This is a genomic window from Paenibacillus sp. FSL R5-0470, from assembly GCF_037975205.1.
Taxonomy (GTDB): domain Bacteria; phylum Bacillota; class Bacilli; order Paenibacillales; family Paenibacillaceae; genus Paenibacillus_AQ.
The window spans coordinates 3,171,364-3,229,034 of sequence record NZ_CP150238.1 but is presented as its reverse complement, the minus strand read 5'-3'; the positions used below and the strand labels follow the sequence as shown (position 1 = coordinate 3,229,034).

51 protein-coding genes, 5 tRNA genes, 1 pseudogene and 1 other annotated feature (2 of these 58 only partly in view) are annotated in these 57,671 nt (G+C 40.8%); of the genes and pseudogenes, 6 read left to right on the top strand and 51 right to left on the bottom strand.

The annotated features are described in order from the left end of the window. From nhaC to MKY99_RS14235, 8 genes are all read right to left on the bottom strand, one after another. Positions 1-1,233 carry the 5' portion of a Na+/H+ antiporter NhaC gene (nhaC, locus tag MKY99_RS14270; RefSeq protein ID WP_339271213.1) on the bottom strand. It extends 141 nt beyond the left edge of the window, so 1,233 of the gene's 1,374 nt are visible here — the first part of the coding sequence; the start codon lies at positions 1,231-1,233; the stop codon falls past the left edge of the window. Positions 1,234-1,486: 253 nt separating this feature from the next. Beyond that, positions 1,487-3,994 (bottom strand): hypothetical protein, encoded by a 2,508-nt coding sequence (locus tag MKY99_RS14265; protein WP_339271210.1) that lies wholly within the window; start codon positions 3,992-3,994, stop codon positions 1,487-1,489. A gap of 37 nt (positions 3,995-4,031) precedes the next feature. Then, the gene (locus MKY99_RS14260) at positions 4,032-5,372 is read right to left on the bottom strand and encodes an ABC transporter substrate-binding protein (RefSeq protein WP_339271208.1); all 1,341 of its coding nucleotides are present in this window, start codon (positions 5,370-5,372) and stop codon (positions 4,032-4,034) included. 38 nt (positions 5,373-5,410) lie between these two features. Beyond that, a complete protein-coding gene (locus tag MKY99_RS14255; RefSeq protein WP_339271206.1) occupies positions 5,411-6,571 on the bottom strand; it encodes a biotin/lipoyl-binding protein in 1,161 nt (386 codons plus the stop codon). A 20-nt stretch (positions 6,572-6,591) separates the two neighbouring features. Continuing rightward, positions 6,592-7,470: a carbohydrate ABC transporter permease gene (locus MKY99_RS14250; protein ID WP_339271204.1), complete on the bottom strand. Its 879-nt coding sequence runs from the start codon at positions 7,468-7,470 to the stop codon at positions 6,592-6,594. A 13-nt stretch (positions 7,471-7,483) separates the two neighbouring features. Then, a complete protein-coding gene (locus MKY99_RS14245; RefSeq protein ID WP_339271645.1) occupies positions 7,484-8,350 on the bottom strand; it encodes a sugar ABC transporter permease in 867 nt (288 codons plus the stop codon). A 146-nt stretch (positions 8,351-8,496) separates the two neighbouring features. Beyond that, positions 8,497-9,969: a DUF4179 domain-containing protein gene (locus MKY99_RS14240; RefSeq protein WP_339271202.1), complete on the bottom strand. Its 1,473-nt coding sequence runs from the start codon at positions 9,967-9,969 to the stop codon at positions 8,497-8,499. Positions 9,970-9,989: 20 nt separating this feature from the next. Continuing rightward, positions 9,990-10,484 carry a sigma-70 family RNA polymerase sigma factor gene (locus MKY99_RS14235; protein ID WP_339271200.1) on the bottom strand — a complete coding sequence of 165 codons (495 nt, stop codon included), beginning with the start codon at positions 10,482-10,484 and terminating at the stop codon, positions 9,990-9,992. Positions 10,485-10,668: 184 nt separating this feature from the next. Between MKY99_RS14235 and MKY99_RS14230 the strand changes: the two genes are divergently transcribed. After that, positions 10,669-11,424: a DeoR/GlpR family DNA-binding transcription regulator gene (locus tag MKY99_RS14230; protein WP_339271198.1), complete on the top strand. Its 756-nt coding sequence runs from the start codon at positions 10,669-10,671 to the stop codon at positions 11,422-11,424. 50 nt (positions 11,425-11,474) lie between these two features. On the opposite strand, the gene MKY99_RS14225 is transcribed toward MKY99_RS14230, so the two are convergent. From MKY99_RS14225 to MKY99_RS14205, 5 genes are all read right to left on the bottom strand, one after another. Then, positions 11,475-12,281, bottom strand: coding sequence for an alpha/beta hydrolase (locus MKY99_RS14225; RefSeq protein ID WP_339271196.1), 807 nt, complete (start codon positions 12,279-12,281; stop codon positions 11,475-11,477). A gap of 13 nt (positions 12,282-12,294) precedes the next feature. Next, positions 12,295-13,368, bottom strand: a complete 1,074-nt coding sequence (locus MKY99_RS14220; protein ID WP_339271194.1) for a Gfo/Idh/MocA family oxidoreductase — start codon at positions 13,366-13,368, stop codon at positions 12,295-12,297. 17 nt (positions 13,369-13,385) lie between these two features. Beyond that, complete coding sequence (locus MKY99_RS14215) at positions 13,386-14,201, bottom strand: sugar phosphate isomerase/epimerase (RefSeq protein ID WP_339271192.1); 816 nt, start codon at positions 14,199-14,201, stop codon at positions 13,386-13,388. 145 nt (positions 14,202-14,346) lie between these two features. Beyond that, positions 14,347-16,731 carry a polyprenyl synthetase family protein gene (locus tag MKY99_RS14210; protein WP_339271190.1) on the bottom strand — a complete coding sequence of 795 codons (2,385 nt, stop codon included), beginning with the start codon at positions 16,729-16,731 and terminating at the stop codon, positions 14,347-14,349. A 176-nt stretch (positions 16,732-16,907) separates the two neighbouring features. Then, on the bottom strand, positions 16,908-18,002 hold the full coding sequence (locus tag MKY99_RS14205) for a saccharopine dehydrogenase NADP-binding domain-containing protein (protein ID WP_339271188.1): 1,095 nt from the start codon (positions 18,000-18,002) through the stop codon (positions 16,908-16,910). A gap of 128 nt (positions 18,003-18,130) precedes the next feature. Between MKY99_RS14205 and MKY99_RS14200 the strand changes: the two genes are divergently transcribed. Beyond that, the gene (locus tag MKY99_RS14200; RefSeq protein WP_339271186.1) at positions 18,131-19,216 is read left to right on the top strand and encodes a helix-turn-helix transcriptional regulator; all 1,086 of its coding nucleotides are present in this window, start codon (positions 18,131-18,133) and stop codon (positions 19,214-19,216) included. On the opposite strand, the gene MKY99_RS14195 is transcribed toward MKY99_RS14200, so the two are convergent. Next, complete coding sequence (locus MKY99_RS14195; protein WP_339248053.1) at positions 19,207-19,860, bottom strand: hypothetical protein; 654 nt, start codon at positions 19,858-19,860, stop codon at positions 19,207-19,209. The two genes, MKY99_RS14200 and MKY99_RS14195, sit on opposite strands and share 10 nt — an antisense overlap. Positions 19,861-20,057: 197 nt before the next feature. After that, positions 20,058-21,593, bottom strand: a complete 1,536-nt coding sequence (locus tag MKY99_RS14190; RefSeq protein ID WP_339271184.1) for a DHA2 family efflux MFS transporter permease subunit — start codon at positions 21,591-21,593, stop codon at positions 20,058-20,060. Between the two features lie 275 nt (positions 21,594-21,868). Between MKY99_RS14190 and MKY99_RS14185 the strand changes: the two genes are divergently transcribed. Continuing rightward, complete coding sequence (locus MKY99_RS14185) at positions 21,869-22,303, top strand: MarR family transcriptional regulator (protein WP_339271643.1); 435 nt, start codon at positions 21,869-21,871, stop codon at positions 22,301-22,303. Between the two features lie 85 nt (positions 22,304-22,388). Here MKY99_RS14185 and MKY99_RS14180 read toward each other — a convergent pair whose 3' ends face one another. The 10 genes from MKY99_RS14180 to MKY99_RS14135 all read right to left on the bottom strand — a co-directional run bounded on the left by MKY99_RS14180 (position 22,389) and on the right by MKY99_RS14135 (position 32,235). Beyond that, positions 22,389-22,925, bottom strand: coding sequence for a hypothetical protein (locus MKY99_RS14180; RefSeq protein WP_339271183.1), 537 nt, complete (start codon positions 22,923-22,925; stop codon positions 22,389-22,391). Positions 22,926-23,076: 151 nt separating this feature from the next. Beyond that, positions 23,077-23,418, bottom strand: a complete 342-nt coding sequence (locus tag MKY99_RS14175) for a DUF1801 domain-containing protein (RefSeq protein ID WP_076285765.1) — start codon at positions 23,416-23,418, stop codon at positions 23,077-23,079. Between the two features lie 50 nt (positions 23,419-23,468). Continuing rightward, on the bottom strand, positions 23,469-24,731 hold the full coding sequence (locus MKY99_RS14170) for an RNA polymerase sigma factor (RefSeq protein WP_339271181.1): 1,263 nt from the start codon (positions 24,729-24,731) through the stop codon (positions 23,469-23,471). After that, positions 24,728-25,162 (bottom strand): YciI family protein, encoded by a 435-nt coding sequence (locus MKY99_RS14165; protein ID WP_339271179.1) that lies wholly within the window; start codon positions 25,160-25,162, stop codon positions 24,728-24,730. Before MKY99_RS14165 ends, MKY99_RS14170 begins: the two co-directional genes overlap by 4 nt. Positions 25,163-25,181: 19 nt before the next feature. Further along, positions 25,182-25,991 carry an alpha/beta hydrolase gene (locus MKY99_RS14160; protein WP_339271177.1) on the bottom strand — a complete coding sequence of 270 codons (810 nt, stop codon included), beginning with the start codon at positions 25,989-25,991 and terminating at the stop codon, positions 25,182-25,184. A gap of 235 nt (positions 25,992-26,226) precedes the next feature. Further along, positions 26,227-30,150 carry a discoidin domain-containing protein gene (locus tag MKY99_RS14155; protein ID WP_339271175.1) on the bottom strand — a complete coding sequence of 1,308 codons (3,924 nt, stop codon included), beginning with the start codon at positions 30,148-30,150 and terminating at the stop codon, positions 26,227-26,229. A gap of 275 nt (positions 30,151-30,425) precedes the next feature. Beyond that, on the bottom strand, positions 30,426-30,776 hold the full coding sequence (locus MKY99_RS14150; protein ID WP_042188045.1) for a multidrug efflux SMR transporter: 351 nt from the start codon (positions 30,774-30,776) through the stop codon (positions 30,426-30,428). A gap of 17 nt (positions 30,777-30,793) precedes the next feature. Then, a complete protein-coding gene (locus MKY99_RS14145) occupies positions 30,794-31,120 on the bottom strand; it encodes a multidrug efflux SMR transporter (RefSeq protein ID WP_339271173.1) in 327 nt (108 codons plus the stop codon). A gap of 13 nt (positions 31,121-31,133) precedes the next feature. Further along, positions 31,134-31,667: a TetR/AcrR family transcriptional regulator gene (locus tag MKY99_RS14140; protein WP_052404282.1), complete on the bottom strand. Its 534-nt coding sequence runs from the start codon at positions 31,665-31,667 to the stop codon at positions 31,134-31,136. 91 nt (positions 31,668-31,758) lie between these two features. Further along, positions 31,759-32,235 (bottom strand): GNAT family N-acetyltransferase, encoded by a 477-nt coding sequence (locus MKY99_RS14135; protein ID WP_339271170.1) that lies wholly within the window; start codon positions 32,233-32,235, stop codon positions 31,759-31,761. A gap of 125 nt (positions 32,236-32,360) precedes the next feature. Here MKY99_RS14135 and MKY99_RS14130 point away from each other — a divergent pair, with 125 nt between their 5' ends. Continuing rightward, entirely contained in the window at positions 32,361-34,028 is a 1,668-nt protein-coding gene (locus tag MKY99_RS14130; protein ID WP_339271168.1) for a ribonuclease J, read from the top strand. Between the two features lie 56 nt (positions 34,029-34,084). On the opposite strand, the gene MKY99_RS14125 is transcribed toward MKY99_RS14130, so the two are convergent. The 3 genes from MKY99_RS14125 to MKY99_RS14115 all read right to left on the bottom strand — a co-directional run bounded on the left by MKY99_RS14125 (position 34,085) and on the right by MKY99_RS14115 (position 36,828). Beyond that, a complete protein-coding gene (locus MKY99_RS14125) occupies positions 34,085-34,699 on the bottom strand; it encodes a phosphotransferase (protein WP_339271641.1) in 615 nt (204 codons plus the stop codon). A gap of 39 nt (positions 34,700-34,738) precedes the next feature. Then, entirely contained in the window at positions 34,739-35,182 is a 444-nt protein-coding gene (locus MKY99_RS14120) for a hypothetical protein (RefSeq protein WP_339271166.1), read from the bottom strand. Between the two features lie 89 nt (positions 35,183-35,271). Beyond that, on the bottom strand, positions 35,272-36,828 hold the full coding sequence (locus MKY99_RS14115) for an ABC-F family ATP-binding cassette domain-containing protein (RefSeq protein WP_042188035.1): 1,557 nt from the start codon (positions 36,826-36,828) through the stop codon (positions 35,272-35,274). Positions 36,829-37,060: 232 nt separating this feature from the next. Here MKY99_RS14115 and MKY99_RS14110 point away from each other — a divergent pair, with 232 nt between their 5' ends. Beyond that, complete coding sequence (locus MKY99_RS14110; protein WP_149644600.1) at positions 37,061-37,645, top strand: AAA family ATPase; 585 nt, start codon at positions 37,061-37,063, stop codon at positions 37,643-37,645. A 117-nt stretch (positions 37,646-37,762) separates the two neighbouring features. Here the strand turns inward: MKY99_RS14110 and MKY99_RS14105 are convergent, their stop codons facing one another. The 6 genes and pseudogenes from MKY99_RS14105 to MKY99_RS14080 all read right to left on the bottom strand — a co-directional run bounded on the left by MKY99_RS14105 (position 37,763) and on the right by MKY99_RS14080 (position 44,995). After that, positions 37,763-39,763, bottom strand: a complete 2,001-nt coding sequence (locus tag MKY99_RS14105) for an acyltransferase family protein (protein ID WP_339271164.1) — start codon at positions 39,761-39,763, stop codon at positions 37,763-37,765. A gap of 178 nt (positions 39,764-39,941) precedes the next feature. Continuing rightward, positions 39,942-40,296, bottom strand: a pseudogene (locus MKY99_RS14100) (ADP-ribose pyrophosphatase). A 36-nt stretch (positions 40,297-40,332) separates the two neighbouring features. After that, on the bottom strand, positions 40,333-42,132 hold the full coding sequence (locus tag MKY99_RS14095; RefSeq protein WP_339271163.1) for a peptidase: 1,800 nt from the start codon (positions 42,130-42,132) through the stop codon (positions 40,333-40,335). A gap of 2 nt (positions 42,133-42,134) precedes the next feature. Further along, a complete protein-coding gene (locus tag MKY99_RS14090; protein WP_076298997.1) occupies positions 42,135-43,196 on the bottom strand; it encodes a MoxR family ATPase in 1,062 nt (353 codons plus the stop codon). Between the two features lie 75 nt (positions 43,197-43,271). Beyond that, positions 43,272-44,258 carry a phosphotransferase gene (locus tag MKY99_RS14085; protein WP_339271160.1) on the bottom strand — a complete coding sequence of 329 codons (987 nt, stop codon included), beginning with the start codon at positions 44,256-44,258 and terminating at the stop codon, positions 43,272-43,274. Between the two features lie 203 nt (positions 44,259-44,461). Next, positions 44,462-44,995 (bottom strand): YdhK family protein, encoded by a 534-nt coding sequence (locus tag MKY99_RS14080; RefSeq protein ID WP_339271158.1) that lies wholly within the window; start codon positions 44,993-44,995, stop codon positions 44,462-44,464. Between the two features lie 224 nt (positions 44,996-45,219). Here MKY99_RS14080 and sleB point away from each other — a divergent pair, with 224 nt between their 5' ends. Next, positions 45,220-45,813: a spore cortex-lytic enzyme gene (gene sleB, locus MKY99_RS14075; protein ID WP_339271639.1), complete on the top strand. Its 594-nt coding sequence runs from the start codon at positions 45,220-45,222 to the stop codon at positions 45,811-45,813. Positions 45,814-45,859: 46 nt separating this feature from the next. On the opposite strand, the gene MKY99_RS14070 is transcribed toward sleB, so the two are convergent. The 17 genes from MKY99_RS14070 to MKY99_RS13990 all read right to left on the bottom strand — a co-directional run. After that, positions 45,860-46,126, bottom strand: coding sequence for a CD3324 family protein (locus MKY99_RS14070; protein ID WP_076285775.1), 267 nt, complete (start codon positions 46,124-46,126; stop codon positions 45,860-45,862). A gap of 111 nt (positions 46,127-46,237) precedes the next feature. Continuing rightward, positions 46,238-46,310 (bottom strand) — tRNA-Phe (locus MKY99_RS14065). 18 nt (positions 46,311-46,328) lie between these two features. After that, a tRNA-Phe gene (locus tag MKY99_RS14060) sits at positions 46,329-46,401 on the bottom strand. A gap of 18 nt (positions 46,402-46,419) precedes the next feature. Further along, positions 46,420-46,492: transfer RNA gene (locus tag MKY99_RS14055), tRNA-Phe, on the bottom strand. Between the two features lie 18 nt (positions 46,493-46,510). Next, positions 46,511-46,583 (bottom strand) — tRNA-Phe (locus MKY99_RS14050). 16 nt (positions 46,584-46,599) lie between these two features. Then, a tRNA-Phe gene (locus MKY99_RS14045) sits at positions 46,600-46,672 on the bottom strand. Positions 46,673-46,725: 53 nt separating this feature from the next. Further along, positions 46,726-46,966, bottom strand: a binding site (T-box leader). Between the two features lie 86 nt (positions 46,967-47,052). After that, positions 47,053-47,586 (bottom strand): GNAT family N-acetyltransferase, encoded by a 534-nt coding sequence (locus MKY99_RS14040; RefSeq protein ID WP_339271156.1) that lies wholly within the window; start codon positions 47,584-47,586, stop codon positions 47,053-47,055. Then, complete coding sequence (locus MKY99_RS14035; protein WP_339271154.1) at positions 47,583-48,116, bottom strand: GNAT family N-acetyltransferase; 534 nt, start codon at positions 48,114-48,116, stop codon at positions 47,583-47,585. Before MKY99_RS14035 ends, MKY99_RS14040 begins: the two co-directional genes overlap by 4 nt. Before the next feature lie 149 nt (positions 48,117-48,265). After that, positions 48,266-49,282, bottom strand: coding sequence for a zinc-binding dehydrogenase (locus MKY99_RS14030; protein ID WP_339271152.1), 1,017 nt, complete (start codon positions 49,280-49,282; stop codon positions 48,266-48,268). A gap of 144 nt (positions 49,283-49,426) precedes the next feature. Continuing rightward, positions 49,427-50,032: a TetR/AcrR family transcriptional regulator C-terminal domain-containing protein gene (locus tag MKY99_RS14025; RefSeq protein ID WP_339271150.1), complete on the bottom strand. Its 606-nt coding sequence runs from the start codon at positions 50,030-50,032 to the stop codon at positions 49,427-49,429. 94 nt (positions 50,033-50,126) lie between these two features. Further along, positions 50,127-50,393 carry a CD3324 family protein gene (locus MKY99_RS14020; protein ID WP_042127555.1) on the bottom strand — a complete coding sequence of 89 codons (267 nt, stop codon included), beginning with the start codon at positions 50,391-50,393 and terminating at the stop codon, positions 50,127-50,129. A gap of 189 nt (positions 50,394-50,582) precedes the next feature. After that, on the bottom strand, positions 50,583-51,977 hold the full coding sequence (locus MKY99_RS14015) for a protoporphyrinogen oxidase (protein WP_339271147.1): 1,395 nt from the start codon (positions 51,975-51,977) through the stop codon (positions 50,583-50,585). Between the two features lie 171 nt (positions 51,978-52,148). Then, positions 52,149-54,752, bottom strand: a complete 2,604-nt coding sequence (locus MKY99_RS14010; protein WP_339271145.1) for an FtsX-like permease family protein — start codon at positions 54,750-54,752, stop codon at positions 52,149-52,151. Continuing rightward, the gene (locus MKY99_RS14005) at positions 54,749-55,432 is read right to left on the bottom strand and encodes an ABC transporter ATP-binding protein (protein ID WP_042127549.1); all 684 of its coding nucleotides are present in this window, start codon (positions 55,430-55,432) and stop codon (positions 54,749-54,751) included. Before MKY99_RS14005 ends, MKY99_RS14010 begins: the two co-directional genes overlap by 4 nt. A gap of 93 nt (positions 55,433-55,525) precedes the next feature. Beyond that, positions 55,526-56,527 carry a HAMP domain-containing sensor histidine kinase gene (locus tag MKY99_RS14000; protein WP_339271143.1) on the bottom strand — a complete coding sequence of 334 codons (1,002 nt, stop codon included), beginning with the start codon at positions 56,525-56,527 and terminating at the stop codon, positions 55,526-55,528. A 1-nt stretch (position 56,528) separates the two neighbouring features. Next, complete coding sequence (locus MKY99_RS13995; protein WP_042188008.1) at positions 56,529-57,212, bottom strand: response regulator transcription factor; 684 nt, start codon at positions 57,210-57,212, stop codon at positions 56,529-56,531. 169 nt (positions 57,213-57,381) lie between these two features. Then, a protein-coding gene (locus tag MKY99_RS13990) for a GNAT family N-acetyltransferase (RefSeq protein ID WP_339271141.1) crosses the window boundary here: on the bottom strand, positions 57,382-57,671 show its 3' portion. It continues 511 nt past the right edge of the window; the window shows 290 of its 801 coding nt (coding positions 512-801); its start codon lies beyond the right edge, outside the window — the gene reads right to left on this strand; its stop codon occupies positions 57,382-57,384.

Below are 57,671 nucleotides of genomic sequence, written 5' to 3'. Positions count from 1 at the left end.
ACTGACACCCCATGGAATTAATGGATTAACGAGAGTGCCGCAATCTTCTAGTGTACGGGACAGTGTCTTTGCTGGAATGCCACGGCGATTATATTCATCTTTGAACATTTGACCTGGCAAAAGAATCGAAAGATACTGTTCACCCGTCATGCCATTTACCGCAATGGATGACGCTCCGCTCATCAGTACAATGCTGCTTTTACGCTTGAGCGGTTGAATGAGTTTACGGAAAAAGGCCTCAATGACACCGCAATGCTGAATCAAACCACCTAAGGATAAGGCAATTAAGATTAGAGATACAGACCACATCATCGATTGCATTCCTCCGCGGTTGACGATAGAAGCAACCATTTCATTCGCGATATTACTGTTATATCCACTCTGCATTACACTAAACCAGACATCGATTTCGGTCTGCTGCTGAATCAAAGCCGTCACAAGAAGACCACTGACAATACCAACAACTAACGTAGGCAGGATCGGTATCCGCTTGATCGAACAAGCGATGACAGCTAGCGGAGATAGCAGCGTTAACCAATGAATATGGAATCCATCTTGTAACGCAAGCTTAATGTCTTTAATCGAGGATAAGTCGATCGAATTCCCTTTTGGTGCGAACAGAAAAAAGAGAGTGGTGATAACAAGCGCCGGCACCGTAGTGTATGCCATGTTACGAATGTGTGTAAACAAGGATATCCCAGCCACTGCAGGTGCAAAATTCGTTGTATCGGAAAGTGGCGACATTTTATCACCAAAACAAGCCCCACTGATAATTGCTCCAGCAGCCAAAGTTGGGGAAATCCCCGTAGTTACTGCAATTCCCATTAAAGCAACGCCGATGGTGCTAACTGTCGTGAAGGAGCTTCCAGTGAACATCGAGACGATGATCGTGACATATAATGCGCTCACCGCAAAATAATTCGGATTAATATAATCCATACCAAAGTATAAAAGCGACGGCACTGTACCGCTCATCATCCACACAGCGATTAGAATTCCAATCAGCATGAGGATAAGAATTGGCATTATGGCCGTTTGTATCCCTTGAATAATTGCTGATTCGATCTTCTTCCAAGAGAAACCAAACATTCCTAGTAAGACAGCCGTGCCTATTGTAGTTACGAGAAGCGGTAGATGCGGCTCCGCTTTCAATAAAAAGATAGATACAAATAGAAGTGCTAAAATAAAAACGATGATGATCATGCTTTTTGAGAAACTAAGCTGTCGTTCCATGAAAATAATGCTCCTTAACATTGTATTGGGTATAAAAATAATGATCGAACGCTTCCGCACTTTTAAGCTTTTTTGCTTTTTGGCATTGAAGCGCAGAGGTAATCTTAACGAAAAGACTGAGAACAGTCAATGTAAAGAACATACATTGAAGGAATTTCCATAAAAAGTTCATATGTATAGGCGAGAAATAAAAAAAGTGCTGGCAATTATGCCAACACATTTGACTTGGTTCTTAACCCAGCTCACTACAATTTTAATTGTCAATGTTTTTAGTTGTTCTCGGTTCCGATGAAACGTAATTTAACGGGTAAGACTGACTCCCTAACAACATCCTATGACCCTGAAATTCATCATATAAATTTATACGGAAGCTTCCTCCCCTTAATTTATTGTAAAGGTTACTATTAAATGAAGTTGTGTATGACTTATTTTTGCCCATTGGCAAATCAGTCCCCATTACCAAAGTCTTCTCCATAGATTGTCCGTAAGGGTCAATAAGCTCTAAGACTAACTTATGCTCATAGGCACCTGCTTCAAAATCCTCTTGTACGGATAAGCTATAATTTACAGCTATATCTAATGTGTCCCTTTCTTCAGTAATGTAACCCACTGCATTTGCAACCGAAAGGTTGTAAGGGAATAGATCAACACTTATTAGATTATTCTGTGAGATTACTGCTTTAGGGGTAAGTGCTAATTTAACACTATTGATAAATCCAGTTGATGTCCCCCCTAGATCTGTAAGCTTACCGTCAGCAACCCCTTCTCCAATATATAGCACAAGCTGAGAGGTATCCACACCTTGGGGAAGCTTACTCCAGATGGTAACCAATTTTTTACCATTTGGGCTAGTTGGCGTTGTCGATTGGCTAACCATCGCGTTGAAAAATTGGTTATCAGGTGTTTTGTAATAAGCTACCAGCTGTGCCTGTTTCGACTGGCGTGGTTCTTCGCTAATCATTTCCAGTTCCGTATAGATCAAATTAGATTTGTTAGAATTATATGTGGTTGTCCGACGCTCACGGACTTCTGCTTTTTTGCCTAACGAATTCATATGATGAGATTCACCTGCAGCAATCGTATGGATCACATTATTTAGCGAGTTTGAATACATGGAGAGAAACTTCGTGACTTCATCTCCAGAGGTATCTTGTAGTACAATTTTCAGCTGATTGAAGCTATAAGAATATGGCACTTTCGCTATCACAAATATCTCTTTTGCTTCATTAGGAGCTAGTGACGTTTGCGAATTTGTGGTCACGATCTGGGCTGTACTGCTCAGATCACTCATTCCTGCTTTGACTATAGCTTTTAAAGAAGGTAGCTGTACTGAGGTTAAGCCTGTGTTCCGGATGCTGATATTAGTTACGATTTGATCACCATCATCCCAAGGCAACCGCTGATAGGATCCAAGCTTCACCATGAACTTCCCGTACCTGTTCTCGACCATATACTCTTGTCCCATCAGATTATTATATTCTAGAGCATACGGAATGTTATACAACGCAGTTGGAAAAACAACCATGTCATCAACAGCGGGTTCCGTCCACTCCAGCTTTAACGTACCTTGATTAAGTGTTAATGGCACATCCGCACTGAGACTGACGATCTTTTCTTCAAGTGGTTTCAATATTACATTCGCAAGTGCTTTTGAATCTACCGGAATACTTAATCCTTCAGCAGCTTTAACCGTAAGCTCATATGCAGGTAGCGTGACAGGTTTATTCCCAAGATTCTTTAGGCGGAATTGAAGATTCCATTTCGCAAAGTCATTTTCCGAATATACGGAAGCACTCTTCAATTGTGTTTCAACCGTGTTATTCTTGATAGAAATCTTTTTCACAGCATAATTAGCCACAGCGAAGTCAGGAGTTGTTACTGAAGGAAGCTTAAAAGATTTAACAGGTAGCATTATTTTCAAAGCTTCATCTTCTTGTGCAAATTGCAAGATCATATGTTCAGTCTTCATATAGGAAGGAACTTCAGTTAAATAATAAATCGTCTTCTTTTCTTGGGACTGTACATCGAAACTGCTGCTAGCATCCTCCTGCTTAAGTTCGAACACCGAACCACCAGCTGATCTCAGGTACGTAGTATAAGTAGAATTGCTTAGCACTTTTTTACCCAAATTCGTGTAACTAACGCCAACTCTCATATAGACTTTTCCATTCCTTTTAAGCCTTTGCATACTTTCCGCTTTGATATCAACTTGCAGATTATCCAGCGTGAGCTTCTTGCTCTGGCCTTGAGGAACGACAACTGAGTAACTTGCCGGAATGGCGAATTCGCCTAGCTTTTTCTGATAATCCTGGCTACTGAAATCCCACTTCAATAGGGTCACTTTGGTGCCGTTTAATTTTGTAGACTCTCCAATATTCACGTAGTAAGTTACAATTTGACTACTCATTGAAGGAATATTTTTTTTAGTAACATCTCTCGTGACAGGTTTACCTTGTATGACTGTCCCCCCAGTTGTAGTAACCCTTGAGAAATAATCTACGTGAGCTACACTATTGGTACTACTATTGCTATAACTAAGTGTGTATATAAGTATATTACCGCTCGGTTGCTCTAAAATATCCATATCTATTAGCTTCACGTTGACATTGTTTTTTAAAGCGATCGACCCAAGTTTGTCAAGAGTGAATACCGCTGCAGTTGAAGCACTTGTCGGTGCTGCGTAAATGCTGTTTGCAAGAGGTTGGCTTAACATCATTGCACTGAGCAGAACTACAGCGTATGTCTTTAGTGGTTTGTGCATGAGTCTCCCTCCTTATACAAAATCCTGTTCAATACATCTATTCGTTTAGAACGGTTGCTACTCGATTCTGGATCAGCTTTGCAACATCTTCCGCAGATTTTTGTCCACTGAAGAATGATGAGGACTCCTCTCCAATAATAGAAAGCACTTTAGTATCCAGTTCCGCATATTGATCTACCGTATGAATGATTTCTTTAAACTTAGTAAATTCTTCATCAGAAACCTTAGCCGCTTTTCCGGTTGGAAGCTTATATGCTCCACTTTTCACCTTTTCCTGAACATCGTTTAAATTCTTATCGTTCACTGATTGGAGCAGAGAGAATCCTTCTCTATCTTGCAAGGACTGTGCTTCTTCAGATAGCAAGAAGGTCATAAACTTATAAGCTTCTTCTTTCACCGGAGTATTGGCTTGTATGGCGAGCGATGATGAAGGAATGATTCTCATACCACCAGTCTGACCTGCATGTGGCTTTTGAAGGTACACCGGATTTTCAAAGTAAGAATATGGACCATCGATAAAGTCTGTTGGTGACCATATAACGATGGAGTTAAAAAGCTGATTACCTATCTCCGCTGGCTCCGAAGTCATAACTTGTTCTTTATACATTTTCTTGACTTGTTCCAACAGCTCCACAAAATCAGGCGAGTCGAACTTAGCTTGTTTCGCTTCACTATCAACAAACAAATTATAATTATCAATAGCCATTTCTTGGAGTGTCATTTCCGCTGGGTACTCCGTTAGGGCATAAAGTTTGTTTTTAGCGTCCTTCCCAGTCAGTTGTATAATTTCCTTCGATTGCTCCCCAAACTCTTTCCAAGTCCAATTCTTATCGTCAATCTTCACATTTGAGTTCTTAATCATATTTCCATCACCTATGAACGCTCTAAAAGCGAACCCGGTAGGAATAAAGTATAGACCGTCGTTCACCTTCATTGCGTCCAAAACATTCATTTCTAAATCGCTCTTATTTACCGTTTTATCTTGTTCAAATATATCATTCATGTTCACAAGCAACTTTTTACTCACATAATCATCGATTGAAAAGGCGCTTACATCAAAAATATCTGCACCTTTTCCGGAGAGTAGGGCTGTATTCGTTGTTTTTTTATATTCTAAATAACCATTCTCCCCCCACTCATTTCCCACTTCTTTATATGCCTTAATTTGTAGGTCGATATCCGGGTATTTCGCTTCAAACTTTTTCTCTAGCGCCTGATAGAATGCACTCGATTCTGCTAGAGATAGAGTCAAGATTGTCTTCCCCTCTTCAGTTGTCGTTTTCCCCTTACTTTCCACTTTCTCATTACCTCCGGAATTACATGCCGTTGTCATTATCAAAGCACCCATTAATAGTACAAAAATAGACCTTTTGATCATTTGATTTCCTCCTCCTATTTTCTCGTTTATATGATTTCTTATTGCAGTCGAACTCGGTTCCCGTCTTCAAGAGGTTCATTACTTTCCAGAATAATTGAATCCTCCTCATAGAGAATATCCGATTGAATCATCGTTTCTTTCTCGTTCTTTTCACTAGAGTGAATACGGACTTTTTGAGCGACAAAAACATTGCCTAATGCCCCCCGCTGCTCGTCAACTTTATAGACAAACAAACCTTCGCGATCCTCATGAATAGCTTCATTGGATAGGAGTAATCCTTCTTGGAGTGAATGTTTTTCGATTTTGATCCGAGCCTGTTCACCTCCTTTAAGTTCTGGATCAACGACTTTTATTCTCAGATTCTTTTGAGGAATGGTTTGAGTCTTCCCGGACTCATTACTAGAGGGGCTATCAGTACGTGACTCTGAATTCGCAACTTCTTCAATGGAGCCGTTTATGGTCCGGGCTTCTTGTCCATGATTCATATCAACCTCAACCTCTATCTTTTCTCCAGCAGAAATCCCTAAATTGGACAAATGCACGGAATCCAATATAATATCCAATCTGTAACCCCGACTACTGTTGGATACAATTACATCCGCTTCTCCCATTGAAGCTAACCCTTCGACGGCATTTAGTTTTGAAATCAGACCATCGAAAGGAGAAAACAGTTGTTTTTCACTTGTTAGACGATTTTTCATCCCGCTAATCTTATTTTCCTGAGCTAAGATATCTAACTTCCCTTTTTCGATATCACGTCTTGCATTTCTGATTTTGAATTCATCCTCCTCCAGCGCGGATTGGATGTACTGATCTTGCCTATTCTGTTGATCAATTTTCTGCTTTTCTAAATTTGTTATTTCATCTTTCAATTCTTGCTCAGCCGTTTTGCTCTCATAGATAATAAGCTTTTGTCCCTTTTTTACACGTTGTCCTTCTTTCACTAGAATTTGTTCGACCTTTAGTCCGGAAGTATTCGAAAGTTTAACTTCAGCAAGTGGCTGCAATATCCCACTACCTTCAATCGTAAATAAAAGATTTCCCTTTGTTGGTTTTTCGGTTCTAACTTTCGGCAAGGTCAAAGTTTGTATCGTGTTACTGAACAATGTAAAAAACAACAATAATCCCATAAAAACCATGAAGACGACTTGAATATTTCGTTTACGTCTACGATCAGTCGGCTCTATACCTAACTCCATATCCCGTCATTCTCCTCCAATCAACCTTTGATACCAGACAATTGAACGCCTTCAATAAAATACGATTCCGCATACAGAAATAGCATCACCATCGGAGCCATATAAAGTATGGATGCAGCAAAAGCAATTCCTCTCTCGCCTTCATTGATCCTCGATAAAAAGACTGACAATGGCTGCTTAAACGGATCATCTAGAAAAATAAGCGGCTGCTCCACCATATTCCAATAATCAACGAACAATAATATGACGAGTGCTGCCAGACCAGGTTTAATCATCGGAATAATAATCTTGTAGAAAATCAGAAAATGTCCAGCACCATCCATTTTGCTTGCTTCGATATACGCATACGGTATATCTAGCATGAACTGTCTGAGCATGAACACACCAAAAGCTGCGAAAATTCCAGGCAATATAATTGCATATGAACTATTTAATATTCCTAGCTTATCCGCCATAATATAGTTCGGTACTAGCGTCACTTGGAAAGGCATAAGCATTGTTAGGACATAAATAAGAAACAAAGGATCTCGTCCCCGGAATTTCAGCTTCGAGAAAGCATAGGCAGCGAGTGCTGCTACCAATGTTTGTCCTGCAATGATGGGTACAACCATGAATACTGAGTTCCAGAACATCGTCAGATATTTAGGGTTGTCTAGGAGAACATTAGTATACTGGTCCAAGGACACTTGATCCGGCAGCAATTTTAAATTCACAAAAGGATCTTCTCTCCCTTCAATCACCTCATTCATCTGCCCGATAGGTCCATAATTGATCTCAATTTCTTTCTCTGTCATAAGCGAATTTGTGAATGTGATCACAATCGGGAATAATAACAAGACTGCAATAACAGCCATGACGAGTGTTAATGCCCCTTTTCGCAAGACTTTGACAACTGGCACAACCTTTTCACCCCTATTCCATGAATTGTCTATGCCTCCGTTCAAATGCAAACAATCCCAACACAATCAATAAAATACAACCAAACATCAAGGTCGCCGCGGCAGTCAGCTTCTGAACATCGAGCGACATGAACATATTGTTCATATAATGCTGCAGCATGTAAATGCTGTCTTGCGGATAATCACCAGCGATTAAATACGTTTCTCGAAACACTTTGAATGAATTAATAATCGACATGATGATTACAAAAAACATCGAAGAGGTTAGATAGACAAGCGTAATACTGCGAAACTGCCGTAATCGTCCAGCACCTTCAATTTGAGCTGTTTCATAATAATCCTTTGGAATTTGCTGCAATCCCGCCAAGAATAAAATCACGTTATAACCAATGTTCTTCCATAAATAAACAACAATGATTACATTTCTAGCTGCATCCGTCTTCATCCAATCCACACGATCGATACCGAAGTTGTTCAGCCAGGCGTTAAGCGAGCCATTCCAATCGAAGAGCATCTGCCAGATCAGAATGATGGAGGCGACAGGTACGACAAGCGGCAACACGTATCCAGTCCTCAGCCAATTCCGAAAATATGTATTTTTATTCAATAACATCGCTAATCCTAACGAGAGTACAAGCATTAGTGGAACACTTATCACACTAAAATAAAATGTATTAGATGCTGCTTTACGGAAAGAATCGCTATCTAGCAGCTCTCGGTAATTATCAAACCCTACAAAGTGGCCCTCTATCGTGCTATCCATAAAAGAATAGAATACTCCCATAACAAACGGTATAAGGTAAAACATCGCGAATCCGATACCGCTTGGTGCCAGGAACATTATTGCCGCTGAGACATCCTTTCGGAGCCATTTCTTCATAATTGGGTTTATCATTCTTTCAGTAACCTCCTTCATGTACTTAGAATAAGTAAAACTTTTTAAAAAGAAGTATGGTATATATTAAGTATTTCTTAAATTTCAAAAAATGAATTCTCTGAGAACACAAAAAAACCGTTGATGAAATATCAACGGTTAATCGAGTACAACTCCACAGCCTGCGTCTCCATAATTGGATTTGTATATTTCTCTAACGTTATCGTTAATGGCTGAGGATAGTTCTTCGCTTCCGCGCCAAAATTATATCCAAACTCGTTCACGGCTGACCCATCCTTAGAAGTCGTATAGCTGCTGAAGCTACTTGTGGAAGGTGCTCTATTATATACCTTCCCTTTTGCGTCAGTAAAAGTCTCAGCAAGTCTAGTAGAGCCTTCTAAATATTGAGCATTCTCAATATTACGAATTAGGAGGATTTCTCCTTCCTCTACGTTATTCTCTTGCTTTGGCGTGACTAACTCAAGTCCAGTTCCGGGCGCTTCAATAAGCTGATATTTGTTAAGATCCACGACAATTTTCATTTGATCTTTTTCGACTGCCGAAATTCCGAATGCTTTCAACGTCACAGAATCCGGCTGCTGGCTGCCCTTACTATTCTTGAACACTAACGTGAACTTGGAGTTGTCCGTATAGACTTCAGAATTGTCAAAATTGATGATATCGGGGTAATACAACTTCTCAACTGTGTCCCCTTTTTTACTAATCAGTACTGGATTAATTAATTGAAAAATCTGTTTATCATTATTCTGATTATATTCCAGATCCACATAGGTGCTAAGCGGAGTATACTGCACTTGATTCACTCTAATCTTTTGCCCGTCCACTCTCAGTGTTCCGTCTGTATCCAGCATACGTTCCTGTGCTTTAAGCATGTCAGGATCAAGCTCGAAAGCAACATCTAGACTAGTCCGATACTTATTACTACTGGATAGGAGAGCCTTATCTGAAGTTTCTGTAAGAATTATATTATAGTTGACTTTCTTTGGATATTTAACCGTTGGTGAAAGATTAGTGGAGTATATAAAATCCATAGACTGTCCGGGTTGAATTCGGCTCTCACTAGCGAGCATACTTAATGATGCACCTTTGTGAAGAGGCGACTCCTGTATCCCTTCAAATTGAAGCTCAAAATCTGCGTGTATAACTACTTCGTCCGTATTGTTCTGAACACTGTATAAAACATAAACCTTCCGCCCATCTGTAACGGCACCTGTCACATCTATCCGGTAACCCTTGTTTTCCGCACTTTGACCGACCGGCACAACGAGATTCTGCTCAAGAGCACTGGCTAGCGCAGGCTCTAACCTTGAGAACGAGCGATAAGCTTTGAAATTATCCGTGTTTTTAGTGCTTGCCGATTGTACTGAAGGTTGTGCCACTCCCTTATTCGGTAATCCGATTGTTGAGTAAGTAAACAGTAACGCAACCGCTGCAGCTGCAACCACGCCCATACCTGTAGTATAGATGCGTCGTTTTTCTCGCTTCTTCCCTTCCACAATTCCCTTTTTCATAGCGTTGTAGATTTTCATCTCCTGTATTGCTTCGACATTTTGTTGCATTTCATCGATGTTCTTATGTAGAATACGTTCTTCTTTTTCTGTCATCCCGTTCACCTCCAATATTGCTATAAATAGCTCCTAAGCTGTTTGAGTCCCTCACGCAGCCAAGTCTTAATGGTACCTTCTGGTCTTTTTAGCACTTTGGCAATTTCGGAAGTGGTCATGTCATGGTAGTATTTAAGCGTTACTACATGCCTATATCTAGGCTTTATCCGATTCATCGCACGTTCCAGGTCAATTCGGTCATTACTCTTCATTTCCTGTGCCGCTTCCTCCACCATCTTCTCCGCTACAATCACACGCTTTTTGCGCCGTAGCTCATCCATGCAGCAATTAATCGTTATTCGGATCAGCCAAGGTGTGAAGGACTGTTCATCCTTTAATTTTTTGCGTTTCATCCATGCCCTGCATGAAGCTTCTTGGATCACTTCCAGCGTGTCTGCCTCTGTTCGCAGATAACTGTAGGCAATAGCGTACATTTTTCGATGCTCCACATACAAACGACTAAAAAAAGCTTCTTCATCCATTTGCGCAAAATCTACCATTCTGACTTCATCCATTGTGTTTTCCACCTTCCACCACCCCCTCTATCTTCTATCAGGAAGATGCATCCACCTCATATATCTATAAGTAAGACGGAGTTGAACGTAAAAACGATTGATTTTTTTCAAATTCATTTCATATGTAGTAAAATAGTAACGTTAAGTACAACCTTTAGAGCATTTTGTGAAAAGAGGTGGATCAGTGCTAAAAGCTGACAGACAGGCGTATATCCTAAAAAAAGTAGAGACTGAAGGCCGCGTCGTTGTCCAAGAATTAACACAGGAATTAAATGTAACAGAAGATACCATACGAAAAGATTTACAAAGCTTATCGAAGCTGGGACTTCTCAAACGAATTCATGGTGGTGCTCATAGCCTTATTAGTGACATGAAAGATTTCAATTCACGTGTAGAATTTAATAGCCAGACCAAAGCTAACTTAGCTAAACGAGCTTGTACGCTTATTCAGAATGCAAAGGTTATTTTTATTGATGGCGGGTCCACAAATTTAAAAGTAGCTGAGAACATCCCTGAGCATTTTGATGGAAGAATTATTACCAACTCCCCCTCAATTGCGTTATCGCTATGCCGATTGTCCAAAGCTAGTATAACCTTGTTAGGTGGCGACCTCGATAAAAAGAACCAAGTGTTATTCGGAGCCGCAACGCTTAGAGCGATACAGCAAATCCATTTGGATCTAACAATCCTTGGCGTATCCACGCTGGATTCAAAGGTGGGCATAACTGTTCCCTCTTATGAGGAATCCATTATTAAGAATCAACTTTTTGAACAATCTTCCATGGTTATCGCCATAGCTACGAAAGAAAAGCTGGAGAAAATATCCACTTTTTTTGTAGCCAAGGTATCCGCGTTAGACTATTTAATCACTGAAGGTACAGTAGACAATAAAATTGTTGATACATATAACAAACTCGGCGTTAACGTAATTACAGTATAGATACTTTCTAAATTTGTACAAAAAAAGATGAACACCTTTGAAGCTTGTGCTCATCTTTCATTTAAAAAGCTCTCAATAGCCTCATAAGAATCTTGATTATGTTGCTTATTACTGATCGTTTTTGAAGTAATCTCAATAAATTGAGCGTTTGGGATATATTCTGAGAGTAATCGTCCGTAGGCGTATGGATGAATTGGATCAAGTTGACTAGCAAGGATCAATGTGGGCAGCTTTAAGTTCTTCCAAGCCTCACGATCATGATTAGGACAATCCATTGGCAGCTTCACAAACTTCATCGAGGTTTCTTTTACATAAGGATATTTAAACTGCCCTAATAGGGATTCAGCCGCATAAGTAGATATTGAATTTATGGATTTATAGACCTCTGAATTTTCGTATCTATTTTGAGCGGTCAGAGGATCTGTATCCTGCAGTACATCATGAATTTTGGCGTAGGCTTCACGAACCAACTTCTCTTGCGGTTTATCTTCCCAAGCTGGACGTGACAGAATAAGCTTCTTAACGCTATCCGGATATCTCAATGCCAAATGTAGCGACACCCCAGCACCTGTGGAAATGCCTCCAATATTAAATGGACGAATATGAAGGTGTTTCGTTAAAGCCATCACATCTTCGGCGAATTGTTTAAAAGAAAAATCATCCGCATGTCCAAACGCCACAGTCTTTCCATGACCTCTAAAATCTAGTGAGATCCTTCGTATGTGATCTGTTTGCTTCATTAAACCGAAAGTTTGATTAACGTCACCGCCCAAACCATGAAGAAAAATAAAAGGCTCTCCATCCCCTCCATCATCTTCATAAATAAATCGAATGTGCTCGTAGGTAAAGTAAGGCATATTCTCCCCTCCTTTACAAAGGACCAGAAACGTCACTTAGATAAATCGTATTTCCGGTCTTCACCGATTCTTCAACAGCGAGCATCGCTCTCATCGTAGCAATCCCATCTTCAATCGTTGCACCTACACCTGGCTTATTATGCAGAATTGAATCAGCAAAACCTTCAATCTGCAATCTATAAAAATGACCATCTGCTCCAAGCGGTCTATGGTAGCTGTTATCACTAGCTTTGAAAATTTCTACATCGCTTGATTTTAATGTCCACGGGTTGTATGTCTTTCCTACTACTGATCCGAATTCACCATAAATTTGGAATCCTTCATGCCAATCCATCCGAACCGCAATGGTCAAATCCAATTGAGCTACAAAGCCGCTTTCAAACTCCGCAGTAATAAACCAACAATAGGCACCGAACTTTTGCGTATTCCATGCTTTCACACTTACAATATTTCCACCTAGATATCTTGCGGTATCGAACAAATGGCTTCCATGACCTAAAATATAATAGCGTTCCTTGTTCGCTTTTGGATCTCCAGCAGGTCTCTTTATATTTTCACCGGATATAATCACTGGCTGAACATTCTCAGTAACGGTATATCGATAGGTGGAATCACAATACCAAGCTTTTAGGCCAATAATCTCACCCATTTCATGATCCACAAACTCTTTAGCTGCTACTATACCGGGGTCAAATCTCTTCATATTCCCCACTTGCACTTTGAGATCGGTACGATCCACAAGCTCTTTTAATTCTTCCACTTCTTCGATGGATACACCTAGAGGCTTTTCTACCAAGATATGTTTACCTGCACGCACGGCTTGTTTAGCTGCCTCCACATGAAATTGATCGGCAATCCCAATAACTACAGCATGTACGCTCGAGTCCGCCAGCATTTGTTCATAATCCGTATATATCTTGTCAGGTTCATAGATAGCATTCATTCTTTGGAGCAAGTATTCATCTACATCGCATATTGCATAAAGGTGAGCATTACGTGAACGCCTTATAGAGTCAAAATGCGCCGCTTGTGAAATCTGACCGCAACCTAATACGCCGATGTTCAACAATTTATTTTCCTTGTTCATATTCATGTCCTCCTATTCTAGTTAAAGAAATTCAAAGCATGTTCTACATCGCCCTCAGCTAACCCATGCATAATAACAGGACCGTCATAAACCTTACTTAATTCATTTAGATATTCCTTTAAGGGCAAGTTTCCTTTACCCACCGGTGCAAAAGTGATCTTCTCTTCGGTTACAAAAGCATCTTTGCAATGCGCAATGGCAATGTGCTCCTTCAGCGCTGTTAGCGTTTTTGAAATCTTACCTAAGAGGTCCTTATGATCCTGTGGGGTTACTAGATTTGCTGCATCATACAAAACCTTAAGATAGGGTGTGTCTAGATCTTGTAATAGTCTCAAAGCATCTTCTGCCGTACTCACCACATTGGCTTGTTCAGGTTCAAATATTAACGTTACTTGGTTGTCTTCTGCAATTTTCAGCATCCACGCAAGACTTTCATGCAATAGTGACCATGCCCTCACTGTATGATTGTCAGGATGAGAACTCCAGAAATCTTCTTGGTTCAAACTACCCGTAGAAATCGAAACATACGGAACAGCTAATGCAGCTGCAGCCTCAACTACATTTTTAAAACGCTGCTGATTTTCAACTTTCTTCTCCTCATTTAGCTCTAGCGTATTAAACGTTCCTGAGATCACAGCAATGCTAACTCCACTGTTCATTACTGCTTCTCTGATTTGATGGATGGTCTCCTGACTAATCTCTTTAGGCAAGCTTTCCAGTCCTACATTAGCAAAATTGAATTGAACGCTACTCATGCCTTGCGCTTTGATTTTGTGTAAGGCGATCTCCAGTTCATAGTTCAAGTATACTTTCGAGAAAATTCCTAGCTTCACAAGTTACACCTCCTTTATCTATTTTCAACTTCATCATACACGTAATTTCGATTATAAACAATAAAATTCAATTATCAAAAAGAACTAATGATCTGCATAAAAATATAAAAAAGTGCTGGCAATAATGCCAACACTCTACAAACAATTATCGATTTCGATTAATCATGTAATTCAATAAATGCTTCAGAAAAGCAATATTACGAGGGATCTCCTTTAACGCTTCCATAGCGAGACAGTAGTGTTCCCACATCTCTTTTCTTGCGCCGTCAGCACCAAGGATAGATACAAACGTTGAATTGTTATTCTCCACATCCTGACCTATCGGCTTACCTAGTAAATGATGATCTCCTTCCAAATCGAGCAAATCATCTTTAATCTGAAAGGCAATCCCCGCATGATAGGCAAATTTTTTCAAAGCCAGAACTTCAGTTTTCTTAACCTGAGCCAGAATCGCTGGCATCACTAGTGAAGCTTCAAATGCAATTCCGGTCTTATAAAAGCAAATCATATTTAATTGCTCTAGCGTCAATGCTTTTCCCTTAGAATTCAGATCCATTGCCTGACCCATACATGTATCTTCTGCTTTTTGGGCTGAATATTGCATCAAGGCTAGCACTGCTTTTGCATCAAAAGAATGAAGTGACGCCTGTTCCTCGATCGACTTCTGAATCAGAAATAGTCCGGTTAATTCCGCCGTTGAACTAGTATACATTTCGTGTAGAGTTGCACGACCTCTTCGGGTTGAAGCATTATCCTGGGATGGAAGATCATCGAAGATTAGAGAAGCGGTATGCATATATTCCAAAGATCTTAGAAGCGGCACAATTGCGGATGCATCTAGACCATATTCGTTAACACCCATGACCCAAGTCAATATAGGTCTTATCCGCTTGCCGTCGCCTGCTAGACTATAATTAGCCGCATCAATAAGCAACTCTTTCATTTCTGGCGTCCCGTCTGGCTTGGCTATCAGCAATTGTTTATTGATTTGATCGCGAACCTTTTGGATCGTATCTCGAAATTCCACTTTTTCCTTCTTGCTGTTTTTTAGATTCAAAAGCAACTGATCCCGAAGCAGTTTATCGAAAAAATCCACATCGTCCACTTTCTGCACCATCTGCTGGACAAGCCGATTAAATGCTGGTTGACCAGAAGCAAAAATCTCCATGATCTCTTTATACTTCTCATTTCCTACACGTTCTTTACATCGCTTGAGTCCATTAATGGCGCGATCTAATATTACTTCACGGGTTTTAGGATCAGAGCGATACACAGTGTGTATTAAATGGGAAATGACCGTCCAGTATAATTCAAAAGGATTGATCAGATCTGTACGTTGACTACGGTATTTTAAATAATAAGTATAGGGGGTTACCGCTCCCGCTTTCATATCGTCAAACATATCCGCAAAATCATCAGCCAGCTGATTATATAACCCATAGAAAAAGGTACGTTGATCAAATCCGTCATCTGCTGGAGCACTAATTACGGATCGGACAATTAAACGGGAAGAAGAGGATTTTAAAATGATGGGTATGAAAAGCTCTTCATTGCTGTATTCAGAGTTAGAAAGATTCTTCATACGATCCAATTCCTGAGAATGGAAAAATACAAAAGACTGCTCGAAAAATGCATCCTGCATTTCTTCCCGCTGATATCCTCTAATATACTCAAAAGCCTCCTTGAGCTCCGAATGTACAAATCGAATGAACGGCATGTTCTCTCCGGACCATTCACCCAATTCCGGTACAACTCTATTAAGGATCGCAGTGCGTATCATATGAGAATACTGTTCTTTCTCTTGGTCGGTTAAGACACTGGAATCAAGGAGATCATCAATGAATGGATAAGTTAAGCCATATGAATAACCAAGTCTAATGGCTTCACCAATCCTCTTAGATCGCTCCACAGGTGGTACGTCATCGTCCATCTCTTCCATCACATGGAGTATCACCCCAATAATGATCTTGATTAATTTACGCTGCGCTTGCTCAGGATTCATTTCCTTCGGAAGATGTGCTGATACCCGCTTAAGTTTGTCTATCACCCAAATCGTGGCCGTTTCAACGCCTTCCTTCTGAGCCCAACGGTAAATCCCGGTGAAATTCATGAAATCTGACTGATCCTCCGAACTTGTGGAGCCTGGAAGAATCATCTGATTTCTAATGTCGGCAACCATACGCTTAATCCGGAGCTGTGTATTCGGCGAATCTAAAGCTTGCCCCAGATCCCTCATATAAAGATAGGAAACACTTCGATCCAAATAATCATCCAATTTACCGGTCTGATTCAGCCATCCTAGATATCTATGATAATCCTGAGAATCAGGTTTCCTCTTGCCTCTTGATAAAAAGGACAACCATGAACGGCGATGAATATGGTTCTTCTTCCACAATTGAAAATCTTCAATCAAGGTAGACACATAAGTTTTTTCTTTGAACTGTTCACGAAGAGATGCAAAATACTGAGCTGCCTTCTGCTCAGCGATCGAATATCCTGTATCGGCGTAATCTGTAAATTTTTCATTCATAGGTGATGACCTCAACTTCTCTTTTTGTTAACATGACCCATTAGGGAAGAACAGAATTTCTTCCTGAATGAAATGTTCATCAGTTAATACGGTCAAAACTCTTTTGGGTTACGAAAAAGAAGCTTGACTAATCAAGCTTCTTTCAAAATAACTATACACAAATTATTCTATTTAGATTAATCTGCATTATGCTCCTTTACTTGGATCTTTAGCGAGAGTGTCAATCCTAATTCCTTTTGTATATATGCTAAATCTGTTATCTGCTCGATATGATAAACGCCGCCTGGAAATGGAGAATCATAGAGGAGCTTTGATACTGCTGCTGTCACTTTTGCAGTGATGAGGGATTGATTCTTTCCTTGCAATATTAAATCAGCATGCATTGGCTTCCCCTCTCGATTTCTTCCACGAGCCTCAACCTTGATAGCGAACTGGTCGCTCCCAATATGCAGCCGCTCCATAGCACGAACCATCCACCTGTTCACCCAGCTTGTCTTTAACAAACGAACGGCTCCTGTTTTTTTGGCTATAGCCAGCATTTTAGTAACGAAAACTGAGTCCAGACAAAATCGTGTGGAGATGGACGATGCTTTGAGCGTTCGGGCAAGCGTCTGTTGATCTGAGAATGGGAAACGATAGGCATGGCGATTCCCTAAATAGTCACCAAAGTGATATGACTTTCTATCGGTGAAGCTCTCTACCTCTACCTGACGATTCTTCTGCTTAACTTCAAACTTTTCTCCTAAACTATTCACTGTCCATTCGATCGCCGCCTTACCATGAGAATCACCAAGTCCGAGCATAATCGCGATTTCGATTTCCTCCGTCTGTTCTATCAGTCTTTCCGCTTCAAGAGCCATTAGATTGGTTATACCGGGTGCAAGCCCTACACTAAGAACGGCACTAGATCCATGTCGTGCAGCCTCTTCGTATAACGCCTCAATTTGAGATAAAAACGGACCGCTCGCTGATACATCCACATAATACGTACCGCTAAGAAAGCAGGCTTTTACAAAATCCGTATTCGTTTGATCCAAACACATAATGATTAGCTTCACTTGATCTAGTAAATGTGGAGGTATCGGCTTATTAATATCTAACTGTAACGGCTTGATCCTGCCGTGAGTAGATTGACTGAACCTCTCTGCTTTTTCAAGACTTCTCCCTGCAGCAAATACTTTACCTGGATACTTCTTCTCTAATATTTCACATATGGTACACCCTACATGTCCATAACCACCAACGACAACAATATCTTCTTTTTCCTGCATTATTATCACCGCATCCTATATAATAGAGTTGATTAAGAATCATTCTCAATTATACGGATTTCGCTTCCGTTCACTATCCCACAAATGTGGGAGTTGATATAATCCATTAAGGACTAGAGGGCTACTCAATGAAAACCAATAAACAATTCATTCTAATAAAGAAACAAATCGTTAAACTAGGTATGGTTACTGATTCATCTCACAACTACCGTACTTCCTTGCTGACTCTTTTACGTGAAGCAGTTCCCTTTGATGCTGCCTGCTGTACTCATGTTGATCCACAGACATTGCTTTCGACAGGTGCGGTTACTGAAGACAATGTAGAATCCATTCATCCCCACTTGTTCCAGATCGAATACGGTCAGGATGATGTTAACACCTATGAGCAAATGGTTCATAACAAACTCCTCGTCGCTACAATATATGAGGCGACCAAGCAGAAACCCGAGCGGAGTACACGCTATCGAAAGGTATTGTCTCCTGCAGGTTTTGGGGATGAACTACGTGCAGTCCTTATTCTTGGCGAATCTTGTTGGGGATATTTGACGCTGTACAGGAATGCAGATCAATCGAAATTCTTACAAGAGGAATGTGATTGGATCACCTCGCTCATCCCTCTGATTGCAGCTAGAATGCGGGCTTTCAGTCTTGAGCTTCCAGAAAGAGATGAGACTTGGCTTGAAGATCATTACGATTCCGGCATTGCAGTTTTATCTGATGACTTAGCTCTTCTTTCCTCCAATCCCGCAGCGGATCGCTGGATAGACAAACTTCGATCATTGGAAATGATCGAGGCTCATGTTCTGCCTCGTCCAATCCGTGCTGTAAGCACGCAAGCGTTAAATAGCCCTTTCGAATCAGTGGGGATAACTAAGGCATGCATTCGTATGACTGAGGGGCCCTATTTAGTCGTGCGAGCAAGTCGTCTTCAGACTAGCAACGGTCAGAAACAGGTTGCCATTTCATTCGAACCCGCGCGTCCTGCTGACATGCTCCCCATCATTGCTGAAGCGTATGGTTTGACAGAACGTGAGCAGCAGCTATTACATGGTGTAATTCGAGGATTATCCACTAAAGAATTGGCTTCCGCACTACATATTTCTGCATACACCGTCCAAGATCATTTAAAATCTATTTTTAGCAAATCAGGTGTCAGCAGCCGTAGAGAACTTATTTGGTATTTGCATTCACGCTACAATATTGCTCAAGCTTGAGTAATACGAGATAAAGGATATACAAGTTGTATGTCCTTCTCTGTAATTAATCCTTCATATAACGAATGATTATGGTCTGCACCTACAATACACAAGATTCTTTTCTCTGAGTGGCCTTTTATGGCGTTTTTGATTCGTTGAATCATTATAAGATGTCTACACAACCATCTGAACTGATGTGCTTGCGGATTGATTCGTTCTAACCATTCATACTTCTGTCTTGTAATAGTGTCATATTCTAATGAATTAAAGGGAATTGCACTTGAATCCACTGTTGAAAGCTGTCTTTGAAACCATTGCTCTAACTCATATTCCAATTCTTTTCTCTGATCTTCTTTATAGCTATTAAAAGGATCAAAATCTGTCCAAACATCCAATTCAACCCAATCAATAGGGACAAATTCATAATTCTCTTCTTTACACAAAGGGAAAATGAGATCCCAATATTCACTTGCAGGTTCTCCCCAATATCCACGGTAATTACTGTCCTTCTTATAATGTTCCCAACTACTAGGAAGGACTTCTCCACAAATAATATCTGGATTAAACTCTAAAATTAAATCTTTTATGAACTCTAAAGAAAAATGATATTTTTGCCTAAGTTCATCATCGTGAACCACTCCTAAAATACCTACAATTGACACGAAAAATCCTCCTATCTTTAACTAATTCCATTATTATCTAATTTTACAATCGTCAAACTTGATAATATTACAATAGGAATATAATGTAAATCATTATTTTAAAAAAATAGACTGAGCACCTATGGAATAGAGGGCTCAATCTGTTTAAATGTAACATTTCACTAGTGCATTCGTTAATATTACAAAACAACCATCCTTTAATGCGAAGCCGTATACTCTCCCAATTCAGAAGCCGGATCAAACTTTTCCTTACTCATCACAAATGCAGCCAGTAGAGCGATAACAGACGGAATAATTGCCCAAGCAAAAGTGTGAACAAGCGATGAGGATAAACCTTCGGTAATCTTATCCAGAACCTCTGTAGGAATTTTTGCCCGGGTATCCGGAGTCAAAATTGTATTTGGATCGCTTAGATTGACACCTTCGGGTGCCGCACCTCCGCCACTGAACATGGATGCTAATTTATTCGAAAACACATGACTTTGGATAATACCGAAGACTGTTATGCCGAGTGTCATTCCCAGCTCCCTTGTAAAACTAAGTGTCGAACTTGCAGAACCCCGCTGTCTTGCACTAAATCCATGAATCGCTGCATTGCTTAGAACAGAGAACGACGAACCTATTCCAAGACCTACTAGAAACATGAAGATGGTGACCATGAACCTTGAAGAATCAGGTGTTAATGTGGTTAGCAAAGAGATACCTAAAACAAGCAGTACTAATGACGATATCATGATGGTACGATAATTGAACTTCGAGAGTAAGAATCCGCCGCCCGCAGCAGTAATTACGGAACCGACCATCATAGGAAGTAGCACAAGCCCCGAATTCGTTGCTGAGCCGCCAATTACCCCTTGAATGTAGATTGGAATGTACACCGAGGCTGTAATGAATGCTGCTCCGCTAAATATAGCCATAACATTACTCGTAGAATAGAGACGATTCTTGAACATGCCGAAAGTAATGATGGGTTCTTCTGCACGACGTTCGATAAAAATAAACCCTACGATAAACACTACAAAAGCTAAAAATAATCCCACAATCATAGCAGAGTCCCAAGCATATTTTTTTCCACCAAGCTCAATCGCAAACATGAGACACAGGATTGAAGCTACAAGTGTAAACGCACCTAGGTAATCGATCTTTTCCTTGGAGTGCTCGACAGACTCTTTATAGAAGAAAGTTATCAAAAAGAAGGCAATAACACCTATAGGTAAGTTGATATAAAAGATCCAAGACCAATGCACATAATCCGCTATATAAGCGCCAATAAGAGGTCCAAAAATACTTGATATACCATAGGCTGCTCCGAATAATCCACCGATCTTCCCCCGTTTTTCCGGAGCAACCACATCGAACATGATGGTGAACGCAATCGGAACGAGTGCCCCTCCACCAATACCCTGAATCGCACGATAAATACTCAGCTGAACTATAGAGTTTGCGGTACCACATAAAGCAGATCCGATCATAAATACAATAATTCCGAAAATAAAGAAACGCTTGCGGCCATACATATCCGATAATTTTCCGAAAATCGGCATTCCTGCCATCTCAGCTATCATATAAGCAGAAGTCACCCACATCAGTTTGTCAAAACCGCCAAGATCCCCTACGATTGTTCCCATTGCAGTTGCTAATATAGTGTTATCCATGGATGCCATAAGTGTGGCCAGTAATAGAGCCGCTATTATAATCCCTACATTATTTTTCTTCTCCAAGTTCTTTACCATTCTCTTTTGTTCCCTCCACTTTTCCTTAATTTCGAATTTAATCTTATCGTTATAAGATCGCACACCAACCTCTCTCTAAACTTCTTGATGCATTACCTTTTGCAAAACTTTAATAATTCCGATAAAATGAATTCAATTAATCGCACGTTCATCGAGTATCTTTATTGACAAATATCTCGATAATCAAGATATCAACATTTTAAAAGGAGGGCTCTCTTTTGTCAAGAGATCGACACAATCAAGTGAAAAATCAGCAAGAAGACTTCACCTTGCGTATGCGAGGTCTAGGAAGTCGAACGATACTATATCAGCAAAATGTGGCAGCATCACTTGGGTTATATAATAATGATTATCTATCCATAGATATCCTCCATGAAAGAGGTCCCATCACCGCTGGTGAACTGTCCAAACTAACCGGACTGGCTACAGGCAGTGTTACGGCGTTAATTGATCGACTTGAAAATAACGGTTTTGTTCGCAGACAAAATGACCCCAGTGACCGTCGTAAGGTAATTATTGTCCCTTTGTATGAAAATAATGAGGTCGGGAATGCCTACCTTCCCCTGCATGCCGAGATGCTTAAATTAGCTTCCACCTACTCGGATGAAGAGCTTGAACTTATTACACAATTTGTTGGCAAAGCAAGTGCGGTTCTGGAAGAGCAAATTCATCGTCTAAGCTCCGCAACAAACAATAATTCTTCCTCTTAAGCCTTAATAATTCATCAAAAAAGGACAATACCCATTGTCTAATTACAATGGGTATTGTCCTTTTTTTCCTCACATTATTCGAATGTTACTTCATATCTATGGAAATAGATAGATTTCCATTGGATTCAATTAAAGAAATTTTGGCATTATCCGTCTGCCATACCCTACGAAAGTTTGTACCTTCGCCTTCTTTTTCTATATCTGCTGTGTTACCTTCACTCTTAGTCGTAAGCTCTCCAAGCTGTTGCGTTATCTCTTGCGTTAATTTTTCCTTGGTAGCTTCTTCAAAATGAATCGTCTCTCCAATCACTTTTCCAGTGTGATCATAGGAGACCTGAAGATTTGCTTCGTGATTCACAATCTTCTCGTTATATTCGCGGGATAAAAGAGTAGAATTCGTACCTTCATTACGATTAGGTGCGCCTTTGCCAAGAGCTTGGACAACTTGAGCATCCTCTTTTCCAATCAAAGTGGCAAGTTCCTCAAGGCTAAATCTTTCCTCAGCTCCACTTGGCACAACCGTTGGAGGTGGTAGCTGGGATTTATCTGCTACTGGTCTTGAGCATGCACTAAGTGCAAGGACCGTAAGCAGTAGCAAACAAGTTTGTTTTAATATCTTCATGGGTTTCATTCCCTTCATTGCTAGCTCTTGATGTATTTTTCACAATTTATTGAATGATTATGTATTGCTGGAGCCAAATTCGTCCAAAAAAGACGATATCCCATGAAGTCAAATGACTTTGAGATACCGTCCTACATCATGAATCTTGCAATTAAAGGGAAGCTGAGGATTGGCTAACCCAAGCCACTAATTGAGCCGTATCCACTGTATCCCCTTTTCGTAGTTTCAGTGTTTTTCTCTCCGGAGGGCCCTCGAATATCCCTTCTGGAAACTCAAGCTCATTCGTATTAAAAATAACAAAGCTTACTGCATCTTTCGAAGTTGAAATAGCTGCTGCGTACTTACCATTTTTCAAAAAATGAGGCTTCTTATACTGAATTCGTTCCTGTACATCTGGGATTGCTTGGTGAACAACCTCACGAAGATTAGTAGATAACTCCACCTGCCATGGTTCTTTTAATGCTTCAATAAAATCGATGACTTCTTGATTCATATTTTATCTCTCCTTTATGTACGTACCGGTTTAAAATAATATTGAATTAACTACGATGTTCCTAAGTTACACGCTGCCGCCCGATTCAGCAAAAGAATCCTTTCACGTTCATTCCCAGTCAAGGATGCGGCACGTTCAAACTCTGTACGAGCCTCATCATATCGACCCAGCTTCAGCAGAAGATCACCACGAACGCTGGGCAGCAGATGATATTCCCTCATAGATGGTTCAGTATTTAGCTCATCCACAATTTGCAGTCCAAAGGTTGGGCCGAACGCCATGGATATGGCGACCGCTCGGTTTAATTCGACAATTGGCGAAGGCATGACTCTCGAGAGCGCTTCGTACAGTGCAGAAATACGGATCCAGTCTGTCTCTGCTGCAGTAGTCGCCTGTGCATGACAAGCAGAAATCGCAGCCTGAAGCGAGTAAGGTCCCGGCGGACGACCAAGCTTTCGGTTACGCTCTAAAGCAGCCAGGCCACGACGGATCAGTAATTGATCCCACTGTGCCCGGTTTTGATCCATTAGTAGAATAGGTTCCCCTTTGCTATTAACCCTTGTCCTAAAACGCGAGGATTGAATCTCCATAAGGGCGACCAGTCCATGAACCTCAGGTTCATAAGGGTTAATCTCAGCTAGTACCCGTCCTAATCTCAGCGCCTCCTGGCATAACAGCGGACGGATCCAATCCACTCCAGAGGTTGCAGAATATCCTTCATTAAACATTAGGTAAAGGACTTCAAGCACCGTAGACAAACGGTCTTTAAGCTCTTCTTGAACGGGTACCTCAAAAGGAACCTTGTTAGCACTTAGGGTTCTCTTCGCCCGAACAATTCGCTGAGCAATCGTTGATTCGGCGACTAGAAAAGAACGTGCGATTTCATCTGTCGTCAATCCACATAACAGTCGAAGGGTCAGGGCTACTCTGGCATCTTGTGACAACACCGGATGACAGGTCATAAAGATCAGACGAAGGAGATCGTCACTGATCTCCTCATCTAACGCATCATCTATGTCTACCTCAGTGTATAAATCCATGCTATGTGCAACCTCTACGTATTTCTGATCTCGAAGCTTGGTCCTGCGAATAAGATCAATCGCACGCCGTTTCGCGGTGGTCATCAGCCAAGCACCTGGATGATCTGGAATCCCCGTCTCTGGCCATCGATTAAGGGCAATTACTAATGCGTCCTGAGCAAGATCTTCTGCGAGACCTACGTCCCGTACCATGCGCGTTAAACCCGCAATGATTTTTGCCGATTCCATTCGCCATATTGTATCAATCGTTCGATGCGTATGGGAGAAACTCACGTTTGCTTCTGCTCCTCAACCTGTTTACGAAGTGCTGCTTCTTTCGCCAATGTTTCGGGATCGTCCATTAATTCCCCCGGCTCGAATACCTGCCTTAACTCAATCTCTCCTTGGCCAAATCCATGAGGGTCCGGCATACGTAAAGCCCATTCAATGGCTTCTTCTCTTGATTTGACCTCAATCAGCGTATATCCAGCGATCATTTCTTTAGCTTCTGTAAACGGACCATCCATAACTTTCGGTTTGCCGCCAGCTTCCGGATATGAAATTCGAATACCACTGGAACTCGGTTGCAATCCATCGCCTGCCAGCAACACACCTGCTTTCACCAATTCCTCATTATACTTCTGCATAGCATCAATCAGTTCTTGACTAGGCATAATTCCCGCCTCTGAATCTGTGGTAGCTTTAACAATCATCATAAATCTCATAGGTGTATCCCTCCTATTTTTAATTTCCCATAAAGAATGCAGTAAGTTCAGTTGAAATGATCCTTGTATTGAGTTTCTTCGTATGACCGAGCCCCTTTTTACTTAATAGTTTCGCATTAGGTAGTACTTTAGCTATTTCCTGAGCACCATACCGTAAGCCAACAGGACTCTCCGTTCCTTCGAGGACCAGCGTTGGAATGGTAACTGCGCTCCACAATGTGGCAGGAAGTGGCTTTCCGTCCATATACCCATCCAATAAAACAGCATCATAGGGAAGAGTGTGCGCTACAGCCATTAGGTTAGACCATACACTTGGCATTAAGCGCATCAATTTAACAACAAACGCAGGTGCTCCCATACCTTTAGTCATAAAATACTTAATTGCCTCAGATCGGCGATTTGTAGCAATAAGCTCAGTAACATTCATTACGAAATCTAGAGGCGGTTTAGGATCCGAAGCATCGACAACAAATGGAGGCTCATGCAGAGCTAATTTTGTAATATTTGCTCCATCCGCTGCTGCCTGTAGAGCAAGAACTGCTCCAGAAGACAATCCCCAGACATATGCCGATCCTCCGGCCGCATTAATTATAGCCTGCAGATCTTCGATCTCACGAGCTATTGCGTATGGCTGAGTGTCTCCGCTATCGCCACGACCTCGTCGATCGTAATTGAAGACTGTGAAATTCTCAGACAACAGATCAGCTAGCTGTACCTGACTTGGGAATTTTCGGTAACTAAATGCACCTGTCACTAATATAAGTGCTGGCCCTTGACCCATTTTGTCATAGGCAATCTTAGTTCCGTCCATTGAAGTTACTAAATGCATTTCATCTCTCCTTCGCTTTAACGTCTGATATCCGGACTTCTATTTAAACGACGAACGGAAGATGATGAAATCGACACATTCCTAAAAATTTATTTCTTATGAGATAAATACTATATCCTACCATTTATTTCTTGTTCATCAAGTCAATATCCTTCTCTGAAGTTTTAAATTTTTACTATCCACAATATAAGAAAAAAGGGAAAAGTTCCGAAGAACTCCTCCCTCACACTAACGCTTAATGAATCGTCAGATTAAAACCGCTCTGAATATAATTCAGGTTGGGGTTAGCGATATTCGTAGTCGTCAGGTTGTTAAACGTTGCTGAACCATTGCCTGTGTAGGTATAGATTGCCGAACCCTGATGTGGCCCAGAGAAACGTGAAGTAGTAATACCATCAAGCCCAGTACCATTAATATTGATGTTGTTAAACACGATATTCTCAAATCCACCACCATAACCGAACTGGATTGCATCGCGTTGTGTATTGATGATATCGATGTTGGTAAAGGTGACGTTCTTGATGGCATCATTCGATGCCTCTAAATCGATGGCTCCACGTTCTCCACCATACAGATCTTTACTGGTACCACTTGTGATAATCGTAGTATCTGAGAAAACAATGCCCGCATTATTCTGGAAATGGTAACCAGGGAAAACGGTGTTCATACGAATACCAGAACCACCTACAGTGTCGATGATGTAGTTGTGATCTGCCTTATGACCGCCGCCTCCAAAGAATGCTATGGCTGCTGCACGCCAGTTATTCTCAATCGTGTTGTAGGAGAATGTGTTATTTACACCCGCCGGAGCACCATTGGTGTTACTAGTCCATACTGCAAGACCATCGTCACCGTTATTTCTTACGTTGGTGTTTCGAACAATCGAATTGCTAGTGCCTTGGGAGTAGTTGATACCATCGGCAAGATTGTTCCGAATCCGGCTGTTTTCAACCACAAGCCCACTGGCATAAATAGCAGGTGTATGAGCATAGTCGCCTACCCACATGCCACATTCAAAATGTTCTACCCAGACATCATGGATAATTGAATTTGTACCAAAGTTATCCATAAATCCTTTGTAAATTGCATTTTGTCCATAACGGGATCGCAAATTCGAATTCATGTAAACATTACTAAAATCTAGCTTGCCGCTAATACGGAGTGAAATACCGCCTCCCGCCGCATTAGGATTAGTAAACTGGAGGTTCGTATGCCAGATTCCAGCACCTGTCACCGTAAAGTTGTTAATCATATTGCTGGCAGAACCAATTTCCCACATGCTGCTAAGATTAAATGTTCCGGCAGGAATATACATGCTCTTACCGCCTGCAACAGCTGCATTCACCGTTGCTTTAAAAGCTGCAAGGTCATCCTGACCATCATTTGCTACAGCACCATAATCTGTCACTGACACGGAGTTCGCCGGACGAGCGACTGCAGTAGGAACGGGTTCGATTTCGAGGAAATCAACACCATACTCCAAGCTATCTCCATTGTTCTTCTGAATACGGATGATATCTCCAGGCTGGAGAGGAGTATCCAATTTCCAGTGGACTTCGTCAAATCGGAAGAGCGGACGCCCAGCACTAGGAGTATCACCAGGCATATCGCCCGAGAAATACTGCCAGCTGTAGTAGGATGTCAACGATAACGTTTTGACTTTTACTCCATTCACATACACGTCAAGTGAACCATTCAGTCCCATACCATCCGAAGAGTCAGGCATAGTAAATCTCATAGTCACACCCGCGCCGCCTTGTCCTTGTCTGACTGTCCATCCCACATTCGAGCCGTTTGATGGAAGGGCTACATAACGCTGACCAGATGCTTCTGAAGCAATTAGTGCTTGATCAAACGTAGGTGCTGATTTCAACGTAGCTCTACCACCGAGAGTAGCATCTTCGGTATCATACCGACTATAAGGCATGCTTGCACCACGTAGAGCATAGACCACCAGATTCGTTGTGCTTATATTGTTTGATTGCTTCGCTGTTAACTCATTAGCATCCACTTCAACAGTAGTGGTTACAGTGTAATTACCGTTGACTGCTGTCCATGTCCCTGGAATCGTGACGTTAACGGAAGCTCCAGCAGCAAGGGTCCCGGAATAGGATCCATTAAATGTTTGAATCGTGGTACCCGCTGAGTTTTTAAGAGCTACAGTAACACCATGAGAACCGCTTGCAGAAGCAATGGTTCCTTGATTCTTGAGATTTACGGTAAAAGCTACTGTACTATTAGCCACTGGATTACTTGGTGTCCAGGTAGTCACACCAACTAAGTCAGAGCTGGAGACTGGAGCGATAACAAGAGATGCCCCGTTCGTATAGCTGTTATTCCCTTCGTTCTGCTCGATAATCACATTGTTCTCATCTACTTTAGCGCTGAGAGCATAGGTCGCAGCGGTTTTGGCTCCAGCGTTTAATGTCATTGAGGCTGTTGTTGATGCGCCTGCAGTTAATAAACCTACTGGAGCAGATCCAACGAGCTCATTGTTTAAGTAAAAGTTGACAGTGGTTGCTGCGGAGCTAGCATTACCGTTGTTCTTAACAACTGCATTTAATGTAATTGCACTTGTCTCGACAGGAGTAGTAGGTGACCAGGACATACCCGTTATCATTAGATCAGGGTTCGCCCCTGGTGTACCGAATACTTGAAACTCCGCGATTTGCCCAGCAGGGGCACCAGAGTTCGAAGTGATATTCAACTGCAGACGTTTAACCGTTGCCGTAACCGGGATGGTTACTGTGTTGCCCGAAGCTGGATTAAACGTATACGATTGAGCCGATACCAAATTACCGAAGGTAGTCGTGTCTTGATTGTGACCGAGCACCTGAATCGTTTGTGTGCGAGTACTCCATGCAGAGGCTGGATTCAGCTTCAAAACGATTGACGTAATATTGTGGTTCGCCCCTAAGTCGAGGGTGAGCGAACTTGGATTGCTGCCACCTTCCCAGTACGTGCTTGTGTCATTATCGTTCGCATTTGTTGCTACGAACGTTTGTGTACTGGAAGAAGCGGTAATCGTCTTGCCGACAGCAATATTACTCCCAGGAGCAGGTGTTGGTGTTGGTGTTGGTGTCGGCGTTGCTGTTGGTGTGACCGTCGGTGTTGGTGTGATTGTTGGCGTTGGTGTTGGTGTTGGCGTTGGTGTTGGTATTGGTGTTGCTGACGGTGTTGGTGTGGCTGTCGGTGTCGGAGCAGGTGTTGCAGGTGGTGTTGTTGTCGTCGACGCTACAGTGATTTGGTCAAGGTTAACATTGCCAGAATCACCAGCATCATATTTATATGCGATGGTGTTGTTACCCGCATTTAGATTAAGAACTTCTACTTTAGTGCTCCATGAATCCCAATTTGGTAAGTTAGATAATGAGGTCTGGCCAATTTTAGCACCATTGACGTAGACACTTATTGTCTTTGCACTGCCACTTGCATTGGCGTATTTCAATGTCACCTCACGACTACCTGCTGCTGGCACGTTAACCGTGAATGTCGTTGTTGCACCTTGTGTCAAATATCCATCCACGAAGCCCGCGCCGGAGTAACCGGCATGATCCGTGTTCACTTTAGCTCCTCCAGACAGTGAAGCAAATTCAGCTTCATAAGTGCCGGAAGGCGATGGAGTTGGAGTAGGAATAGGGCCACTAGCGCCGTAAATCTCGAATTCAGAGAGCTGAGCTGCCGGCCAACCTGTGTTGCTCGTTACATTCAGACGAACATAACGCGTACTGGTTGAGGCAAAGTCGATGGTAACACTGTTCCCTGCCACTGATGGATTGAATTCATAATTTGCAGAACCTACAATATTCGTGAATGTCGAACCGTTTGTGCTACCTTGAACAGCCAATGTTTGCGTCCGCATCTCCCAACCAGAAGGGAGCTTTAGAACGATTTGATCAATATTCGTATTTGCACCTAAATCGACTTGAATCCATTGCGGGAATGCATTATTCGTACTTTCCCAATACGTGCTTTGATTACTGTCTTTAACATTGTCAGGACTATAAGTTTGTGATTGACCGCTCGCAGTTACATTTTTGCCGAGTGTCAGGTTTGGTCCTCCGGAGGCTGAAACAAAATTAAGTGGGCCCGCAGCCAAGAATAAACTTGAAATCAGCATGGATACTACCAGCGACCATACAACATACTTGTTACGCATTTTAATTTTAATCCTCCTTAAATATGTTAGATTCTCAAAAATTCACGAACCTATCAAAGTGCTCAAATGGTAGCGTTTTCAATAGAGATCATCCAGAGCACATTAAAAAGAACCACACCCTCCCTTCACTTTCAGACACACTCATTATAGATAAATAGTAGCTCAAACTATAAGATGTAATTCTACGGAAAAGGTAAGTGATACCATTATCGCGAAACTATGCGATTTATGGAATCTATGACATCCGTTTAAAAATAAAAAAAGAGCCTGATTTATCAGGCCCGTACTTTGTCTTCACCTTTGGCAGGAGAGTTTAATAATACCACTCCTCCTACTATTAATACTATGCCGGCAAAAGTAAGAATACCAAATGGATCTCCCCACACGACAATACCCACAATTGCAGTTAGAACAGTACCTACACCCGACCAAATCGCATAAGCTAAGCTTAACGGTAATTCTCTAAGGCTTATGGATAAACTATAAAAAGCAATAATAAAACCAATAATAACCCCTATAGAAGGGAGTAATTGCGTGAATCCTTCTGACATTTTCAACATTGTAGTCCCTACGACTTCGCTAGCAATCGCTATACTTAGAGCAATATATCCTACATTTCTTTTCATGCTGCAGCCTCCAAATTCTAATGAGCCCCACCTGAGAGCTTCATAATGATTACACCACCAATAATAAGTAGTAGACCTAGTAATTTCTTACGATTAAAGTTCTCTTTATAAATAACTACGCCAATTATAGCTGTCAAAGCTGTGCCCACCCCTGACCAAATCGCATAAGCTGTACCTAATGGAATTGTTTTTAACGCTAAAGAAAGACTATAAAATGCTAAGCCCATACCAATGATCACGCCAATGGATGGGAATACCCTTTTAAACCCGTTAGACACTTTTAGCATTGAACTGCCAAATACCTCACAGATGATCGCTGTTGCAAGTAATACATATGAATTCAAAGATAACCTCTCCTTACTTCGTCATATTTATCAATTCTTGAATGACTTTCGTGCGTAATTCATCATCTAACACACCTAATCCGAACATTTCGGAATACCATAACCCATCTGCTGCCAACCTAATGATAGTGGAGCGTACAGGATCAATGCCATCGTTCTCTATGTTTTGTTGCCATGTTGCATATTGACTTTGAAATTTGTTAAGAATATCTGGATTTGTGAAAAGAGCAGCGAGAAGCGCGGTACCAATCTCTTTGCCCTCTTTAATATCATCATCCATGGCTTTAGTAATAGCACGACTCCACTTCCCTTTTTCAACCGTTTCGCTCATTGCTCTATCTTGAACATTGGTAAAAAAATGGTTCGTTAGATCTTCGACCATCCCTATGATCAAAGCTTCTTTATTTGGAAAATGGTGCAGTAGCCCGCCCTTACTGACCCCGGCTTCTTTAGCCACAGCTTCAAGCGTAAGCTTCTCTACTCCATTATTTTTAACAACTGTGGAAGCCGCCAATAAAATAGTTTTACGTTTAGAATTACTGTTCACATTGATCACCCCTGATATTTACTATACCGTCTGGACGGTTTTATTGTCAAATAAAAAATAAGCCTGCTAATCCAGGCTTACTAAACCATAATTAAATTAACTCTTTAATATACCAAGCATCACATGCGAAATGCTCTGAGCCAGCTAATGGGGCATCTAAAAGTTCGAAGCCGTTTTTCATATAAAAACGGTTAGCCGCATGCATGTTCTGTAATGTCTCCAAATAACATTTATTGTAATGAAGCTTGGCAAAATCCAGCGCCGTATTTAGGAGTTCAGAAGCTATCCCATTACCTCTAACGGACGGAGATAAGTACATTTTTTGCAACTCACATATGTCGCCCTCATTGCCGAAAGGCGCAATGCCACACCCGCCCAATATATTTCCATCTTCTTCCACAACCCAATAAGCCTGATTATCGCTTTGATTGTAGTACTCATATAAATGATGCAGGCTGTCATCTTCCCACGCAAGCCCTGCCCTATTCCCGCCAAACTCAATCAGACAGCTCCTAATAATCTGTTCAATCGCACGATTATCGTTCTTATATATTCTTCTGATGTTCATGATCAATCTGTCCCCTAACTTTTGAATATCAATCTATTGTTATACTATTGTACCACCTCAATGAAAGGATAATTATAAGGGATTTCATACATAATATAGGTGAATTTATAAAAGGAGGGACTTTAATGAAAGTGGCAGCTAAGCAGCTCTGGATTGCAGCATTAGGCGGTGTGAATGAAATTGGTAAGAATATGTATTTCCTGCAATATGCTGATGATATTATTGTCATTGATTGCGGTTCTAAATTTCCGGACGAAAGTCTACTGGGGATTGACCTCATTATTCCTGATGTTACGTATTTATTAAGTAATCTTGATAAGATTCGAGCATTAGTAGTTACACATGGACATGAGGATCATATTGGAGGAATTCCGTATCTACTCAAACAATTAAATCTTCCGATCTACGCATCTCGGTTAACCTTAGGTCTAATTGAAAATAAACTGAGGGAACACGGAATATTACGTCAGACCAAGCTTCATGTCATTGATTCTGAGTCTACTTTACAGCTAGGAGCAATTACTACAACGTTCTTTAATACCAATCATAGTATTCCGGATTGCCTTGGTGTTGTATTCGACACCCCAGAAGGGACCGTTGTTCATACAGGGGATTTCAAATTTGACATGACCCCTGTTAATAAGCAGTATCCAGACATACATAAAATGGCTGATATCGGTAAAAACGGTGTAAAGTTCCTGCTCTCAGAGAGTACCAATGCAGAACGCCCAGGCTTCACCCCCTCTGAAAAACTCGTTGGCGCTCATATAGAAGAAGCATTCATGAAAGCTGACCGTAGAATCTTTATCTCTACCTTTGCTTCAAATGTACACCGTCTACAACAGATCATTGAAGCTGCTCGTTTAACCGATCGTAGATTAACCTTACTTGGCAGAAGTATGGTTAATGTTGTCCGAGTAGCCCAGGAACTCGGGTACTTGAGCATTCCAGATAACATGCTGATCGAGCCTACAGAAGCTGCCAAACTCCCTCCAGAGCAAGTAACTGTATTATGTACAGGCAGTCAAGGAGAGCCCATGGCTGCGTTATCGCGACTGGCTAACGCAAGTCATAGGCAGATGGAAATTCAGGCAGGAGATACCGTTCTGATAGCAGCTAATCCCATTCCCGGGAATGAACGCAATGTATCTAGAATCGTCGATAATTTATACGTGCTGGGCGCTAAAGTCATCTATGGATCACGCAGCGAGCTTCATGTATCTGGGCATGCAAGCCAAGAAGAGCTTAAGTTAATGTTAACCTTGATGAAACCTGAATATTTCATACCGATTCATGGTGAGTACCGTATGCTACATCATCACAGCTTGTTAGCCGAGGCAGTTGGTGTTAACCCCAATAATATCTTTATTCTAAAAAATGGAGATATCGTCGAGTCATCATCAGGTGTCGTCCGCCAATCTGGCCGAGTGGCAGCCGGACAAACCCTAGTGGATGGCCTTGGGATTGGAGATATTGGGAATGTCGTTCTTCGCGATCGTCGCCAGCTGTCAGCAGACGGTATTTTGATTACAGTGATTACATTAAGCCAAGAAGATGGACGTTTATTAAACGAGCCGGATACCGTATCCAGAGGATTCATCTATGTCCGTAACTCAGAAACTTTAATGGAGGAGATCAACAAGCTGGTAACCTCTACCCTTCAAAAGATGAGTGAGGCTGACCTAGGCGAGTGGAATATCATCAAGCAGACCATCAAGGAGACCCTAAGTAGATTCCTGTACGAAAAAACGAAACGACGTCCAATGATTCTCCCCATCATTATTGAGGTGTAGCAAAAAGGAGCTCCTGTAATAGGGGCTCCTTTTTCATATCTAATGAGAATTAAGAACTATGTTATCCATAATTTCAATGTCTCTGCTTCTAGCGTCATTTTTTGATGAATAATAATGATTTGCTCTAGCCGATTAACCCGCTCCTGAAGATTAGCGTTTAACAGGTCAGATTGTAGCTGAGCATTTAGAGAAAAGTATTGTGGCACTTCCCAGACACTACGTAAAGCAGTGCTTAAACAATAACCATATCTTGCAAGGGATTCGTCCCCTTGCCATCCGCTAGCCTTTAATCCTTTGATATACGAATGGAATAAAGACTCTTTGAATTCCTCGTAACGATGGATGGGAATCACACCAAGACTCATATTTACGCCAAACATTTTACCAAGATCTTCACCTAAACCTGATATGCTCATAAATTGCCAGTCTATCAAGACTAACTCTCCGTTTTGAGTTAACAGCATATTCCTTTGACTGAGATCCTGATGGGCTAATACTCGCGGCAAGTGATGGAGAGCATTCAAGTTACTGTCTATCCGCTTCGTGAAGTCTTGGAACCAAGCCCAAAGGCTTCGGTCATTGTCTCTATGGAATTGATGAATATATTCTTCAGGGTTAGGTGCATACATTTTACTTGCGGTAGTCCAAGATCTAAGCCAGCTTCTACATATCCATTGGTTATTAGGAGTGTTCTTTCCTGAAAGATAAGCTCAATTAAATCGGCCTAACCGTTCAGCGATAATATCAAACTGCTCCTTCGTATGTGCAAATCCCCCTTCAATTCGTTCCATCCATAACCATACGGTACCATCTACTTGTTCTTCAACAAGATAACACTTAGGAGCTTGGATTGAGCTAGGAAGCTCATCCAGAATCTTAGATTCAAAGACTAGGGCTTCTCGTCGCCAGTAATTGTGATGTGCTGGATCCTCTTTTTCTACACTATCAGACTTAATGATTTTTAATATGATTGACCATGGAAGCTGCTCGTTATTAATTAGTGCGATACCCTGAAGATGAAAGATACCCGCTGTTGTAAAGTTAGGTGTTTTATAATCTAAATCCTCACATGTGAAATCGACTATTTCTATTTCTTGTTTTCCAAAAATTCGTTGAACACTGATGTTAAGCTGATCCATTTTATTCTCTAACACATAGACCCTCCCCACTATCCATAAAAAAGCCTATAAAGCGTAACTGATTCGTTAACACCTCATAGGCTTGTTCAATAAAGATTTGCTTATTAGAATACTTTTGTTGTCCAATCTTCGCAATTCCAGATATCGGTGACAATGTCTTGATAAAAATCTGGTTCGTGAGAGATCATGAGAATGCTTCCCTTATATGCTTTCAGCGCACGTTTCAGTTCATCTTTGGCATCGATATCCAAGTGGTTCGTCGGCTCATCTAATACGAGAATGTTGGTCTCACTGTTAATGAGTTTACATAGACGTACTTTAGCTTTTTCTCCACCACTTAGAACAGCAATCTTACTTTCGATATGTTTCGTGGTCAGTCCACATTTGGCAAGGGCAGCACGTACTTCGAATTGTGACAGGGATGGGAATGTATCCCAGATCTCCTCGATACAAGTCTTGTAATTGCCTTCTTTCATTTCTTGCTCAAAGTATCCAATCTCTTGATGGTATCCACGTTCTACCGAACCGGACAATGCTTGGATTTCGCCTAAGATGCTGCGAAGCAAGGTGGTTTTACCGATCCCGTTCGCACCGACCAACGCGATCTTTTGTCCTCGCTCCATTAACAAATTAAGCGGTCTGGACAACGGTGTGTCATATCCGATAACCAATTCTTTTGCTTCGAAAATCATCTTGCCCGCAGTTTTACCTTCTTTAAAGTTAAACTGTGGTTTTGGCTTCTCTTTTGCAATCTCGATAATTTCCATCTTGTCGAGCTTTTTCTGTCTGGACATTGCCATGTTACGGGTAGCTACGCTTGCTTTGTTACGTGCAACGAAGTCTTTCAGCTCTGCGATTTCTTGTTTTTGACGGTTATAAGCAGATTCAAGCTGTTGTTTTCTCATTTCGTAGACCTGCTGGAATTGCTCATAGTCACCCACATAACGAGTCAGCTTTTGATTTTCCATATGGTAGATCAGGTTGATAACGCTGTTCAAGAAAGGCATATCATGTGAGATCAGAATAAATGCATTATCATACTCTTGAAGATAACGTCTCAGCCATTCAATATGCTGCTCATCCAGATAGTTCGTAGGCTCATCTAGGAGCAAAATATCTGGTTTTTCAAGCAACAGCTTCGCAAGCAAGATTTTGGTACGCTGGCCACCACTAAGATCAGCTACGTCACGATCCAATCCAATATCTGTGATTCCTAAACCGCGCGCGGTTTCTTGAATCTTCGCATCGATCATGTAGAAATCTTGGTTTGTAAGTGTATCTTGAATCGTACCCACTTCTTCAAGCAGCTTTTCCAGTTCTTCAGGCGACACGTCACCCATTCTGCCGTACATATCATTCATCTCTTGCTCAAGATCAAAGAGGTATTGAAAAGCGCCTCTGAGTACATCTTGAATGGTCATTCCTTTGGTCAACACTGCATGCTGATCGAGGTAGCCAACACGCACCCGTTTGGACCATTCAACTTTACCTTCATCTGGCTGTAGCTTGCCTGTAACAATATTCATAAAAGTGGATTTACCTTCGCCGTTAGCGCCGAATAATCCGATATGCTCGCCTTTTAGAAGACGGAATGAAACATCCTTGAAGATCGCACGATCTCCAAAGCCATGACTTAATCCTTCTACATTTAATATGCTCATTTATGGACACCTTTTTCTTATTTTTCTCGCTATATTATAAGCAGGATTACACAAAAACTCAATGGAGAAGCAAAAAAATATCATATTATGGACCGTAACGCGTAATATCTCAGGTAGTCTGTTCCTATCTGTCTGATGGAGATATTGCGCTGGCGATTACTCACTATCTTTTATATGATAGTATGCAGAGATACATTATGGAGTTGAATTGAGGTTCTAAGGAGAGACAATGATGAACAAACTTGTATTTTTTCTAGGGCCAGCTGGGGCAGGCAAAACGACATTAGCTAAAGCGATCGCTTCCCGGCGTAAAGTACCCTTCTTTGATATGGATATTCTATTACGTCCAGCAGCTGACGCCATTATGACCTTTCACGGATTGGACCCGGCAGACAGAGACTCTGCCGATTACAAAAGATTATGCCGTGATTTGGGCTACCGGATTACGATGGATGCAGCGCTAGACAATATAGGCCTGAATGTAGATGCATTTGTGGTTGGGCCATTTACTAAAGAAGCTGCCAACCCTGACTGGATCAGCAGTGAGTTATCTCGAATCGGACGTTCGCTGCAAGATGTTGAGGTTAAAGTTGTCTTGGTCGAACTAGCCAATGAGGAATTGTATCGGACACGAATTCACGATCGACAATCACCATTAGATGAATGGAAGTTCCAGCATTGGGATGAATTTCGCAAATCATTTGGAAACCGCAGTGTGAAGTGGCCGCTTCCAAGTTCTAATGTGAAAGTGATCGATAATTCTGATCCAGACATAACTAAGACTGTGGCTGTGGTGGAGCATTTTATCTACGACTAGGAATTAATTAGCTCTTCAATGATCATTCGTTTACGAAAAAAAAGACCGGCAAAGAGAGAACTCTCTTGCCGGTCTATTAAAATATAATATCAAAAAGTTTGGAGATTCAATTAATTCTTACTTACTTTCCAAGGCTTTCGCAAGAAGTGAGGCGTAACACTTGGAGCCCTCTGGTTTAAGATGCACACCATCTTGGTAGAAATAATCGTCTTTTCCTTCACTTGCAGAGTACCAGTCTACTACGGTCGTATTACTATATTCACTGGAAACTTTTGAAATATTGTGATTCACATTATTCTCCCATTTTCTTGGAACCCGTGTATTGACCAAAAAAATCTGCTCAGCATCACTTAATGAATCCAGTAAATTACGTAATTGCTTTGAACTAAAGGATCCGTTAGTCCCAAGCTCGATTATAACCTTTTTACCCAGCCGGCCTTGAGCTTTAAGCTGATCCACTACCTCCTGAGCTTTAGCCATCTGCCGACCGATCTTTCCCTCGATGACAATGCCAGGTAATTCCTCTGAAAGGTATGGTGCTGCATCCAAAATGACAGAATCTCCAATGGCCGTAACATCCGTTCCAGCTTGACTCTTCTCAGCCACGGGTTTCTTTTCTTCAGGAACAGATTTTTTCACTTCTGATTCAGGCTTTGCTATTTCTGTATTTGTAGTTCCCACCTTAGTATCAGCTTTTTTTACTTCAGGTTCAGTTGTAGCTGTTGCCAAGGCTGGTATTGATGGTTTATCAGTTACATTTTCGTCTATCGCTTTATGATCTGCGGGATCATTTTTTCTTCCCATATCTTGTTGTTCTTGCTGCTGCAGTCGTTGTTCTTGCTGTTGCAGTTGTTGTTGTTCATACTGCAAATCTGCCAATTCGATCGCAGACGTATCCGATCCAGCGTTTAACAAATAACCTTTGCATGCGATTGGGATAAGAATCACAGCAATAATAGCCATTAAGAAGCCTGGACGAAGACCACCCCTTCGCTTTACACTGATGTTCTTCCAAGTTTCTTTAAATGAACCTCGACGAATGGGCTCCTCCACATACTTATATGACAATGCAGCTAGAAGAAAACTTACTGCTACCTGAATGATGATCCGAAGCATGCTGCTTTCTTCTGTACTCACATTCGGACTGCTAAGGATAATGACTGGAAAATGCCATATGTACAAGCTATATGATCGCAGCCCGATCCAACGCAAAGGTTTACAGCCTACGATCGATCCCAGACGGCTAGCAGGATGAGCTAGAACGGCAATAACTACAGCTGCAATCAAAGAAATCACTAAAAACCCACCACGGTAAAGTAAATCATCGAACTCATTAACCTGATTAAAAAGTACCAACAATAGAATGAGTCCTAATCCCCCTACAATATCAAGCACACGCCGAGCCGGTTCTGAGACGTTATCATTAAGTTTCTGACTTGGCCAAGCAACTGCAAGTGCTGCTCCAATGAGAAGCGCAAATAAGCGGGTATCCGTTCCATAATATACTCTACTTGGGTCTGTCCCCGGTACGTAGATCAATGCCATGGCTAAAGCCGAGACTGCTGCGCAAGCCATAATCCATGCAATAAGCTTACCTCGCCGACGAGCGATTTTCATCACGATGATGAGAACTATTGGCCATAGAATATAAAACTGTCCTTCAATAGAAAGCGACCATAAATGTCCGATAGGAGATGGTGGGCCAAAGCTTTCAAAATAGGAAACATTATGAAATATTAGCCACCAGTTATTGAAATAAAATAAGGAAGACATAAAGTCACCCTTTAGCCCAAACAATCTTGATGGTTCTATAATTAAAAGCCATATGGCAACCACAAAAAGCATAACGGCCATCGCAGGCAACAGCCTCCGCGCCCTACGAACCCAAAAGTCTACAAGGTTCAGCCTTCGGTGCCGCTCCCACTGGCTAATGATTTGGTCAGTAATGAGATATCCGGAGATTACAAAAAATATTCCAACGCCGAGAAGTCCACCCTCAGCCCAATTCAGATTCAAATGATATGCGATTACAGCGAGTACTGATAAAGCCCTTAGACCATCAATTCCTGGCACATAACGCCTGCCGCCTACAGATTGTATAGAAGACTGGCTCCTCATATTATTTCTGAAAAGCTTCGTGTTGTCTTTCATAATGTTTCAGTCCTTACCGTCGATTTATCGTTCATAAGTAAGACGCTGTAAACGTATGAAAAGTTCTGTAATCAACTGAAAATGTTATAAAATAAAAAAAATGAATCTTTGTTGATCGAAACACTTGTCCATTGTGCTCCCTATATTAACTCAGATGTGTAATAATAATTTCTTCAACTTCTGTACCCCGTAACTCTACGTAAAAAGGCTGCACCTCATCATTTAGACAATACTCCAGCCGCAGTCTGAGGTTTTTCCATGTGACCATTTCCAATGCTTGTTCTAGCGAGAAAAACCCAACTTCTAAGCTCTCGGAACTAGTAGCAGGTTCGCCGCCGATGGCTTTCCCTAGAAATAGGTTAGTACAAATAGATCGATCAACATTTTGAAAAACTCCGCAGAACTTATTAATCTCTATATCAATGCCCGATTCTTCTTTGGCTTCCCTGATCATTGAATACAACGGTAGCTGCGGAAAGAATATGTTTGGGGGGATTCATATCCATTGTTACCTCGCTCTAAATTTATTCTAAGCCCTAATTAATTCTGAATACAGGTCCTTTGGGTGAGAAAGGCAAGTCATTTCCCTTGGGCAAAATATAAGCATGGTCTCTTTTAATGGTCAGCTTGTCACAATAACCATCTGTAATAATTAGAAGCGGTCCTTTTTTCGGAAAATCCTCAGCTTGTTGAATCAAATCAATAGCTGGTTGTAAGATCGTTCCCCCTCTTCCCTTCACTTGTACTCGATCTGCGATAGCCTCGGGGGGCATGTAACCTGCATCATAAGGACAAGCATCACAAAAGATAATCCGTGCAAAAGGAACATCACGAGCCTGCGCATAACTTGAAATGGCCCCTAATGCTTTGGCCAGAAGCTTTTTATCCATTGAGCCTGAGGTATCTAAAATAACTCCAAAAGTGCGACCATCATCTGCAGCACCGCTATGAACCCATTGTGGTCGAGGGATATCAGGCGTAGAAGATTGACGTCTGCTAATTCGTGAATAAGATCTGGTCTTCTCAAGCGGTGAAAAATAATGATCAAACCACCGAGCAAGCTCTACATCCCATTTAATAGGTGGCTGGCCCAGCGCTCTAATCTCTTCAACTAGGCCTGACGGTAAAAGACCGCGACTTTGCTCTTCATGATACATAAGTCCTTGTTGCATCGCATTTTTACAGAAATCATCTAGCGTCTGTCCTTCTCTCGCATCCCAAAAACTTGATGAACCGTTATCTAAAATGTCACCAAGTCCATTCCCTCTCAAGGTTGCCAGTTTCTTATAAGTGCGGATATCTCCGACCATACGATCATAAATCGTTTCAGCAGATAAACCTTTAAGCTCAGGATCTAATAAGAGTCCAATTCGCGGATACTCCCCTACACTCATTTCTACTAGCCATAGATTTATTACGTAGTCACAAGCCACATTCCAAAGATAATGATCCCGGCCAAGACATCGCTCGTGATGCTGAAGCCCCGCATGCAGAAGCTCATGCGCCATCACGAAAATACACTCCTCGTCGTTTAGTCCGGCTGCAGGGTTCATAAATATTTTGCGCTCAATAACGTCAATGGCAGCTATGGAAATATCAAATCGCCGACATATCGCTGGATCTTCTATAATCTCAAAGCCGGCGGCAAGCGCACCTAATAAAGGATATCTGTCCATAAACCATCGTTTTGCACGTTGTGGAGCGGTTAATGAAAGTGCAGGGTCACTAATAGTATTAGCATGGCCTCCAGCAACACTTACTGCATTCGTCACAGCATTAGATAACCCATAAGCAAAATAGGCTTCCCAATCCGGTGCTTTTCCCCAGTATCTTTTGGTGGTTTCTCTAACATTCATATCCAGTTTTGAAACACCCGCAGTCCCAAAATATCTGGAGGTGTCCGGAATTCCTTTTATCATAAATTGCTCGTAAAGCTGTTGTTCATCTTTAATTGTAAGATCAATTCGCGACTCCATATCTGCGGGTACTTTCCCAAGTTTCAAGTCATTTAAAAACTTTGCTATGTACACATCACATGCAACGTTCCACGCCACTTGATTCTCTTTACTCTTTAAATGTCCAAGACCTAAATGAAGAAAACAATGTGCCAAAACGTACATCCATTCGGCAACCTCGCCACGCCTTTTAGGATGAGTGTAAATATAACCGTTATTAGTGACAATTGCCCAGCCGTCTTCAGGATAGGGACTATTTTCATTATGGATAATCGAAGCTCGAACAGATAACGGTGCAAAAATAGGATGATCCGCGATTAGCGAACATGCTTCATTAAAATTTATCAAAGCGGGATTATCTGGTGTTGTTTTTTTAGCCATATTTACCCCCGCTCTTTTATTGCAAGACGTGGTAAATCACGTACAATTTCAACCATTAACCAATCTGGAATATTATCACTTTGCTCCTGCTTAGCAACTACTAGCTGTGCAATTTCAAAGCTAATGACGGACAGGTCTTTAATCAGCTTTTTAACAGTGTGTGCAAATTGGCGATGTCCATCTCGTACGTTATCTTTAATCGGAGGGAGTTCTTTGATAATCTGGGCACGCAAGGATTGCGCCAGGAAATACAGGAGATCCCGATCTTCTGGAGCCGTTGGAAATGAGGATTTACCATCTATAATTTGATTAAGTTCATATTTTCCAGTTAGATTTTTATAAAAAGCCCTGAATTGTGTGGCGTGAGAAGGTGTCAGTGAACCATTCGCTAAAATCCCCACGGCATCCACATTTATATCATCCCCAAACTCATGTAGTGCATCACTAAGCATATGCCAAGAGCGTGGCGTGGAGAAAGGCTCTTCAGTCTTTGGAGGTGCACTCCACAGATGATCGGGACGCAATTCCAGATATTCAATAACCATAGGATGAATGCTATTCTCATATGCCCAAGAGATCCAATTCTGAAAAGATACATTTAGCTGTATATGGAACATCCGATTGATAAGCGCGGAGGACATAGGTTTAACAATTGCACTATCTTGTGCACGGTTACCAGCTCCTATTACTATAGAGCCCTCAGGTAGGTGATAATCGCCGATGCGGCGTTCGTGGATAAGACTATAAAAAGCTTTTTGCACCTCTTGAGAACAGGCATTAAGCTCGTCTAAGAACAAGCAATACGGTTCGTCCCGAGCTATCATTTTCGGAGGACAAAATTGGCTCTTGCCGTTAACGATTTGAGGTACCCCAATGATGTCTTCCGGTGCTAGTTGAGAACCCAGAAGAGAAACACATGGAAGACCCACCTGATCAGCAAAAGCTTCTACAAGAGAAGACTTTCCAATACCAGGCGCCCCCCAAATAAAAACAGGGCGGATCACAGAAACGTTTAGAAGTACTTGCATAAGTTGAATAGGTGTTACAGGAGTTGCTAGGTTCAAATAAATGCTCCTTTTTTATATGATATATCCTCATTATCTATTCTAAATATATTAAAAACTACTTAAAAGGATTTATTAAAGCTCTAAACAAGCTTTGTCATTTAGGGCATCCTGAATATTACGGGCAAGCCACTCTCTATCCTGCTCACGCTGTGACTCCGAAAACTCTTGAAATAACAAAAGCACTAATTCCAGTCGGCGCTTTTCAGTAAAGAGCGGGAGCTCTTCTAGCCATTTATTGTCGAGTGCATACTCTCGATTATACCCTTTCATAAAAGACGTCAGCATGGCTGACGCAAGACTAGAAGTTCTACTCTGCTCTACCTCCGGTTTTCGCCAATCCCCAAAGATGGTCGAATAATAAACGGCAATGGCAATATCATGCACCATATAGTCGTATCCGCAATCATCAAAATCAAACACGGTGATCTGCCCCTCATGCACGAAGAAATTACCCGGATGCAAATCACGGTGACATAGTCCATAGCCTTCTCGATTCCGCGGCAACTGGTTAATCCGATCATTTATTTGAAGCAACTTTTCAAAAAGCTGCTGTTCAACAGTACCAAAGTTAGCAAAGTCAAAATCTAGCTTACCCTGATGTGGTCTTGCCAGAACAGTCTCCGGACGCTCATATTGCAGAGCTAAAGCATGCATTCTTCCTGTTACCTCACCCCATTGCTCAAAAAGCTCCGTTCCCCAATAGGGATCGGAAGCATTAACATGACCACCTGGTGCTTTCTCCATCACACAGATCATAAATCTTTCTTCATCTTTGACTAACGTTTGTACCAAACTGCCATCCTGAAAGGGAATGGGGGGAGCCAGTTGCACGCCATGTTTTGCAAGATGGTCCATAAAGTCAAGTTCAGAGATGACCATCTCCTGCTCCTGATGAGAATGATGTGTTACACGTAAAATATATTCATGATCATCTTTTGGAAAGCTATAGACAACATTTTCAAAGCCACCAATATACTTTATCGTTGTCCAATCGACTTGAATCTGTTGTGCAGCTTGTTTAAGCATTTCTTCATCGAATTTCACCTGCCAGTTAGGCATTTCAATCACTCTCCTACCTTCTAAGAAAACATCAATTAAAATGGTATATTTTGTATATCGGTATTTTATAAAGTTATCTTAACACTTCTCTACCAATAAAAGAAGCAATCAAAAAGGTAGGAGCAGCCTAGAACTTTAACAAAGTCCATGACTGTTCCTACCTTAATCATCTTTCATTACTTTTGAGCTTATATTTCTATTGGTTACTTTATTGCTGAAAGCTCATCTTCCGTTACCCATTTATGATTTTTCACTTTATCTCCACCCGTAGTAGGTGTGTAATCAATCATATATACCGTGGTTTGTTCCGCTGCGTTAATCTGAGCCGTTGCACCTTTCATATCTTTCATATGGTCAGCTTCCATTACGACTTCTGAGCCGGATTCATAGGGTTTATCGGCTGCTTTTTTGATTTCTTCATGAATAATCCACTTATGATTTGTAACTGGAAATCCGCCTGTTGCGGGCCTATAAGAAACGATATACGCAGTGGTATCAAAAGCTCCAACTATCGTTGCTGTTGCCTCTTTCATACCTTCCATATGGTCCGCTTGGATAATCGCTTTACTTCCTATTTTAAAAGTAGGATTCTCTGACACCTTCAAATTTTCGGGTACGTCACTTGAACTAGAGTGTGAGGAATTTTCCATTATCTTATTGCCATAACTATTATCATTACCACATGCGCTTAGAGTGAGTGCAGCTGCGATTATGAATAGATATAATTGCTTTTTCATATATAAAACCTCCGAAGTTGATGTGCCTCTGATTATTCATTTACCCATTTCATAGGATCACAAACCTAATGAAGTTTTTTCGAAAATGTAAAATGGATTATTAGATTACCAATAAATGAGTGTTGTCTCAGTTATTGAAGGTTTTTTATAATGTTTTCTGAAAGGAGGCTACTACAATGAAGACTAAAATATTCACTTTGTTGCTTCTTTTGGGTCTGGTAAGTATGGCTACTATGATTGGTTCTGCTAGTGCTGCTCCGGTATTAACCGTAGGGAGTTCTTCTGGAGATGTGTGGGATCTTCAGTATCGATTAAAAACTCTGGATTTCTATACTCAGCCTTTAGATGGTGTATATGGAGCACAAACGAAAGCTGCCGTTGCTAAATTTCAAAAGGCCTACGGATTAAACGCCGATGGAGTTACTGGTACAAAAACTTGGAATGCTCTAAAAAAATACACGCTTAATATTGAGGAAATGGATATTTTGGCGAAAGTAATCTACAGTGAATCGCGCGGTGAGCCTTATAAAGGACAAGTCGCAGTTGGTGCTGTAGTTATGAATCGCATACAATCTAGTCAATTTCCAAACAATATAAAAAACGTTGTATTTCAAAAAGGCGCATTTACAGCCGTATCTGACGGCCAGTATTGGCTTACTCCAAACCGGACTGCCTATTTAGCTGCTCTTGATGCTGTCCGAGGTTGGGACCCAACAAACAATTCGATCTATTATTTCAATCCAGATACAGCTACTAGTGCATGGATCTGGACTCGTCCTCAGAACTTAAAAATTGGTAAGCATATATTTGCGAGTTAACGCTTCAAATAAATATAATAGCCGGTCAACCCCTACGGTTGACCGGCTATTTTTTAGTATAAACAATTTTCTTAATACTATCTTTAGAAAGACAGTATTCACCTGAGAGCTGTTCGACAGTTGCACCAGCAGCAAACCTCAGGCAGATCTCAATATTTCTTGATTCCAAATATTTTCTACTCCCTGACTTCTCACCCCATTTTACATGTAATTCTTCAGGCTTTGGAACGTAGACCATACCACCGTTTATATATTTCTGTATTTCTTGTAGTAACTCTTTAGGGAAGACTGTATCTGCATTTACATATTTCATAATTAATCTACTCCTTAAACTTTTCAAATTAAGATGAAATAACAAACAACCTGTCTAACCATAATGGTCGGACAGGCTGTTTTTATAGAAAGCTTGCTATTAAAATTAAGATGGCTCGGAACGGGATCGAACCGCCGACACTAGGATTTTCAGTCCTATGCTCTACCAACTGAGCTACCGAGCCTTGCTATTAAAGTTAAGATGGCTCGGGACGGGGTCGAACCGCCGACACTAGGATTTTCAGTCCTATGCTCTACCAACTGAGCTACCGAGCCTTGCTATTAATGTTAAGATGGCTCGGGACGGGGTCGAACCGCCGACACTAGGATTTTCAGTCCTATGCTCTACCAACTGAGCTACCGAGCCTTGCTATTAATGTTAGGATGGCTCGGGACGGGGTCGAACCGCCGACACTAGGATTTTCAGTCCTATGCTCTACCAACTGAGCTACCGAGCCTTGCTATTATTTAAGATGGCTCGGGACGGGGTCGAACCGCCGACACTAGGATTTTCAGTCCTATGCTCTACCGACTGAGCTACCGAGCCTTGCAGGGATACAAATATTTCTTCTAAATGGAAACAAAAAGACCCCTCGTCCGAAAAGGGACGAGGAGCCGCGGTACCACCCTAAATTAGAACTATTCTGTACAACAAACAGAAATGTTCTCACTTAAATATTTAACGGTTAACACCGGTACACCTCTACTTGCCAACAATGGTTTCAAGGGACTGCTCCGGAGTGAACTTCGATCAACCCTTTTCTCTAGAAACGCTCTCAATCTCCGGCGTTTCCTCCCTGTAAAGAGGTATTGAACTACTTTTCTCCATCAAAGCATTTGTTTTGTTATATATTTTTTTTAATTGTAAGCCCTATTCCACTATAAGTCAATAGAAGAAATAATTCCCTCATTTCGATTTGATTAGCTTTATCCATTACAAAAATTAAAAATCATCTTTAATTCATCATCAAAAGACTTCTTACATTCTTCTTGAAAGCTATTACCAGTATATTCTTTTAGTGTTTTTCTCCAAAAATGCTGGGCTCTCCTATTTGTAGCTGTGGGATTGGTTTGTAGCTCCCATATTCCAATATGAAGATTAAATACCTCCTTAGCCGCACGTTCAGCGATTCCCGTACCTCGGAAGGGCCGCAGGATAAAGAATTCGTTTAAATAAAATTCACAACCTGGTGGTGTATGAGGTGGTGTGGCTACTAATGCAAAACCAGCAGGAATTCCATCCTCTTTTATTAAATATGGATATAAAATCCCCGGCTTCTCCCACCATATGTCGAACACTTTATTCTGTTCATTCAGTGTCTGTGTTTCATTATCCTCGTATACCCCGTATTGATTAGGAAGGTTCCCCCATATCTCTGATAGATCGTGTAAGTATAGTGGGTAGAGATTGTTAATCTTAAACTTCGTTGTGCTGTCAGTTAATGTTACAGTGATATTCATTTCGTTCTCCCCCTTCTATCGAATGCTTGAATATATTTTTGGAGATCACTCAAATAACGTTCTGTATAGTTGTCTTTGGTATAATCCTTAAGCAATTTTCGCCAGAAAGCTATGGCAGGTTTGTTATTTTCCATTTGAGCTAGTTTCCATTTAGCTTCTTTAAATAGATCAAGTGTTTTTATTGCGGCAGCAGTACCTATTCCATTTCTCCTGTATTTCTGCAAAATCATAAAGTCATAGATCACATGAGTTGGATCTGGGTCTTTATCTAAGTTTTCAAAAAGAACAACCACAAATCCAGCTACGTTTCCTGAAACCTCAATCAAATATGGATTCCATCGATGATCCCCTTCCCAAAAATAATCAATATTCACCTCGAATTCCCCATACTGGTTTACGTCTTGATCTGTAAATAAACTGAAATCATAATTGTAAAATTGATATAGATTAGACAATACCTCTTTATCTTCAAACGTTACAGGAACAAGATTAATTTCCATCATACCTCCACGTTTTTTCTCTAATTTCACTTCTATACTCAGTATAATTACGACCACACTCTAGTAATATGCCATGTTCAATTAGAATTAAATTTTATATAACGTCATTATTCTTCTAAAATAAAAAGAGTTCACCTGAGTTTTACACTCAAATGAACTCCAATATAATTAACTGATGATTAAGTTAGATCTACAATAACCTTGATCGTTTCTTTTGCTGCAATGGCTCTATCGAAGGCGGCTTGAATATCCTCTAATTTATAAGTCTGTGTCACCATTGTAGAGATATTCGTTTTCTTGTCGTTAATATGTTCAATTACCTTTACAATATCTTCATGTGTGTATCCACTAGCTCCAACAATATTAACTTCTTTACTCATCACTTGAGCAAGGCTTATAGGTACTTCATTTTTATAAACGGCAATGATTGCAATTCTTGCTTGTGGCTTTACAATCTGCATCACTTGTTCAAATAATATTGGAGCACCCGCTGCGTCCACAAAAGCATCTACATTGGGAACACTCACACCGTATACGTTCACTTCGCCGAAGTGTTTGATTAAACCCTCTGCTAATGTTTCAGTCGACGTATTAACTGTTATTGCGCCTAGTTCTTTTGCTTTATCCAAACGCCAGTTGTCAATATCCACTACGCAAACATCTTTAATGCCTTCACCAATTAATCCTGCAGCTGCAGATAGACCAATTGGACCAGCACCAAGAACTACGATTTTTTCACCTAGTTTGGGCAGTATGCTAAAAGCGCCATGGAAGCCTACGCTCATGGGTTCCATTAATACGGCCTCTGTTGCCGAAACGGAATCATCGAATTCATAAAGGTTATAATTAAGTGCTGCATCTTCAATTAAGACATATTGTGAAAAGGCTCCTACCTCCAACGAATAACGACGGCCTGCACGTTTTGCAGTAATTGGATTCACACCTACACGCATGCCAACTTTCAAATCGGTTTCCACATCAGAACCTAATTCGACGATTTCACCAAACATTTCATGTCCAAACTCTGAGCCGAAACGAATACCCATTTCTGAGCCTGCTTTTACTATATTAATATCTGTACCACAAATCCCCCCCGCTAAAATACGAACCAACGCATCTTTTGCTCCTACTTGAGGCATCGGACGCTCTTCTATCCCCACACTATTTTGACCGTGATAAATGCCGACTTTCATCATTCGTTAACACTCCTTAATACTATCTATTACTTTCATGGTAGTAGTTATTAAGGAGCTAAGCAATCTACAATAATACTGAAAGCGTTAATAAAGCAACAGTTGATAAATATGTGTTAATTAAAATTTAAATAGTGAAACAATTCACTATATCTTTTTATTATTTGCAGGTATAAATGGATTTAACTGTATGATTCGTTCTGCTAAATATTTAGGTGTATAAGGCATATCATTGCCTAGCCACATGGAAATTGTACCAATGATAGCAGATGTTCCATACCAAGCCGCAATATCAGATGGAGTATCGACGGTTAAGAAATCCTCTGTTTTTTGAATCGATTGTTGTTCTGTTGTTGTTAATATCAATTCATATAACAGATCTATCAATTTCGGTGTGAAATAAGGAATATTTTTGGTTACAAGCAACACCTTATACATATGAGAATTCTCTGCAATATGCTCAAGCAATAAAATCAGCGAGGTAAGTTCATCCCCTGGTTTATAGGATTCTTCAAATTTATCAATGAGTATTTTCTTTAGATCTGCTAATAAATCATCCAAGATACTATCAATCAAATCATTAATATCTTTGTAATGTAAATAAAATGTGGCTCGATTGATTTCAGCCTTTAGCGTAATAGCGTTGATCGAGATCTTATTCAGTTCTTTCTGTGCTAATAAATCTATAAAAGCATTCCGGATTGCTTTTCTTGTCTTTCTTATCCGTAAATCTAAGTATGTTTTGTCTGCCATGAATCTTCCACCTCGTAGTTAATGAACATACTGTCAATTATAATACAAAAAGCCACGTCAGAGCTTCCTCTAACGTGGCTTTTTGGGATTATAGCTATTTTTTTGTGTAAACAATCTTCTTAATACTGTCCCTTGATAGGCAGTATTCATCCGAAAGCTGGTCAACCGTTGCTCCAACGGCAAACCTTAAACAAATCTCAATATTTCTAGATCTTAAGTATTTTCTGCTCCCTGACTTCTCGCCCCATTTTACATGTGCTTCTTCAGGCTTAGGGATATACACCAAACCACCATTAATATATTTCTGAATTTCCTCTAATAATTCTTTTGGAAAAATCGTATCTGCATTTACATATTTCATAGTCGCTCTGCTCCTTAAACTTTTTTTGAGTTTGAAGGTAGCAAAGTCTATTCTAAAAACAACCCTGCAAAGTGCACTGGCGGTAAATCAATTTTTATTCGCTCTATACAAACAACCGCCGTTGTTTATAGTCTAGACTTTGCATAGAGCTTATCGCTAATTTTCTCACTATTGTCCGCCCTCCTTTGTTTAATGTGTAATTACTTGTTCCAAAATGCGTTCCGCTGTCTTCTCTCCATTTGCAATACAATCAGGAATACCCACACCATAATAAGAACATCCAGCAAGGATTACATTCGGATAATGATCTGCAATCTTCTTCTCTAAGGATACTACAATCTCGTGATGGCGTTTGTGGTAATTTGGCATAACATCATGCCATTTGGTCACTTCGTGGGTAACTGGATGTCCAGTAATTCCAAGACTGGTCTGTATATCATTCAACGCCACCTTTAATAATTCCTCTTCTGAAAGCTTAATCAAGGACTCATAATGCGGTCCTGAGCTTTTATAAAAGAGTCTGACAAGCAGACGTTGTTGACCAGACGTGTGCTCCCACTTGCGACTTGTCCACGTACAAGCATTACAAAGAACATCGTCACTGTTGGCTGTTATAAACCCTGTACCGTTCGCTGGCAGTTGACTGTCAGGGATATCAAATCCTATATACACACTAATCATAGAGCTGTTAAACAACTGTTTGAAATCTTCATTCAGCGCTTCGTCTTGAAGTAATGCTTGTGCAGTAGAATGCATCGTTCCTAGTACGGCAAAATCGCTCTCCAAGATTCGTCCATCTGCCAGTGTTACCCGGTACCGTTCTCCATCCTTTGCAATGCGCTCTGCCCGAATTCCTTTGATGATCTCAACATCGGACAGCTGTTCTTCCATGGCATCAATCAGAGCAGATACGCCACCCTTAAAAGACATAAACTTCTTATCGCCGTTCCCCTGGAATTTAGCCTTATTCGCGGACAATCCCTGAATAATACTTCCATATTCATTTTTATAATCAATCAAATAAGGAAGGGTCGAGGCAATGGTAAGTTCGCTCAATTTCCCGGAATATACACCTGATAGGACAGGTGATATTTGCTTCTCGACAAGTTCTTTTCCAAAGAAAGCTTCCAGAAAATCACCTACAGAATCGTTTTTCGTAAAACGATCATTCGGAGTATAGAAATCTTTAAGTGCTTCAACTTTACCTTCAGCAGAGATCAAATCTGTAGTAGCAAGCGATTCAATACTGAAAGGGATGCCAAAGACTGCATCTTTAGGGATTTGCTTCAGCTTACCTTCTGTGTAGATGTATGATACTCCTGTCGCGTTATATACAACCTCATCCTGAATGCCTAATTCTTCAATCAATGGTGCTACATTTGTCTTGCGAGTGACAATTGAATCAGCACCAGACTCCATGATGAAGTCATCATGCTGAAGTGTTCTGATTTTGCCGCCCAGTCTATCGCTGGCTTCAACCAAAATTATTTTTACATCCAACTTATTATGCTGTATAGATTTCTGTAGATAGTAAGCGGTAGACAATCCAGTAATTCCCCCGCCAATCACGACGACCGTTCTCAAGCGTTGACACCTGCCTCTAAAGTTATAATCTGTTAATTTCAATTGAATACATTATATCATAGGGATTTATATGTAATAACATACCGTTCGTGTCATATATAACACAAAACACCCCAAAAAAATATAAACCTTCAGAAAAGTCAAATAAGCCGCGATTATCGCGGCTAATCCTTATATATTCTCCTGTTTTAAAGCATCAATAATATTTTCCTTCTTCACTTTTGAACTGGAGTACAGCATAGCTGAGCTAACGATGATAAATACAGCGACTATGACATACAAGATACTCATCCACGGAAGTGCGAATCCATAGGAGAAACTACTCATCATGGATCTAAAGATCAAGTACATCACGACTATGCTAATCGGAAGCCCGTAAAGTAGTGATTTTATCCCATAGAAGATACTTTCATAATTAATCATTTTATTAAAACCGTTTGGCGTCATCCCTACAGACTTCAACATCGCAAACTCTCTTTTACGAAGTGATATGCTAGTTGATATCGTATTGAAAATATTCGCAATCGATATTAGTGTAATCAAAGCAATAAAACCATAGGTAAAAATAGACATTAACATGATCATCTGCTCACTATTTTGTCTATTTTGAAACACATTTTGAACATAGACATTCCGTTCTTTCATCTCTTCAATAGCTTGTTGTGTCGCTAATGGATCAGAGCTGTTCAGGTTTAGTCGGCTTTGTATATCGTTACTCATCGTATCATTTGTTAGTTTATCGAAGACTTGTTCAGAGACGATGATGTTTATTCCACCAACCATTGCTGAATGTACTCCCATTGGACGTTTATCAGTTAGAGCGACAATTTTTACTGGTGATAAATCCGTCTCTTTTTTTGTATCCCAATCCGTATAAATAAGGTCAAGCTTTTGGCCGATTTCAGAGTGAAAAGCCTTGGTTTCAACAATTTTTTTGGCTTTCTCATCCTCAAAGGTGACGGTATCATTCACAATAGCTGACATCTGATTGAGATCCGTTAATTGTTCATAACTTATACCGACGGATTCTGCATAGGTTCTCAAACTCTGCTTATTTAGGGCATGGATCTGAATGTAGTAAGGATATTTCCCATTTTTTAAAATACTGCTATCCTTCTCCACGATTTCTTGCAATTCTTTTGCCATATCTTTTTCATCAATCCATGAACTCAAGCTTAGTTCCCTGACCACGTTATATTCAGTTATATTAGGTAAGACAGAGATCGATTTCGTCAGCCGATCTACTTTTTGAGCGTCCTCAGTCCCCATATAAACTTGAATATCATAGTTCAAACCATCCTGTGAGAGTTCTACCGACTTTCTCATATTCGTAGTGAACGAAGATACGGATAAAAACAGAACAATACTAATGACAAGGGAGAAGACGGTTGCTTGGTACCTGCGTTTATTTCTCTTTAAATTCTTCAAACCAATTTCTGCTTCAATTCCAAACAAATTGCGAACGAACTTGGAAGTTTTCACCGCTTTACCAGAGAGCTTAACATCGGTTGTTTGTCTGATCGCATCAATTGCCGAAATCTTTGAAGCTTTTCTGGCTGGAAGATAGGTGGATATAAAAATCGTCAGTATCGAAACAACACAAGCGGTGAATAGGGACAGAGGTGTAACAACCAATGTTAATTTTTCAGTTATCCCTAGTACATCTTGAATCATCGAATTGATAAACATAAAAGTGATCCCAATTCCTGTAATTCCGCAAAGGATCCCAATAGGTATACTAATTAAACCGATGATCATCCCTTCAAAAAACACTGAATTCTGCTTCTGCCTCTTTGTAGCACCTACGCTGGAGAGCATTCCTAAATGGCGTGCACGTTCCGAGACAGAAATTGCGAAAGCATTATAGATTAAAGAAACGGAACCAATGATAATCACAGTCATAACGATGACTGACAATGAAAGAAGTGTATTACGTAAGCCATCGTTATTCGTCACACCATAATAGCGGAGCAAACTATTATTATAAGAGATCGACTCGATATTGTTTTCTTGTGCCAATTCCTCTGCATGCTTGTATATGGAGCTATCCACCTTATTTAATACAACCGTCGCTGTGGTTTTTTCAGCTGCTCCAATCAAGCTTTCATCCACATAACTTAGAGCAGTATAACCCGGGGACCATGTTGGTTCCCAAGTAGGGCGCTTTATCACTCCCACAATCGTGTAGTTCATTGGTTTTTTATGAATGATCTCTTCATTCAGGGTATCCTCTTCAGTCCGTAATCGTTCGTTCTGAGATAAGGGCTGCCCACTATTTTTAACATCCCTAGTGACTCGCTCTCCGACATCGAGAGTTAAAGTTTCACCAATCTTGTATGTTACTTTAGCGTTTTTTGCAATTTCCTCAGAAATGACTACTTCATAGTTAGTCTTCGGGAGTCTTCCATCTAGAAGTTCAATCGGAAATTGTTTAAAACCAGCTAAATTATATTCCTTAATATACCAATAGGGCTTGTTCTCATTCTGTCCCCCCTCTAAAGGGGCATAGCCACGATCATTTGAGATGACAAGTGTTTTCGTTGCATCATCCGCTTCTATCGCTTTAAGCTGAGCTTTAGTAACATTTTTATATTGGACATGCCATTCTCCATTTGTTGAGATACTCTGCTGCCTCATTAATTCCATAAATGAAAAACCAAGCGTTGCCACAGCCGTCACCATAGCCACAGAAATGATGACTCCAATGATAGTAACCAATGTTCTTCGTTTATTTTGCTTCAAATGTCTAAGCGTTAATTTATTTACGATATTCACGGACGAATCACCTCATCTTTGGCGATCCTTCCATCTTCAATGGTAATCACTCTATCCGCTTGTAATGCAATCCGTTCATCATGAGTAATGACAATCAGTGTTTGATTATAGGTTTTATTAAACATTTTTAATAAATCTATAATTTCACCACTGTTCTTACTATCCAGATTACCGGTTGGCTCATCTGCCAGCATGATTGCAGGATTACTAATTAACGCTCTACCAATAGAGACCCGCTGTTGTTGCCCGCCAGAGAGCTGATTCGGGAGATGGTTTAAGCGATTCTCCAGATTTAACGCCTTTACAGTATCCGCAAATTGTTTCTTATCTACCTTGTGCTGATCAAGGAGTAAAGGAAGTGTGATGTTCTCTTCGACCGTTAGGACCGGTATTAGATTATAGAATTGATAAATCAGCCCAATTTGTCTGCGTCTAAAGATCGCCAGCTGTGTTTCATTCAATTCATAAATATCCGTGTTATCTACGAATACTTTGCCGCTAGTCGGTCTATCCACTCCGCCTAATAAGTGTAGAATGGTCGATTTCCCGGAGCCAGATGGCCCGATAATCGCTACGAATTCCCCTTTTTTAATCGAAAAAGATACATCATCCAGTGCCTTTACCGCTGTTTCACCTTTTCCATATGTTTTAGACAGATGTTCAATCTTTAAAATGTCCATTGTTAGACCTCCATTTGTTGATGAGATCAGTATATCTGTCTACAATGACTATCCAGTGACTCTAAAGTGACATTCTAGTCACTAAGCCATATGCTAAATAACTTGCTTATAAAATTTGATCTGAAATTGTGAACCCTTTCCCACTTCACTCATTACATCGATCGTACCGTTTTGTCCTGTGATAATGCTTTGTGCCAAGGCAAGTCCAATCCCTACACTATCTTCGCTTGCATTCTTACCTTTATAGAATCTTTTGAAGATATAGGGGAGCTCTGCCTTTGGGATTCCTTTGCCGTTATCTGTAATGATAATTTCCGTAAACAGTGCATTTTCTGCAAAAGAAATCGAAATTTCTCCCCCAGCAGGTGTGTGCTCTACACAGTTTTTCAGAATATTAATGATCGCCTCAGTTGTCCAATTGAGATCGCCCACAAATGTGGTGCTATCTTCTCCATCAATCAAGACCCGTTGTTCTTTAATATCCATTGGAATTAACATGGGCTCCAAAGATTTTTGAACTAGCTTGTTCACCAGAACAAGATCTTTTTTAAAATGAATGGTTCCAGCATCGATCTTGGAGAACTTTAATAAAGAGGAGACTAGCCAGCCAATTCGTTCGAGCTGAATCGTAATTTTCCGGGTAAACTCCATTCTCTTCTCAGTGTGCAGCTCAGGATCACTTAATAAATCTGCCATCACAGTCATGGAAGTAAGCGGGGTTTTGAGCTGATGAGAGATATCCGAAATCGCATTGGTGAGCTTCATTTTATCTTCTTGTAATTGCGCACTCTGCTCGGATAACATCAGCGTCACTTTATAAATGTCATTCTTCAGGATACTAAGCTCACCTTCCTGATTATCACGAACATCGAGCGAATAATTCCCACTACTGATTTGGCGTAGATACCCTGAGAGCTTTTCAATTTCACCATATCTCCAGCGGGTAAACAATACACTGCAAGCTATAAGCAAAGCTGAAGTCCCAGCTATGAGCCCTACCGCCTCTAACGAGATAAATGTCGCCACCGCTGTAGCCACAAGACTGATCAAGCACATCGTAAATAATAACCATCTAAATTCTCTATTACGAAGCATCCTAATCACCTACCTTGTAACCCAACCCTCGAACTGTTTTGATCAGTGTTGGTTCTTGGGGGTTATCTTCTAACTTTTCCCTAAGTCTTTTTATGTAAACCGATAATGTATTGTCGTTCACGAATTCACCTGCCACATCCCAAATCCGTTCTAACAATTGATTTCTTGAGAGAACCTGACCAACATGGTTAGCAAAGATCAGTAATAATCGATATTCTAATGCGGTCAATAGCACTTCATCGCCGTTCTTATAAACCTTTCCTTCAAGCGTGTTAATCCGTATATTCTCTAATTCGATATTGGATTGGGTCTGAGCCTGCTTGTTATATCTCCTTAAGACGGATTTAATCCGCGATAGCAGCTCCCGAATCCGAAAAGGCTTGGTTATGTAATCATCTGCCCCCATATCGAGTCCCATCACCACGTTGACCTCATCATCAATCGCCGTTAAAAAAATTACCGGTATATCACTTTGCGCTTTCACGATCTTGCACAATTCATAACCGCTGCCATCCGGCAGTGAGAGATCAAAGATGCATAAGGTGAGCTCTGATAACTGCTCAGATAACACCGCTTTGGCTGAGGTGGCGTCATAACATAGAAGGGTTTCAAAATGATCCTGCTGTAATGAATATTCAAGTCCTGATGCTATCGTTCTATCGTCCTCGACAAGAAAAATTTTCATGGATGATCATCCTAACCTTATAATATATTCAATCGTTCTATTCGTTCCGATGATCATTCTCTCATAATTATAGAGTTATACCAAATTACAATTCATATTAAAGTATTTACAACTCCACGGTAAATATAATAAAAACGTCTACTCCATGGAATAGACGTCTCTAAAAGGATTATATTGCAAAAGCACCACACTTATATTGATGTATCTGCTGAAACCCTAGCCGTAGTGCCGATTTTTTCGAAGCTTCATTATCAGTAGAACAATCCCAGTAAGGAATAAAGCCATTGGCAAGCACATCTTCAACTACTAGCGTCGCTAAATGTGTCCCCACTCCTTGTTTCTGATATTTAGGAAGGGTTTCAATTCCGATTGCGTGTGTATCCTGTGTAACAAAACTAGAATAACACACCCCCATAATTTCAGATCCCTCAACTGCAGCATATCCGTAGCCTTTTTCGG

Coding starts and splice junctions, on each gene's coding strand:
- MKY99_RS14095 (WP_339271163.1), bottom strand. CDS start 42,132: ATGGCTAAAAAAACAACACCAGATAATCCCGCTTTGATAAATTTTAAT.
- MKY99_RS14225 (WP_339271196.1), bottom strand. CDS start 12,281: ATGCCTTACTTTACCTACGAGCACATTCGATTTATTTATGAAGATGAT.
- MKY99_RS14115 (WP_042188035.1), bottom strand. CDS start 36,828: ATGAGCATATTAAATGTAGAAGGATTAAGTCATGGCTTTGGAGATCGT.
- MKY99_RS14205 (WP_339271188.1), bottom strand. CDS start 18,002: ATGCAGGAAAAAGAAGATATTGTTGTCGTTGGTGGTTATGGACATGTA.
- MKY99_RS14110 (WP_149644600.1), top strand. CDS start 37,061: ATGAACAAACTTGTATTTTTTCTAGGGCCAGCTGGGGCAGGCAAAACG.
- MKY99_RS14020 (WP_042127555.1), bottom strand. CDS start 50,393: ATGAAATATGTAAATGCAGATACGATTTTTCCAAAAGAATTATTAGAG.
- MKY99_RS14080 (WP_339271158.1), bottom strand. CDS start 44,995: ATGAAAAAGCAATTATATCTATTCATAATCGCAGCTGCACTCACTCTA.
- MKY99_RS14000 (WP_339271143.1), bottom strand. CDS start 56,527: ATGCTTCGTAATAGAGAATTTAGATGGTTATTATTTACGATGTGCTTG.
- MKY99_RS14155 (WP_339271175.1), bottom strand. CDS start 30,150: ATGCGTAACAAGTATGTTGTATGGTCGCTGGTAGTATCCATGCTGATT.
- MKY99_RS14030 (WP_339271152.1), bottom strand. CDS start 49,282: ATGATGAAAGTCGGCATTTATCACGGTCAAAATAGTGTGGGGATAGAA.
- MKY99_RS14165 (WP_339271179.1), bottom strand. CDS start 25,162: ATGAGATTTATGATGATTGTTAAAGCTACCACAGATTCAGAGGCGGGA.
- MKY99_RS14190 (WP_339271184.1), bottom strand. CDS start 21,593: ATGGTAAAGAACTTGGAGAAGAAAAATAATGTAGGGATTATAATAGCG.
- MKY99_RS14160 (WP_339271177.1), bottom strand. CDS start 25,991: ATGCATTTAGTAACTTCAATGGACGGAACTAAGATTGCCTATGACAAA.
- MKY99_RS14175 (WP_076285765.1), bottom strand. CDS start 23,418: ATGAATCAAGAAGTCATCGATTTTATTGAAGCATTAAAAGAACCATGG.
- MKY99_RS14150 (WP_042188045.1), bottom strand. CDS start 30,776: ATGAAAAGAAATGTAGGATATATTGCTCTAAGTATAGCGATTGCTAGC.
- MKY99_RS14070 (WP_076285775.1), bottom strand. CDS start 46,126: ATGAAATATGTAAATGCAGATACAGTCTTCCCTAAAGAGTTACTACAA.
- MKY99_RS14180 (WP_339271183.1), bottom strand. CDS start 22,925: ATGAAGATATTAAAACAAACTTGTTTGCTACTGCTTACGGTCCTTGCA.
- MKY99_RS14040 (WP_339271156.1), bottom strand. CDS start 47,586: ATGAATATCACTGTAACATTAACTGACAGCACAACGAAGTTTAAGATT.
- MKY99_RS14210 (WP_339271190.1), bottom strand. CDS start 16,731: ATGAATGAAAAATTTACAGATTACGCCGATACAGGATATTCGATCGCT.
- MKY99_RS13995 (WP_042188008.1), bottom strand. CDS start 57,212: ATGAAAATTTTTCTTGTCGAGGACGATAGAACGATAGCATCAGGACTT.
- MKY99_RS14260 (WP_339271208.1), bottom strand. CDS start 5,372: ATGATCAAAAGGTCTATTTTTGTACTATTAATGGGTGCTTTGATAATG.
- MKY99_RS14105 (WP_339271164.1), bottom strand. CDS start 39,763: ATGAGGAGCCAGTCTTCTATACAATCTGTAGGCGGCAGGCGTTATGTG.
- MKY99_RS14235 (WP_339271200.1), bottom strand. CDS start 10,484: ATGGATGAAGTCAGAATGGTAGATTTTGCGCAAATGGATGAAGAAGCT.
- MKY99_RS14005 (WP_042127549.1), bottom strand. CDS start 55,432: ATGGACATTTTAAAGATTGAACATCTGTCTAAAACATATGGAAAAGGT.
- MKY99_RS14085 (WP_339271160.1), bottom strand. CDS start 44,258: ATGCCTAACTGGCAGGTGAAATTCGATGAAGAAATGCTTAAACAAGCT.
- MKY99_RS14185 (WP_339271643.1), top strand. CDS start 21,869: ATGCGAGGTCTAGGAAGTCGAACGATACTATATCAGCAAAATGTGGCA.
- MKY99_RS14245 (WP_339271645.1), bottom strand. CDS start 8,350: ATGAAGAAATGGCTCCGAAAGGATGTCTCAGCGGCAATAATGTTCCTG.
- MKY99_RS14200 (WP_339271186.1), top strand. CDS start 18,131: ATGAAAACCAATAAACAATTCATTCTAATAAAGAAACAAATCGTTAAA.
- MKY99_RS14240 (WP_339271202.1), bottom strand. CDS start 9,969: ATGACAGAAAAAGAAGAACGTATTCTACATAAGAACATCGATGAAATG.
- MKY99_RS14025 (WP_339271150.1), bottom strand. CDS start 50,032: ATGGCAGACAAAACATACTTAGATTTACGGATAAGAAAGACAAGAAAA.
- sleB (WP_339271639.1), top strand. CDS start 45,220: ATGGCTACTATGATTGGTTCTGCTAGTGCTGCTCCGGTATTAACCGTA.
- MKY99_RS14135 (WP_339271170.1), bottom strand. CDS start 32,235: ATGAACATCAGAAGAATATATAAGAACGATAATCGTGCGATTGAACAG.
- MKY99_RS14220 (WP_339271194.1), bottom strand. CDS start 13,368: ATGAACAAGGAAAATAAATTGTTGAACATCGGCGTATTAGGTTGCGGT.
- MKY99_RS14255 (WP_339271206.1), bottom strand. CDS start 6,571: ATGGAGTTAGGTATAGAGCCGACTGATCGTAGACGTAAACGAAATATT.
- MKY99_RS14130 (WP_339271168.1), top strand. CDS start 32,361: ATGAAAGTGGCAGCTAAGCAGCTCTGGATTGCAGCATTAGGCGGTGTG.
- MKY99_RS14265 (WP_339271210.1), bottom strand. CDS start 3,994: ATGCACAAACCACTAAAGACATACGCTGTAGTTCTGCTCAGTGCAATG.